Origin of the sequence: Arthrobacter sp. 2RAF6 (genome assembly GCF_052115205.1) — a bacterium.
Lineage (GTDB): Bacteria > Actinomycetota > Actinomycetes > Actinomycetales > Micrococcaceae > Arthrobacter.
This window is the reverse complement of sequence record NZ_JBFRGF010000007.1, coordinates 1-55,953: the sequence shown is the minus strand read 5'-3', so window position 1 is coordinate 55,953 and position 55,953 is coordinate 1. Positions and strand designations below refer to the sequence as shown.

Annotated in this window: 53 protein-coding genes and 2 pseudogenes (1 of these 55 only partly in view); 29 read left to right on the top strand and 26 right to left on the bottom strand. The window is 63.2% G+C overall.

All coding sequences use genetic code 11. From position 1 onward, the window contains the following. Both AB4Z38_RS07545 and AB4Z38_RS07540 read right to left on the bottom strand, forming a co-directional pair. Positions 1-415, bottom strand: the 5' end (the start) of a protein-coding gene (locus tag AB4Z38_RS07545) for an FAD:protein FMN transferase (RefSeq protein WP_441429154.1). It extends 521 nt beyond the left edge of the window; the window shows 415 of its 936 coding nt (coding positions 1-415); it begins with the start codon at positions 413-415; its stop codon lies beyond the left edge, outside the window. Beyond that, positions 415-699 (bottom strand): hypothetical protein, encoded by a 285-nt coding sequence (locus AB4Z38_RS07540; RefSeq protein ID WP_441429153.1) that lies wholly within the window; start codon positions 697-699, stop codon positions 415-417. The genes AB4Z38_RS07545 and AB4Z38_RS07540 overlap by 1 nt, the downstream gene beginning before the upstream one ends. 198 nt (positions 700-897) lie before the next feature. Here AB4Z38_RS07540 and AB4Z38_RS07535 point away from each other — a divergent pair, with 198 nt between their 5' ends. The 4 genes and pseudogenes from AB4Z38_RS07535 to AB4Z38_RS07520 form a co-directional block, all read left to right on the top strand. Next, positions 898-1,881 carry an ABC transporter ATP-binding protein gene (locus AB4Z38_RS07535; RefSeq protein WP_441429152.1) on the top strand — a complete coding sequence of 328 codons (984 nt, stop codon included), beginning with the start codon at positions 898-900 and terminating at the stop codon, positions 1,879-1,881. A 1-nt stretch (position 1,882) separates the two neighbouring features. After that, positions 1,883-3,505, top strand: coding sequence for an ABC transporter permease (locus AB4Z38_RS07530; protein ID WP_441429151.1), 1,623 nt, complete (start codon positions 1,883-1,885; stop codon positions 3,503-3,505). Then, entirely contained in the window at positions 3,502-3,972 is a 471-nt protein-coding gene (locus AB4Z38_RS07525) for a GbsR/MarR family transcriptional regulator (protein ID WP_441429150.1), read from the top strand. Before AB4Z38_RS07530 ends, AB4Z38_RS07525 begins: the two co-directional genes overlap by 4 nt. After that, a pseudogene (locus AB4Z38_RS07520) lies at positions 3,960-4,193 on the top strand (UDP-glucose 4-epimerase GalE); the annotation flags it as partial. The gene AB4Z38_RS07525 and the pseudogene AB4Z38_RS07520, both read left to right, overlap by 13 nt. A gap of 116 nt (positions 4,194-4,309) precedes the next feature. Here the strand turns inward: AB4Z38_RS07520 and AB4Z38_RS07515 are convergent. Further along, positions 4,310-4,792, bottom strand: a complete 483-nt coding sequence (locus AB4Z38_RS07515; protein WP_441429149.1) for a DUF805 domain-containing protein — start codon at positions 4,790-4,792, stop codon at positions 4,310-4,312. Positions 4,793-5,060: 268 nt separating this feature from the next. Here AB4Z38_RS07515 and AB4Z38_RS07510 point away from each other — a divergent pair, with 268 nt between their 5' ends. Then, positions 5,061-5,921, top strand: a complete 861-nt coding sequence (locus AB4Z38_RS07510; RefSeq protein ID WP_441429148.1) for a universal stress protein — start codon at positions 5,061-5,063, stop codon at positions 5,919-5,921. 226 nt (positions 5,922-6,147) lie between these two features. After that, positions 6,148-6,495, top strand: a complete 348-nt coding sequence (locus AB4Z38_RS07505) for an SDR family NAD(P)-dependent oxidoreductase (protein WP_441429147.1) — start codon at positions 6,148-6,150, stop codon at positions 6,493-6,495. Here the strand turns inward: AB4Z38_RS07505 and AB4Z38_RS07500 are convergent. Continuing rightward, entirely contained in the window at positions 6,492-7,559 is a 1,068-nt protein-coding gene (locus tag AB4Z38_RS07500; RefSeq protein WP_441429146.1) for a YeiH family protein, read from the bottom strand. The genes AB4Z38_RS07505 and AB4Z38_RS07500 overlap by 4 nt on opposite strands. 167 nt (positions 7,560-7,726) lie before the next feature. Here AB4Z38_RS07500 and AB4Z38_RS07495 point away from each other — a divergent pair, with 167 nt between their 5' ends. Then, positions 7,727-8,632, top strand: coding sequence for a LysR family transcriptional regulator (locus AB4Z38_RS07495; protein ID WP_441429145.1), 906 nt, complete (start codon positions 7,727-7,729; stop codon positions 8,630-8,632). 177 nt (positions 8,633-8,809) lie between these two features. Beyond that, positions 8,810-8,941 (top strand): hypothetical protein, encoded by a 132-nt coding sequence (locus AB4Z38_RS07490; RefSeq protein WP_441429144.1) that lies wholly within the window; start codon positions 8,810-8,812, stop codon positions 8,939-8,941. A 591-nt stretch (positions 8,942-9,532) separates the two neighbouring features. Here the strand turns inward: AB4Z38_RS07490 and AB4Z38_RS07485 are convergent. After that, a complete protein-coding gene (locus tag AB4Z38_RS07485) occupies positions 9,533-10,234 on the bottom strand; it encodes a hypothetical protein (protein WP_441429143.1) in 702 nt (233 codons plus the stop codon). Positions 10,235-10,318: 84 nt separating this feature from the next. On the opposite strand from AB4Z38_RS07485, the gene AB4Z38_RS07480 reads away from it, so the two are divergent. Continuing rightward, complete coding sequence (locus AB4Z38_RS07480) at positions 10,319-10,459, top strand: hypothetical protein (protein WP_441429142.1); 141 nt, start codon at positions 10,319-10,321, stop codon at positions 10,457-10,459. A 155-nt stretch (positions 10,460-10,614) separates the two neighbouring features. Beyond that, positions 10,615-11,478 (top strand): PaaX family transcriptional regulator, encoded by an 864-nt coding sequence (locus tag AB4Z38_RS07475; protein WP_441429141.1) that lies wholly within the window; start codon positions 10,615-10,617, stop codon positions 11,476-11,478. Positions 11,479-11,593: 115 nt separating this feature from the next. Here AB4Z38_RS07475 and AB4Z38_RS07470 read toward each other — a convergent pair whose 3' ends face one another. From AB4Z38_RS07470 to AB4Z38_RS07445, 6 genes are all read right to left on the bottom strand, one after another. After that, entirely contained in the window at positions 11,594-13,270 is a 1,677-nt protein-coding gene (locus AB4Z38_RS07470; protein WP_441429140.1) for a thiamine pyrophosphate-binding protein, read from the bottom strand. After that, positions 13,267-14,043: a cyclase family protein gene (locus AB4Z38_RS07465; RefSeq protein ID WP_441429139.1), complete on the bottom strand. Its 777-nt coding sequence runs from the start codon at positions 14,041-14,043 to the stop codon at positions 13,267-13,269. Before AB4Z38_RS07465 ends, AB4Z38_RS07470 begins: the two co-directional genes overlap by 4 nt. Before the next feature lie 8 nt (positions 14,044-14,051). Continuing rightward, entirely contained in the window at positions 14,052-15,641 is a 1,590-nt protein-coding gene (locus AB4Z38_RS07460; protein WP_441429138.1) for a phytoene desaturase family protein, read from the bottom strand. 15 nt (positions 15,642-15,656) lie between these two features. Next, positions 15,657-17,441, bottom strand: a complete 1,785-nt coding sequence (locus AB4Z38_RS07455; protein ID WP_441429137.1) for a flavin reductase — start codon at positions 17,439-17,441, stop codon at positions 15,657-15,659. Between the two features lie 50 nt (positions 17,442-17,491). Further along, complete coding sequence (locus tag AB4Z38_RS07450; RefSeq protein WP_441429136.1) at positions 17,492-18,733, bottom strand: styrene monooxygenase/indole monooxygenase family protein; 1,242 nt, start codon at positions 18,731-18,733, stop codon at positions 17,492-17,494. Positions 18,734-18,928: 195 nt separating this feature from the next. Further along, positions 18,929-19,723, bottom strand: a complete 795-nt coding sequence (locus tag AB4Z38_RS07445) for an SDR family oxidoreductase (protein ID WP_441429135.1) — start codon at positions 19,721-19,723, stop codon at positions 18,929-18,931. A gap of 295 nt (positions 19,724-20,018) precedes the next feature. Here AB4Z38_RS07445 and AB4Z38_RS07440 point away from each other — a divergent pair, with 295 nt between their 5' ends. Together AB4Z38_RS07440 and AB4Z38_RS07435 are read left to right on the top strand one after the other, a co-directional pair. Next, positions 20,019-21,002 (top strand): AraC family transcriptional regulator, encoded by a 984-nt coding sequence (locus AB4Z38_RS07440; RefSeq protein ID WP_441429134.1) that lies wholly within the window; start codon positions 20,019-20,021, stop codon positions 21,000-21,002. Positions 21,003-21,195: 193 nt separating this feature from the next. Next, the gene (locus AB4Z38_RS07435) at positions 21,196-21,393 is read left to right on the top strand and encodes a hypothetical protein (protein ID WP_441429133.1); all 198 of its coding nucleotides are present in this window, start codon (positions 21,196-21,198) and stop codon (positions 21,391-21,393) included. 54 nt (positions 21,394-21,447) lie between these two features. Here AB4Z38_RS07435 and AB4Z38_RS07430 read toward each other — a convergent pair. Then, positions 21,448-22,476: pseudogene (locus AB4Z38_RS07430) on the bottom strand (MFS transporter); the annotation flags it as partial. Positions 22,477-22,575: 99 nt separating this feature from the next. On the opposite strand from AB4Z38_RS07430, the gene AB4Z38_RS07425 reads away from it, so the two are divergent. Both AB4Z38_RS07425 and AB4Z38_RS07420 read left to right on the top strand, forming a co-directional pair. Further along, positions 22,576-22,938, top strand: coding sequence for a substrate-binding domain-containing protein (locus AB4Z38_RS07425; protein WP_441429251.1), 363 nt, complete (start codon positions 22,576-22,578; stop codon positions 22,936-22,938). After that, on the top strand, positions 22,938-23,264 hold the full coding sequence (locus tag AB4Z38_RS07420) for a substrate-binding domain-containing protein (protein ID WP_441429132.1): 327 nt from the start codon (positions 22,938-22,940) through the stop codon (positions 23,262-23,264). The genes AB4Z38_RS07425 and AB4Z38_RS07420 overlap by 1 nt, the downstream gene beginning before the upstream one ends. Here AB4Z38_RS07420 and AB4Z38_RS07415 read toward each other — a convergent pair. The 4 genes from AB4Z38_RS07415 to AB4Z38_RS07400 form a co-directional block, all read right to left on the bottom strand. Continuing rightward, positions 23,203-24,456: an amidohydrolase family protein gene (locus tag AB4Z38_RS07415; RefSeq protein ID WP_441429131.1), complete on the bottom strand. Its 1,254-nt coding sequence runs from the start codon at positions 24,454-24,456 to the stop codon at positions 23,203-23,205. The genes AB4Z38_RS07420 and AB4Z38_RS07415 overlap by 62 nt on opposite strands. A gap of 63 nt (positions 24,457-24,519) precedes the next feature. Then, the gene (locus AB4Z38_RS07410) at positions 24,520-24,975 is read right to left on the bottom strand and encodes a GAF domain-containing protein (RefSeq protein WP_441429130.1); all 456 of its coding nucleotides are present in this window, start codon (positions 24,973-24,975) and stop codon (positions 24,520-24,522) included. Positions 24,976-25,018: 43 nt separating this feature from the next. Next, on the bottom strand, positions 25,019-26,692 hold the full coding sequence (locus AB4Z38_RS07405) for a hydantoinase B/oxoprolinase family protein (RefSeq protein ID WP_441429129.1): 1,674 nt from the start codon (positions 26,690-26,692) through the stop codon (positions 25,019-25,021). Between the two features lie 9 nt (positions 26,693-26,701). Continuing rightward, on the bottom strand, positions 26,702-28,753 hold the full coding sequence (locus AB4Z38_RS07400; RefSeq protein WP_441429128.1) for a hydantoinase/oxoprolinase family protein: 2,052 nt from the start codon (positions 28,751-28,753) through the stop codon (positions 26,702-26,704). Between the two features lie 566 nt (positions 28,754-29,319). On the opposite strand from AB4Z38_RS07400, the gene AB4Z38_RS07395 reads away from it, so the two are divergent. From AB4Z38_RS07395 to AB4Z38_RS07385, 3 genes are all read left to right on the top strand, one after another. Continuing rightward, positions 29,320-30,672 (top strand): MFS transporter, encoded by a 1,353-nt coding sequence (locus AB4Z38_RS07395; RefSeq protein ID WP_441429127.1) that lies wholly within the window; start codon positions 29,320-29,322, stop codon positions 30,670-30,672. After that, positions 30,669-31,493: an aspartate/glutamate racemase family protein gene (locus AB4Z38_RS07390; protein ID WP_441429126.1), complete on the top strand. Its 825-nt coding sequence runs from the start codon at positions 30,669-30,671 to the stop codon at positions 31,491-31,493. Before AB4Z38_RS07395 ends, AB4Z38_RS07390 begins: the two co-directional genes overlap by 4 nt. A 285-nt stretch (positions 31,494-31,778) precedes the next feature. Then, positions 31,779-32,330, top strand: a complete 552-nt coding sequence (locus AB4Z38_RS07385; protein ID WP_441429125.1) for a zinc-binding dehydrogenase — start codon at positions 31,779-31,781, stop codon at positions 32,328-32,330. A 122-nt stretch (positions 32,331-32,452) separates the two neighbouring features. On the opposite strand, the gene AB4Z38_RS07380 is transcribed toward AB4Z38_RS07385, so the two are convergent. The 5 genes from AB4Z38_RS07380 to AB4Z38_RS07360 all read right to left on the bottom strand — a co-directional run bounded on the left by AB4Z38_RS07380 (position 32,453) and on the right by AB4Z38_RS07360 (position 37,515). Continuing rightward, the gene (locus AB4Z38_RS07380) at positions 32,453-33,985 is read right to left on the bottom strand and encodes a PucR family transcriptional regulator (RefSeq protein WP_441429124.1); all 1,533 of its coding nucleotides are present in this window, start codon (positions 33,983-33,985) and stop codon (positions 32,453-32,455) included. Next, complete coding sequence (locus tag AB4Z38_RS07375; RefSeq protein ID WP_441429123.1) at positions 33,978-34,376, bottom strand: S-methyl thiohydantoin desulfurase domain-containing protein; 399 nt, start codon at positions 34,374-34,376, stop codon at positions 33,978-33,980. Before AB4Z38_RS07375 ends, AB4Z38_RS07380 begins: the two co-directional genes overlap by 8 nt. Beyond that, a complete protein-coding gene (locus tag AB4Z38_RS07370; RefSeq protein ID WP_441429122.1) occupies positions 34,328-35,056 on the bottom strand; it encodes a DUF917 domain-containing protein in 729 nt (242 codons plus the stop codon). The genes AB4Z38_RS07375 and AB4Z38_RS07370 overlap by 49 nt, the downstream gene beginning before the upstream one ends. Continuing rightward, complete coding sequence (locus tag AB4Z38_RS07365) at positions 35,053-36,273, bottom strand: hydantoinase/oxoprolinase N-terminal domain-containing protein (RefSeq protein ID WP_441429121.1); 1,221 nt, start codon at positions 36,271-36,273, stop codon at positions 35,053-35,055. Before AB4Z38_RS07365 ends, AB4Z38_RS07370 begins: the two co-directional genes overlap by 4 nt. A gap of 924 nt (positions 36,274-37,197) precedes the next feature. Then, on the bottom strand, positions 37,198-37,515 hold the full coding sequence (locus AB4Z38_RS07360; RefSeq protein WP_441429120.1) for a MerR family transcriptional regulator: 318 nt from the start codon (positions 37,513-37,515) through the stop codon (positions 37,198-37,200). 135 nt (positions 37,516-37,650) lie between these two features. Here AB4Z38_RS07360 and AB4Z38_RS07355 point away from each other — a divergent pair, with 135 nt between their 5' ends. The 4 genes from AB4Z38_RS07355 to AB4Z38_RS07340 all read left to right on the top strand — a co-directional run bounded on the left by AB4Z38_RS07355 (position 37,651) and on the right by AB4Z38_RS07340 (position 39,374). Then, a complete protein-coding gene (locus AB4Z38_RS07355) occupies positions 37,651-38,076 on the top strand; it encodes an Hsp20/alpha crystallin family protein (protein WP_441429119.1) in 426 nt (141 codons plus the stop codon). A gap of 195 nt (positions 38,077-38,271) precedes the next feature. Next, positions 38,272-38,712: a J domain-containing protein gene (locus tag AB4Z38_RS07350; RefSeq protein WP_441429118.1), complete on the top strand. Its 441-nt coding sequence runs from the start codon at positions 38,272-38,274 to the stop codon at positions 38,710-38,712. A gap of 39 nt (positions 38,713-38,751) precedes the next feature. Next, on the top strand, positions 38,752-39,126 hold the full coding sequence (locus AB4Z38_RS07345) for a hypothetical protein (protein WP_441429117.1): 375 nt from the start codon (positions 38,752-38,754) through the stop codon (positions 39,124-39,126). 47 nt (positions 39,127-39,173) lie between these two features. Next, complete coding sequence (locus AB4Z38_RS07340) at positions 39,174-39,374, top strand: hypothetical protein (RefSeq protein WP_441429116.1); 201 nt, start codon at positions 39,174-39,176, stop codon at positions 39,372-39,374. 12 nt (positions 39,375-39,386) lie between these two features. Here AB4Z38_RS07340 and AB4Z38_RS07335 read toward each other — a convergent pair whose 3' ends face one another. Next, complete coding sequence (locus AB4Z38_RS07335; RefSeq protein WP_441429115.1) at positions 39,387-40,343, bottom strand: LysR substrate-binding domain-containing protein; 957 nt, start codon at positions 40,341-40,343, stop codon at positions 39,387-39,389. Positions 40,344-40,473: 130 nt separating this feature from the next. On the opposite strand from AB4Z38_RS07335, the gene AB4Z38_RS07330 reads away from it, so the two are divergent. From AB4Z38_RS07330 to AB4Z38_RS07320, 3 genes are all read left to right on the top strand, one after another. Further along, positions 40,474-41,613 (top strand): PrpF domain-containing protein, encoded by a 1,140-nt coding sequence (locus AB4Z38_RS07330; RefSeq protein WP_441429114.1) that lies wholly within the window; start codon positions 40,474-40,476, stop codon positions 41,611-41,613. Between the two features lie 57 nt (positions 41,614-41,670). Continuing rightward, the gene (gene dctA / locus AB4Z38_RS07325) at positions 41,671-42,981 is read left to right on the top strand and encodes a C4-dicarboxylate transporter DctA (RefSeq protein ID WP_441429113.1); all 1,311 of its coding nucleotides are present in this window, start codon (positions 41,671-41,673) and stop codon (positions 42,979-42,981) included. Between the two features lie 789 nt (positions 42,982-43,770). Beyond that, on the top strand, positions 43,771-46,311 hold the full coding sequence (locus AB4Z38_RS07320) for a GH32 C-terminal domain-containing protein (RefSeq protein ID WP_441429112.1): 2,541 nt from the start codon (positions 43,771-43,773) through the stop codon (positions 46,309-46,311). Between the two features lie 383 nt (positions 46,312-46,694). On the opposite strand, the gene AB4Z38_RS07315 is transcribed toward AB4Z38_RS07320, so the two are convergent. Both AB4Z38_RS07315 and AB4Z38_RS07310 read right to left on the bottom strand, forming a co-directional pair. After that, entirely contained in the window at positions 46,695-46,988 is a 294-nt protein-coding gene (locus AB4Z38_RS07315; RefSeq protein ID WP_441429111.1) for a putative quinol monooxygenase, read from the bottom strand. 47 nt (positions 46,989-47,035) lie between these two features. Beyond that, on the bottom strand, positions 47,036-48,034 hold the full coding sequence (locus tag AB4Z38_RS07310; RefSeq protein ID WP_441429110.1) for a LacI family DNA-binding transcriptional regulator: 999 nt from the start codon (positions 48,032-48,034) through the stop codon (positions 47,036-47,038). A gap of 166 nt (positions 48,035-48,200) precedes the next feature. Between AB4Z38_RS07310 and AB4Z38_RS07305 the strand changes: the two genes are divergently transcribed. From AB4Z38_RS07305 to AB4Z38_RS07290, 4 genes are all read left to right on the top strand, one after another. Continuing rightward, positions 48,201-49,316: a substrate-binding domain-containing protein gene (locus AB4Z38_RS07305; protein WP_441429109.1), complete on the top strand. Its 1,116-nt coding sequence runs from the start codon at positions 48,201-48,203 to the stop codon at positions 49,314-49,316. 97 nt (positions 49,317-49,413) lie between these two features. Continuing rightward, positions 49,414-50,460: an ABC transporter permease gene (locus AB4Z38_RS07300; RefSeq protein ID WP_441429108.1), complete on the top strand. Its 1,047-nt coding sequence runs from the start codon at positions 49,414-49,416 to the stop codon at positions 50,458-50,460. Then, the gene (locus tag AB4Z38_RS07295; RefSeq protein ID WP_441429107.1) at positions 50,457-51,251 is read left to right on the top strand and encodes an ATP-binding cassette domain-containing protein; all 795 of its coding nucleotides are present in this window, start codon (positions 50,457-50,459) and stop codon (positions 51,249-51,251) included. The genes AB4Z38_RS07300 and AB4Z38_RS07295 overlap by 4 nt, the downstream gene beginning before the upstream one ends. Before the next feature lie 115 nt (positions 51,252-51,366). After that, entirely contained in the window at positions 51,367-52,287 is a 921-nt protein-coding gene (locus tag AB4Z38_RS07290; protein ID WP_441429106.1) for a carbohydrate kinase family protein, read from the top strand. Positions 52,288-53,258: 971 nt separating this feature from the next. Here AB4Z38_RS07290 and AB4Z38_RS07285 read toward each other — a convergent pair. Further along, positions 53,259-53,690, bottom strand: coding sequence for a hypothetical protein (locus AB4Z38_RS07285; protein ID WP_441429105.1), 432 nt, complete (start codon positions 53,688-53,690; stop codon positions 53,259-53,261). 237 nt (positions 53,691-53,927) lie between these two features. Further along, positions 53,928-54,911 (bottom strand): aldo/keto reductase, encoded by a 984-nt coding sequence (locus tag AB4Z38_RS07280; protein ID WP_441429104.1) that lies wholly within the window; start codon positions 54,909-54,911, stop codon positions 53,928-53,930. A gap of 642 nt (positions 54,912-55,553) precedes the next feature. Between AB4Z38_RS07280 and AB4Z38_RS07275 the strand changes: the two genes are divergently transcribed. After that, the coding region (locus AB4Z38_RS07275) for a TetR family transcriptional regulator (protein ID WP_441429103.1) at positions 55,554-55,953 on the top strand (400 nt) is incomplete at its 3' end.

The window sequence follows — 55,953 nt, the reverse complement described above, 5'->3', positions numbered from 1 at the left end:
TGTTTCCGGCAAGTCCTATCCGGGTCCACGCCGGGGCCACTGTTGTCACACGAATTGATCCTTGTGCCTCCGGCCCCGGGCTGTGAGGCAGGTCGAGAAGAGCGAAATCGCGGTCATACCCGAGGCCAAGCAACACGCTCCCCAGTGTCGGGTCCACATCCCCGTCCGTCATGTCCGCAGCAGCCAATGCGCTGCGGACGATGGCCGCGAGTACGCCGCTGATTTCCCGGCCGTCGGCTAGCTGACTCCTGAGGATCATGACCTCCGAATCATCGCGGAAACGGCTGCACGCCATCTCAACATCGTGGCATACGGCTTTGCTTAGACCGACTGCCTGGCCGAGCATCGATGGTTCGGTGACGATGACCCGTGCCTCGGTGCTCCATAGCTCCCAGCGTCGCGCCGCCGTTACCATCAGGATCCTGACGTTTGGCCCTGCGGGGCCGTCGATCCGGGCCCGAGAGGCTGCACCGGCGAGGTGGATGAGTTGTGGTGGCGCGAGCCATAGTTCGGAGTAGTCGACTGCCCCGTGTTTCCGGAAGACGTGTTTCCGGAAGACGTGTCACCGGAAGAGGCATTGCCCGCCGCGGCCGGAGCCGAGACGGCCGCACCCACAACCACGACGCCCGCCGCGCTCGCGGCCCCCACCCAGGATGTCACTTGACGGGCGATCCTGTGGCCGCTTTCCCTGGAGTTCATGGCAGCCTCCTTTGCTGGTGCTTGACCGACGTCGCTAAGTCAATTCTAGGATTGCCAGCGTGAGCCTCGGCTAAGCGTTTCCTGTATAGAAGCTGTGTAGAAGTGCCACACGTGGAAACGACAACGCACGAACCGCACGGGAACACAAGGGTCTTTCGGTCATTCAAAAATTTGTGAAAACTACGTATGTTTGTCGTCATGGACATCGTCATCCAGACTGTCGACTTGCACAAGAACTTCGGGCGGGTCAAAGCGCTCGACGGCCTCGACCTTGAGGTCCACGAGGGTGAGATCCACGGCTTCCTCGGGCCCAACGGCGCGGGGAAGACCACCACGCTGCGTATCCTTCTCGGGCTAGCCCGCGCGTCGTCGGGCAGCGCGACGGTCCTGGGCATGCATCCGTGGGCGGACGCCGTCGAACTCCACCGCCGCGTCGCAAGCATCCCGGGCGATGTGAGCCTCTGGCCCAACCTCTCGGGCGGCGAGGCTATCGACCTCCTCTCCCGCCTCCGCGACGGCGCTGTAGACCAAGCCACCTACAACGAGCGCAAGCATCATCTCTGCGAACTCTTCGACTTCGACCCGAGCAAGAAGGGCCGCGCCTACTCAAAAGGAAACCGCCAGAAGGTCGCCCTCATCTCCGCCCTCGTCTTGGACGCCGAGCTGTATCTCCTCGACGAGCCCACCAGCGGCCTTGACCCGCTCATGGAGGCCGTCTTCACGCGCGAGATAAGGCGGATCGTGCACGAGAACGGGGCCACAGTACTGCTCTCGAGCCATATCCTCTCCGAAGTCGAACAGCTCGCCGACCGCGTGAGCATCATCCGCGCCGGCCGGATCGTTGACGGCGGCACGCTCGACGCACTGCGCCACCTCACCCGCACGGAAATCTCGTTCGCCCAGGACAGTGTGGACACCCACGCGCTGGACACGCTGTCGCAGGTCCACGACCTCACAGTGGCCGACGGGCGGGTCAAGTTCGGTGCCGATTCCGATCGCGTCCACGAGGTCCTGCCACTTCTGGGCACCCTCGGGGTCAAAGGACTGCTCGTCGCGCCCCCGTCGCTCGAGGAACTGTTCCTTCGCCACTACGGGGACACGGTCGCCCCGCCCGCCCCGCGGGCAGCGGACGACGGCGGCACCCACCATCGGCGCCACCGCGCCGCCACGGCCGGCGCCTGACATGGGCGCGCTCTGGATCCTGTACCGGCAGCGGTTGCGCCGGGACCGCTGGCAGGTGATTGTCTGGGTCCTCTCGATCGGATTGCTCGCGCTGTTCGCCGTCGCAGCCATAGCGAAGACCTTCGGCGACGACGCGACGCGCGCGCAGGTCCTGCAGCTCGCGACCGCTGCCCCCGCGATCCTCGTGCTGCGCGGCCTCCCCCGCGGTCCGGGACTCGATTCGTTCACGTTCTTCGAGATCTTCGCGTTCCTGGGTGTCCTTGCCGGACTCATGAATACGTTCTTGGCCGTCCGTCACACCCGGGCGGAAGAGGAGTCGGGCCGGGGCGAGATCATCGCGGCGACGGCCGCCGGCCGCTGGGCCCCGCTCGGGGCGACAGTCCTTCACGGCGCCGTGGCCAACGTGCTCGTAGCCATCGCGACGGCGCTCGGCTTCATGGCCGGCGGGCTTGACCCGGCCGGCTCGCTCGTGGCTGGCTTCGCGACGGGGGCGGTGGGCTTCGCTTTTCTCGGCGTGGGCCTGTTGGCCTCCGAGTTCTTCAGCACCTCGCGTGGGGCCAACGGCATCTCGTCGGCGCTCGTGATGGTCGCGTACCTGCTGCGCGGTTTCGGGGACGCGACCGGACAGGTCGGTCCTGATGGGACGACCATGACGGCCGCATGGCCGAGCTGGATCTCCCCCATCGGCTGGGGCCAGCAGACTTTCGCCTACACGGGCAACCGTTTGTGGCCTCTGCTCCTGCCACTCGCGCTCGGGGCAGTGTGCACCGCCATCGTCGTAGCTATCATGGCGCGCCGGGACGTCGGCGCGAGCGTGTTCGCCGGACGATCCGGACGCGCAGACGCCAGGCCCTGGCTGCGCGGGACCTTCTCGCTCGCGCTGCGCCTCCAGCAGGGCGCGATCATCGGCTGGTGCATCGGTGGCCTCGCGACAGGCCTCCTCACGGGCTCGCTCGGGTCGGCGATACAGTCCTCGATCACCTCCAACCCCCAAATCACGGCCGTGCTCCGCGGAATGATCGAGGCACAGGGCACATCAATGACCCAGCTCCTCGTCGCGGCCCTGTTCGAAGTAGCTGGAATCCTTGCCGCAGCGTGCGGTCTCCAGGCCGTCCTTCGCCTCCGTCAGGAAGAGGTGGCCGGAACCGCCGAGCCCGTCCTGGCCGAGTCGGTGAACCGGATGCGCTGGCTCGGGAGCTTCCTCGGCCTCGGCGCCGTCTCGGTCGTGCTCGTCATGGCGTTCACGGCTCTCGGAGCGTGGCTCTCCCTCGTCGCGTCCGGAGACACCTCAAGCGCCGTCGGCGACGTCTGGCAGACTTCCGTCGACCAGCTCCCCGCGGCACTCATTTACCTCGCTCTGCCCGCCGCAATGTTCGTCGTCTGGCCCCGTGCCACGATCCCTGCCGGGTGGGCGCTCCTGGGTGTGGGCGTCGTCCTCGGAATCTACGGCGGCATGCTCGGCCTTGACCAGAAGCTCCGGGACCTCTCGCCGTTCACCCACACCCCCGTCACCACGAGCACCGGGACCGACTGGAGCGGCGGCTTCTGGATGCTCGGCATCGCCGCGGTCCTCACGGCGCTCTCGCTTGCGGCAGTGCGCCGCCGTGAGGTGGGAACAGCGTGACAGATCCGGGGAGCAAGCTCATGCCCGACGCCGCCGAGACGTCCGCGGCCGTGCTCACGGCCGCCGGTTTCCCCAAGATGCCTGCCCGCGCGCTCATGGCCCTTGTGGTCTCCGACGACGGCTGGCTGACAGCGGCCGAGCTCTCCGAGAGGCTGGGCGCGAGCGCGGCCGCCGTCTCCGGCGCCGTACGCTACTTGCAGACCGTCGGCTTCGTCCACCGGGTCTCGCAACCCGGCAGCCGACGCGACCGCTACGCTCTCCCCGACAACGCCTGGTACGTCGCCTCGCTCCGGCAGAACCCCGTCTACGAGCGCCTCGCCGAGCTCGCCGATTCCACCGCATCAAGACTCCCGGAAGGATCAGCGGCCAAGGCAAGGGTCACCGAGATGGGCGCCTTCTACCGCTTCCTCCTGACCCGGCTCCCCGGCCTCCTGGATGAGTGGGAACACACGCGGGTCAGGGCCTAGGCATGTCCTTGCTGGGGATGCTCCATGCCTTCGAACAGGCCGTGGGCCACCCGCTGCCATACGAAATCACGGGCCGCCGCGCAGAAGACCTGCCCGCGTTCTGGGCCGACGCCTCCTCCGCCCTCGCGGATCTGAGCTGGTCCACCACGAAGACCGTGGACCAAATGTGCGAAGACCACTGGCGCTGGCAGAAGAACAACCCGCTCGGCTACAGCTCTTAAAGCAACGCGGGGTCACTTACGGCCCATAATGTCCCTTGGGACGGACCGTAAGTGACCCCGCGTTGGCAGTGCCCACACCGGCGAGGGACCCGGGCCGAGCTTGCGACGCCTGAGCCTCAAGCCTGAGGCGGATACGGCTGCGGCGGGTTCGGCGGATACGGCGGCGGATATGCCTGCACCAGTCGGTCGAAGCGCTGACCCCTGGGATTGGCCGGCAGGAGCACTAACACAAGCAGCGCAATCCATCCGAGCACCGGGACCAAGGCGAGCAACAAGAACAACGCACTGAGATTCGCGTCGTGCAGGCGCCGCGCGGCCAAGGCGAGCGAAGGCACGATCGTCGCCAGGAACCACAGGCCGCCAAGGGCCGTCGAGGTGCTGGTGTTGCCGTTCCCTGTCGCACCGGCCGCATTGATGACACCTGAGACGATGGCTGAGGCGAGGAACCACCACCAATACTCACTGCGGCTCGCCCGCCCGTGGAAGATTGCGTATTTCTTCCAGAATCGTTTGACGGCTTCGATCGGCGGGGCTCCATAGTATGGCAGCTCAAGCGGGACTCCACCCGGGGGAAAATTCTGAGGCTGATAGCTGGACATGATTCAAGCCCTTCCATGCAGACTTATTCGACACCTAGCATGCTAGGCGCAGTCCGGCCTATCAGAACAGGGCACAAAGCCCTGCCTCGGACCAGTGACACCGGCAGGATCCGCGAGTCAGTCCGTGTTCCGTCCCTGGTGACTTCAGGCACTTGAAGATCTTCGCCTGCGGGACTTCCGGCCCTGCCGGGCCGGGCCAAACGAGCAGACAATGGTGCGCAAAGCATCCCGAAAGAGGGAGCCACATTTCATGGAGGCGGACAGAGTCATGAAGAAACCAATCGTTGTCGGCGTCGTTGACACCAAGGCGAGCCGGGCCGCGTTGGCTTGGGCGATGGACCGGGCGGCACGACATAAACTCCCGGTGCTGCTCGTTCACGCGGTCGACAGTCGATGGCTCGACGAATCAGTCGGTTCCAGCGAGGTGGTCAAGGCCGCGGCAAACGAGCTGCTGAGCAAAACCGCCGCATATGCGGGCGAATTGGAGCCGTCGGTCCAGGTAAAGACCTTGCTGTTCTCCGGTAGCCCCGGGCAGGCGCTCAGGAAGCACTCGAAAGGGGCCTCGATGGTTGTCATCGGAACCGGCCACAACTGGCCTGGAGGACCTGTGGCTGACAGGGCGCTGCAGATCGCCGCCGTCGCCCTGTGCCCTGTAGCAGTAGTCGGGGAGCAGGACATGACGGGGCGCCGCGGCATCGTGGTCGGCGCTGACGGTTCTGAAGAATCTACGCAAGCGGTTTCCTTCGCGGCCGAAGAAGCGGACAAGGACAGCCAGGAGCTGACAGTGGTTCACGCCGTCCTAGCGCCGCCGCTCATCCAGCGCGTGATGCCGGCGAGCGACGTCGCCGAGACCATCTTGGAAGAAGAACGAATCGTCCTCGCCGAGACCGTCGCCGGCCTGGCCGAAAACTATCCCGACATGGTTGTCCATCAGGTTCTGGTGTCCAACAACGAACCGGCGGAAGCACTCACGGACGCCGCCGCCAATGCCACGTTGCTGGTGCTGGGAAGCCGCGGAAGGGGCAGCTTCAAACGCCTCCTCATGGGATCGACCGCCCACACTGTACTCAGGTCCTTGCCCTGCCCAACCGTCATTACCCGGGTGCGTCGGGTGAAGCTCACGAGCTAAGGAGCTAGCCCGGTCATCACAATTTTTCGCGACGGGTGGTCGCGTCCCGTCTCTGAGCACGGATTACTACACCCGCCTGGAGCGCGGCAGTATCCGCGGCGTCTCTGACGCTGTGCGGCATCGCCCCCCGGAACCACCATCGCAGGGGATCCCGCCGGTGGATCCTTCGCCCCCGGCGTGCGCTCCCACACGCAGCCGGGAACACCCAACCCAGAAAGGACAGACCATGACTGAACGGAAAACCAGCACAGAGCATAAGGAAAACATGACGGAGAAAGAAGTCTGGTTCATCACCGGCGCCGGACGGGGCATGGGAACCGACATCGCGAACGCCGCGCTGGCCGCCGGCCACGCGGTGGTCGCCACAGGCCGCAACCCCGAAAAGCTCGCCCAGGCCATCGGCGAGAACGAGGCTGTTGGCCGTGAAGCTCGACGTCACCGACCCCGCCGCGGCGCAAGCGGCGGTGCGGGCCGCCGTCGACCGCTTCGGCCGGATCGACGTGCGCTCAGCCTATGCCGCGACCATCAGCGCCGAATCATGAGTTCCATGGTGGTCATGACGGTGTGCTCCTAGACGAGGTGCACGCCGACCAATGCCAGTGCTGCGATGAGACCCCAGGAGAGCATCGCTGCGATGATGGCCCTGCCACTGGTCTGGAGCAGAGACCGGACCTGCACTGACGCCCCAAGCCCGTACAGGGCTGCGGCAAGCAGCAGGTCCTGGACCGTGCCGGCAACTTCGAGGACAACAGGCGGCAGGATCCCCAGCGTCCGCAGAACGATCATCGCCATGAACCCGGCCACGAAGAGCGGGATCAGCGGAGGAAGCTTGATATCCGTGTCTTCAGCGGCGTTTGCCGTCCGTCGGCGGCGGGAGCGTCCCACCAGCGCGGCTCCTGTGACCATCGGCGCCAGCATCAGCACACGAGTGAGTTTGATGATGAGCGCTCCGGCAAGGGAAGCCGCACCCGCCGTCTGAGCCGTTGCCACAACCTGCCCCACGTCGTGGACGCTGGCTCCCACCCAGTATCCGAACTGAAGAGTGTCCAGGCCAAGGGGCCCCTTGAGCGCAGGAAGGGCCGCGATCGCCAGCGTCCCGCACAGGGTCACAAGGGCGATTGGAACAACGGTGTCGCGGTGGTCCGTTTTGGTGACCCCGCTCATGGCCCCAATGGCGGAGGCGCCGCAGATGGAAAATCCTGTAGCGAGAAGCAAGGGCTGATCGCCCGGAAGTTTGAGTGCCTTGCCCAGGACCAGCGTTCCGATAAAGGTCAGCAGGACAATGCCAACCACGATCGCCAGCGTCTTCCAGCCCAGCGCGGCTACATCGATGAGGCTGAGTTTGAGACCCAGCAGAACGATTCCCAGCCGCATGAACCGCTTGGCGGAAAATACCAGCCCGGGCTGCAGGACTCCTTCTACGGCCGTACTGATCCCGGGGAGATTTGCAGAAAGAATGCCCAGCATCACTGATGCCGTGAGGAAAGGCACCACCGGGACCGTCGAATGGATCAGCCAGGCGATGGCGACGGCGACGGCGGCCGCGACCAGTCCGGGCAACCGCCTGTTCCTCAAGCCTCGGGGAAGCCGCGCATCCTGCTGTTCGTCTTTTGCGGGTGTGGCAACGTCTTGTCTCATACTTGTCTGCGATCCTCCCGGAGCCGGGCATGCATCAGGCTCGCTCTGGATCTCCTGGCTCCTCATCTCCCAATTCTCGGCCTAGATACGGTCCGGGGATAGCCGTCTTCTTGACATGGGGATATATCAAAATCGCAACACGTTCCGCATTGTTATATGCTGAGCGCATGGCAAAGTGGCCGGATCTGACCGTGCTGGAACTAGTGGTTGGAGTGGACGATTACGGAAGCCTCAGCGCTGCCAGCCGGCGGGTGGGCCTAGCTCAACCCAACGCGAGCCGATCGATCAGAGTGATGGAGCGCCAGCTGGGCATGACCCTGCTGCAGCGCAGTCCAGCGGGTTCCACACTCACCCCGCAAGGCACAGTCGTGGCCCATTGGGCGCGAAGAATCCTCGCCGAAGCACGGCAGATGCTGGAGGCTACCGATTCCCTGCGTGCTGAGAGACGGACCGCACTGACGGTAGCTGCCAGCATGACTGTCGCCGAGCACCTGGTGCCCAGTTGGCTTGGCACCTTTGGAAGACTGCACCCTGAAGTCCGAATACACTTGCTTGTCCATAATTCCGCGCAGGTTTTCGAGGATGTGACCAGCGGAGCTTGCGATATTGGCTTCGTGGAATCTCCCACCATCCCTCGGAGCTTGCATAGCCTCACCGTAGCCCGCGATGAACTCGTCGTTGTAGTTCATCCTAAACACCCGTGGACCCGGCGACGGGAACCGATCTCCATTGCCGAGCTTGCATCAACATCCTTGCTGGTCCGTGAACCGGGGTCAGGCACCCGGATCACGCTTGACCTTGCATTGCTCGAGTACCCGCGCGCAGCCCCCCTGCTCGAACTTGGCAGCGCGGCCGCTATCCGTACAAGCGTTTTGGCCGGCATGGGTCCTTCAGTAATGAGCACCCTTGCAGTGGCAGACCAAGTAAAGGCCGGAGAAATGAAGATCGTGCCGGTCCAGGATCTTGTCCTCCATCGGGCGTTGCGTGCGGTGTGGGACGGACCCCGTCAACTATCAGGTCCAGAAGCAGAGCTCGTACGGCTCGTTCGTAGCCAGAGAACATCCCAAAACTAGACTTCATGATCAACGTGGGGCAGAGGATTGTGTCCGCTGCCCCACGCGATTTCGTGTCCTGTATCGGCCGTCTGGCCGAGAGCGCCAGGCTCGCGGCAACCCTTCGCAGTGCGGCAAACGCCGTGGCAGCCCTCCCTCAGGGCGTCCCGGTCGAGGTCGTTGTCCACGGGCCCGGGAGTGGGAAGCTCCGCCCCGGAAGCCGGACGCAGGGTCCTGGGCATCTCCCACCCCTGCTCGCTGTTCGACCGCTGGCGCGAGATCGTCGCGGTCAGCGATGACGCCGTCGAAACCAGGCGGCCAAGCTTCTAAACAGTGCCCCAAGGGGCAGACATCCGGAAGCGTGCGCCTAAGCGATGAACGACGTCGCCGGATCTCAGCCGGAGGGCGCAATCCCACCAAGTAGACGGCGCGGGCCACCCTGGGAATGGCTGCGGCCCCACCACCACCCAGGGCCCGCGCCAGGCGGCGGGGCTGTTGGCTGATCAGACCCTACAGCAACTAAAGGATCATGCCGACGACGAGCGGGGTCATCATGACGACCGCCCAATTCGTCAGCCCCTGCACTGCGATCCACGGCGAATCATCAACGTTCGAAACCCTGATTGCTCCCGTAATGAACGGTCAGATCACGACGCGGTGTTCTGGAGAATATTCGAAAAAAGGACCGTGACGGCTCGACCCAAGAATCCGAGCGGGAACGCCGACTGTGACCAAAGAACGTAGCCGTCGATAAGGGCCGGGTGGCCATGGCATTCAGATGCAGTTCCCCCGAATGTACACCGGGGCGATTGTCCTTCCCCATCGGGCTTGCGAATGTTGATGGCAGGTAGCCGGAAGGCCTCTGTCAGAGAGATTGGATATGACGAATGCCTGAAGAAAGGTCAACGAATACTACGACGGTCAAGTGAAGTCTCTCGAGGTCGAGAACTCACAGGGCAAGTTCACCGTCGGTGGAGCGCCCCTGGCCACGAGCTCATTGGGCAGGCCAAAGGCATTGAAGACGTGGTCCCCATAGGGCAGGAAGTTTTCCCGACCGGCCTGGGGTATCCGCACCGCATCGGGAAAGACCCGGAGGGGAAACGCCGCGGCCAGGTCCGTGACGGCGTCGAACTCAGTGCCTCGTGCCAGCAGATCCTCGACAAGTTCTTCGGCGTCGGCGGCCCAGGACTCCCCCAGTCTACGGATTTCGCGCGGACCGAGGATCTTGGTAAGGGCGGCGCGGGGCGCGTCGTGACGCGGAGGGTCCGCCTCAAGGAGCAGGCTCGGCGGGCGCCACGGCTTCTCATAGCGGAAGTTGCTCAAGCCGACCGGCAACGCGGGTGTAGTTGATGACGGCCCCGGATATAGCAGCACGTGGCCGGGGCCGCCCACTGGCGGCACCCGGGCATGCCCGCCCCCTTGAGTCCTCCGCAGCCTGGATTCCTCCCAAACCGTCAGGGGGCCACGATGCCTTCCGGCGCCAGGGCAGCTGGCGTCCAGCGCAGGTGTGACATGGTCTGGAACGTCTTCGAGGTTGACCACGATGTTCTCCGGCGTGCGGGTCGTGAGCCAGACCAGTTCCTCAAGCATAAGAATATATAGAGAAGTATTTACGAGCGTCACCGTAGCGTCATACACTTGATTCATGCCGCATGTATCGCGGACACAAGAGTGTTCCGTTCTACGTGCACTTCCAAGGAGACGACGATGTCTGGTTCACGCTTTGAAGAAGACAAGGAAAATGCCCACGAACTGTCCATGAAGGCCTTGCTTGAGGAAGAGTTCAGGGCCGTGTTTGGTGGCACCACACCTGTTGCGACTGCCTGGGCCGGCCTGACGTTCATCTGACACTTGGTGTCCGCTCGAATACCGGCCGCATCCGGAACGAGTCGAGAACCAGTATTAGGGGAATTTCCGCCCACCATGCTTCAGCTTGAATGAGGTCTGCCGATGTAGCCTATGACTGTCACTGAACCCGAACCAATAAATAGAGGTAGTACTGAATGGCCAACGCCGATGCTGTCCCCGACGTTGCCCCGATGCCACGCCATCAACACCTGATCGTTACCGTGTATGGCCTCTACGCCCGCAACCAAGACGGGACGCTCGCTGTTGCCGACCTCATACAGCTTCTAGGTGACTTGGGAGTGGAGTCGGCAGGCGTACGGTCTTCCGTGTCGCGGCTGAAGAAACGCGGCGTGCTCGTCAGTTTGAAGCGTGGAGGCTCCGCTGCCTACAAGCTTTCACCTGAACTTGAGGACGTCTTCACGGCAGGCGACGAACGTATTTTCGCGCCGCTCCGCGCCAAGAAGGACGACGCTTGGCTCCTGGCGTCGTTCTCCGTCCCCGAGGCCCAAAGGCACCTACGGCACAAGCTGAGGACCATCCTGACCCGTATCGGGTGCGGCCAGGTGTCCCCTGGGCTGTGGATCGCACCCGGCAATTTGGCACACGAGGTGGAACAGCAACTTCGACGCGCCGGACTCATGGACTATGTCGATCTGTTCAAAGCAACTCACCTGACCGAGGGACAGATCGACGAGAAAGTGGGGCAATGGTGGGACCTGCCCTCACTTGAAGCGCTCTACACCGACTTTATGGAGCAACACGAGCCCGTCCTCCAGCGGTGGTTGCAGCACGAACAAGAGGATTCCGAGTCCCCCGAGCTGCTGAAGCAGGCCTTCGCCGACTATGTCCCCATGGTCACCCAATGGCGTCGGCTGCCCTACATGGACCCTGGACTTCCCCAAGAGTACCTGCCCGATAACTGGCACGGCCTCGCCGCCCAGGAACTCTTCACAAAACTGCACCAACTGCTTGGCCCCAAGGCCCAGCGCTACGCGCTGTCCGTCGTCGGCGCAAATTAGTCCGAACAGCAACAGCCTTCCGAAGGAGCCGGGCCCGTTTTGCCGGCCCCGGCCCTTCGCTGAATGAACACTCCCTCGTTTAGGGCCCGGTCTGCGAGTCAAGGCCGATGGTCCGTCAGTGGCCTCGGAACGCCTCCGCCAGCCACCAGGATCCACCATCCGAGGCAATCTTTGCATCGATCACGAGAGGGCGTTCTTGATTCCCGTTGCGGTACAAAGCAACCCAGTCACGCACCGGCTGGAGGTCATCCACAGTGCGGACCGTCACGCCGTCGGCGCCAAATCCCCTCGCGATGGCTGCGATGTCTGTGTCGGGGAACGACACCGTGCCAAGCTCTGCGTCCTGATGGTGTTCGGCGAAATGGTGGACCTCGGCGCCGTAGGCGGCGTCGTTGTAGATGATGCAGACGAGGGGCAGTTTGAGGCGCACGGCGGTTTCCAGTTCCGTAATGCCCATCAGAAACCCGCCATCCCCTGCGCCGAGGACAGGGAGGCGATCCGGGCGGGCGACGGCTGCACCTATGGCCGTGTAGAGGCCTAGGCCGATTGCTTGGAAGGCCTGGGTGAAGCAGAAACCAAACTCGTCCGGCACCTCCAGATATTGACTCGGGTATCCCATGAAGTTGCCCGAATCGACGGCGACGATCCTCTCAGCCGGGAGGATCGAATCGAGTTCCCGGCTGATCACCCGCGGATCGATGGACATCGCCGCGGACAGGTCCGGTGTTTCAACGTCCCGCCACCGTGAGCCTTGCTTGATGGTCAACGCGTTCCGCTCGGTTCGATACTTCTCCGCGGAGGCCGGCTGGATCCTGCGCAAGGCCGCCACAGCGTCCTCCGCCACGAGGGCAGAGTCGCCCAGCACGCCGAGGGTGATCGGCCGGTTGGCGCCCAAGGCGGCGTCCTCGACGTCGATCTGGATCACTTTGGTGCCAGCGGAAATCAGCCGTCCGTGCCGCATGGTCCACATGTTCAGGGCGCAGCCCCAGGCGACGATCAGGTCCGCGCCACTGATGAGCTCCGCAGTAACCGGGGATGAAAAGCCACCGGAAATGCCCAGGTTGTGTGAATCGCCGTTGAACAGGCCGCTTGCGACGGCGGAAGTTGCCACGAGCGCCCCCGCATGCCGGGCCAATGCCAGGATGGAGTCCCTGGCGCCCCTCCCGCCGCGCCCCGCGACGAAAACCGGACGACGGGCCGCGGCAATCAGGGCCACAAGTTTTTCCACGGCAGCCGCGTCAGGCCTGATCCGGGATGGTTCCTGAATCCCAACATCGCCCACCAGATCCGGCGCCGTTGCGTTTTGCACGTCAAGGGGCAGGTTGAGGACAACGGTGCGACGTTCATTGACAGCGGTCCGGAATGCCCTCACCGTGTCTGCGATTGCGGTGTCGGCTGAATGGATCCGTTCGGCCACAGCCCCGACGCTTCGGGCAAGCGCGTCCTGGTCAATCTTGAAGTTCGACCAGATCGCGGACGCCTGTGTGTCGGCAGTGAGCACAAGGAGGGGCGTGCGGCTCTTCGCCGCTTCACCGATTCCCGTGATCGCGTTGCTCAGACCACAACCCTGGTGGGTTGTCACCACGCCCACCTTCCCTGACATCCTGGAGTAGGCATCAGCCATGGTGGCCGCCCCGCCCTCGTGCCTGGCCGCCGTATAGGGAACCCCTCCCTTGATGAGGGCATTGGTGACCTCAAAGTTGCCGCTGCCAACTACGCCGAAGACATGCCCGACTCCCAAGCTGGCGAGGGTCCTCCCTACCAGCACGGACACTTGAACCGCCCCGTTCATGAAGCCTCCACCAATGCGTAGACACGGCTCGGGCTGCCGGTTCCGCCGACGATCGGAAGCGGCGCAACCACCAAGGTCGCGCCTACGACCGGGAGACGGTCAAGTTGCCGGAGCGATGTCACTCCGTATTTGTCCGCCCCGAGGAGGAAGGAATGGACCGGGAACATGGGGTCCATGCTTGCCGCCTGACCGGCGTCGATGCCAACGGTTTCCACGCCGAACCCGCTGATTCTGTCGTTGCCGGCAATCCACTTCGCGCCTGCAACAGAGACACCGGGAGTATGCGGGCCGCTTTCGTCAGCATTGACGAAGTCCGACGCATTTCCTCCGCGCGCGGACCAGCCGGTCCTGAAGATCACCCAACAGTTCTCGGGCAGTTGCCCATGCTCTTCTTGCCACTGTTCAAGGTGCTCCGGTTCGAGCAGGAAATCAGGGTCCTGCGCTACCTCGGCCCTCTTGTCGATGACGACGGCGGGGCCCACCAGTCGCCGAGGCTCGATCCGGTCCACCGACTTTCCCTCGCGGCCCGTAATCCAGTGGACAGGTGCATCCAAGTGGGTGCCGGCGTGTTCACCGACGGTGACATCGTTCCACGCCCAGGCGGGTCCGGCGTCGTCGAAATTGCTCACCGGCGAGAGCGTGAGACCTACAGTGTTGGCGAGCGGCTGCGGCAGGCTAAGTACGGGGGTATCACCGCTGAGGGGTGTCGTAAGGTCGATGACTTCGATCGAGCCATCGGACAGGGCAGCCATGAGCCCGCTGAGGACAGACATTTGTTCTCCTATGGTTTTGATGATTTGTTCAGTCTTTGGGCTACGAGATGACCCGAGCCGCCGGAAAGCCCGGGACCGGGGTGGGTGGAAGCGCCTATATGCCACAGTCCCTTGACCGGGGTCCTGTGTCCCGCTGCCTCAGGGAAGGGACGCCACAGCAGATTCTGGAAGAGCTCAGCAGATCCCCCATAGGGGTCCCCTTTGACGGCGTTGGGATTCTCCGAGGCCAGGTCAGTTGGTGCCAGGATGTCCCATGCCAGGACTGAGTCGCGCGTACCAGGCGCGAACTGTTCAAGCCTGGACAGGACACGCTCCATGTACTGTTCCTTCAGCTCTGCGGACCAGCCGTCGTCCACGGCAAGCGCCCCTGCGGCATCCCCTTTGGGCGCGAAGGGTACCTCCTGCAGCTGCAACCAGAGCGTCGCCTTGCCAAGGGGCGCCCTTGATGGGTCGAGTACGCACTGCTGCCCGACCACCACTGTCGGCTCCGCCGGCAGCAAACCCCCTTCGGCTTGGGCGCACGCTATGCCGGTACTGTCGGAGCCGTTGCTCACGTGCACTAGGGGAACCGTGTTCAGTCTGGCGTCCAGCCATTCCACGGGTTTGTCCAGAGCGAGGTGGATCTGCATTGCGCCGCGGCCGTTCTGGTACCGTACGGCGGCTTTGGCTGCGCCCTCCGGTGCTTGGCTGAGTAGCCGGGAGTACAGGGCTTGCGGAGAGACATTGGCAAGGACCGTACTCGTGTCGATGGGGCCGTTGGACGTCTTCAGGCCCACAACCTTGCCGGCTTCCACGAGGACTTTGTCGACATCTGTATCCAACAGAATTCGTACGCCTTTTTCACGTAGCAGCGACTCAAAGGCGGCAACAAAGTTCGAGGCACCACCCTTGACCACCGGCAGGCCGTGAGCGTGCATGCTCATCGCCATGACGGGCAACATGACGCCGCCGGTGGCCTGGTCTGGGCCAAGACCGGCATGGAGCAGCCATGGGGACCAGAGCTGGTCTGCCTCCCACCCGTCAAACCGGCTCCTGAGGTAGTTGCGGCCGCTCATCACGGAGTCCCGCACGAAAGCCTCTGTGCCCTTGATCTTCCCTCGCTTCAAGGCACCGAAGGCGATTTTCAGGACCTGCTTGAAGGATCGAAGTTCGGCGCCGAACGCGCCGAAAACGGTGCCGGCGTTACGGCCGAGATCTTCCAGCATCGCAAGGTAAGCGCCGTCATCCTCCGGGGTATCGAACCCCGCCGCAGTGACACTCGGGTCGCGGTGGGCTATGACAACCCTCTGTGCACCGGTCCGGGGGTCGGCAGCCACGCTGGCTGTTACGGCGCCGTCGGCGTTGCAATATTCCAGCCCCCTTGAATGCAGTTCCTGTCCCAAGGACTGATAAGCGCCTCCCGAGACGAACAAGGGATGCCAGGAGGAGAAGGTGTCGTGGACAAAACCTGGCAGTGTCCGTTGCGAGGAGTGGATGAAGCCGCCAAGCCTGTCCTGCCGTTCGATCAGGCACACCTGCTTCCCCGCGAGGGCGAGTTCCGCTGCGGCCACCAGGGAATTGATCCCTGAACCGATGATCGCTATTTCGCTGGAGGTCATGGGGTGTCTCCGCTCTCAGAAGTCCGGATGGCTGGCGGTGGCGTGGTACTTCCCGCCGTGGAACACTAAGGGCGCCCCGCCCGGGTTTTCGTATTTCTCCACCTCACCCACGTAGATCACATGGTCGCCTGCGTCGTGCCGGGATATAGTCCTGCACTGGAACGTGGCCACGGCCCCATCCAGCAGGGGAACTCCTGCAATTCCTTCTGATGTCTCGGCTCCCTCGAATTTGTCGATAGAAGGAGTGGCGAATTGCCGGGACAGCACGTGTTGGTCGCTCGCAAGGATGTTGATCGCGAAATGGGTGGATTCCTCAAAGTCGGTGAGGCTTGGAGCCCGCTTGCTGGGGCACCACAGCACCAGAGGGGGTTCCATCGAGACGGAGGTGAAGGAGTTTGCTGTCATGCCCACTTTCCGTCCGTCCGCGGCAAGGGTGGTGACCACAGTGACACCGGTGGCAAACTGTCCAAGCGCGCCCCTGAATTCCCTCAGGTCAAAGGCGGCCAAGTCTTCCGATTTCTTGGACTGCACGAAGTCCGCCGCTGCTCCGGGGTCAAACCACCATGGATAGAAGGTTCGTGGATCATCAAATCCGGCCGCGATGCTTGAAGCCAGGGCAGGATGCGCCGAGGCATCGCCCAACGCCGCCTTCTGGTGTTCCCTGCGCGGCTTGAGCATGTCGTTCGTCCACGTGACCGCCCATTGACCCCAGCCACGCCAGAATTCGTCGAAGGTCCGTTCCATCCATTTCCGGTCGAATGGCTCCTGCCCCCTGCGAACGATGGAGTCCAGGTAGTACCGGGAAGCCAGGGTGGCGTTGTTTGAGCCTTGGCCCGTGAGTGGGTCGTTGAGCAGCACCGCATCTCCAAGGCCGAAAACCAGTCCGCCGTTAGCCAACTCCCCCACTGCGGAACGCACGGTAGGGGTGATGCGTCCCAGGAGAGTCGCACCTTCATCCGTGAGGACTGCATCCGCAAAGTTTTTTGCTTCGTGCGGGAAGTGTTCCTCCAGGATTTCCAGCGAACGCTGAAGCTGCTCGTCTGGCGTGCGGACGTCGGTCCAGCGGTCGATCGGACCGCCCACGACTCCCTCGAAGACCATCATTTGGCAGGGTCCGGAGACGGTCAGTCCGGGAAAAGTGAAGAATTCCCCGACCCCCGGCACCATCGACATGCGAATGCTGTCACCACGCTGCCCGGGCAGCTCTTCGGCGCCGGGCTCTTCTTCCGCCCCAGGCTGCTCCCCCGCCGGATTGCCAACAGTGACGTAGTTGAGTGCGAGGACCCGCTGAGGACGATCGAAGGGTGACTTGGACTTGTCCTTGGGAAAGACCTGGCCGATCTCGCCCTTTCCGGTGCTGACGATGACCAGCTCGTACTCGCGTGCGAGTTCCTCAAGCATGCGCGGCGTGACCTTCTCGATTCGGAAGTCCCCGCCGGCGGTTACGAACGCCTCGATCCAGGCGGCACTCTTGATCCGCTGGTCGATTGAGCGTGCCGGAGCATCCAGGGGGGCCTCCCAGTCAATCGGATCCGCCGATCCTCCGACGTCGACCCGTACTCGAATAGCATTGATCGCAGGCACAGCCCCGCTGTCATAGAGGCCGCTTAGCGCCGGGCCCAGCTGGGCCTCCGCGGCCAGTGCCGTAGCAAACATGCACTGACTGGACATGACCTTACCTGTCCGGATTTGGGAGGCTGAGCGATCCGAGAAGAGCGTCATCGCGTACCCCTCCCGTTGCAGGCCCAGGGCCAGCTGGGCGCCGGATTCACCGGCACCGATAATTGCAATCTTTCGCATTTCCAGCCTTTCTTCAATCGACGTTGTTCTTCAAATAGCCAGAGGGGCGGCTAGGAGACCCTGGCGGCGTCGACGCTCGCCAAATAGGCGGCCGCCTTGTCCGGATACATGAACCACTCCTGGAAATCCGGCGGATTGTTGAAGCCGTTCACGAACCGGTTGGCGATTTCCGCCGACTGGTTCGCTGCCCCAAGAAGCTCCAGAACATGCGGCGGGGGCGGAGCCAGGAGGGCATTTGTCCATTGGGCTACGTGCTTCGCGTAGTTCCAGTAGTTTTCGAAGGTGGCCTGCATAAAGGCAGCGTCGAAGACGCCGTCACCGTGTTCCTGGATGCTCTTCAGGTAGGAAGCCGCGCATTTGCTGGCGTTGTTGGATCCCTGGCCGGTAATTGGATCGTTGAGGACCACGACGTCGGCCAGGCCCAGCACGTGCCTGCCGCTGGGCAACGTAGCGATGGGGTGGCGGACCGTCGGCGGGAACCGTCCCTGCAGGAAACCGTTCGAATCGGTGAGTTCGACGCCGGAAGCACGGTCTGCTTCCCACGGGAGGAAGGCTTTGAGGATGTTCTTAGAGGTTTCCAAGTGCTCCTGCGGCGTGAGGCCCTTCCAGCAGTCCATCGGGCCGCCTGGAATGCCTTCGAAGACCATGATCTCGCAGGGCCCCGTGGTTGTCAGCGCGGGGAAGGCGAAGTATTCCCCGACCCCGGGGATGAGGTTGAAGGAAACGGCAGAATATTCCGCCCGGGGCGTCATGCCGCTCACGTACGTCAGGGCAAGTGCTCGCTGCGGTGCGTCGTAGGTGCTTCGCCCGGCGTCCCGGGTGAAGAGCTGCGCAATTTCGCCCTTGCCCGCAGCGACAATGACGAGATCGGATTCCCGGGCGTACCTTTCGAGTTCCTCTACTCCCGCATCCTCAAAAATCAGTTCGCCGCCTCGTTGAACAAAGGCTTCCATGAATCGCGGGAACTTCACTCGCTGGTCAATCGATTTGGCAGGGTTGTCCAGCCGGGAGGCCCAGCCAATGGCCTTTTCTCCCGGAGTTTCAGGATGAGGAACCGTGAACGAGATCCCGTCAACAGTCGGAGCGTCCGGCCAGAAATCCAGTTCGAGGCTGCGTTCATGTTCCAGGGCATCGTGGAAGATGCACTGGCTTGAGGAGACCTTGCCCTCCCGGATTTCCTCGGGAGTTCGGTTGGAAACCATGGTTACGGCGAACCCGCCATCCAGCAGCCCGATTCCCAGTTGCAGCCCCGACTGCCCTGCTCCAACGATGGTGATATGGCGTTGTGTCATGTTGTTGCCCCTTTGTCCTTAGATTTTCTCGGCATGCCTGAATGATTTCGGTCCCGCCGCCGCGAACACGGTATGGGAATCTAGTCCCATTGGGAGCGGGAAACTAGTTGATGGCCGGCCTTGGCGCCGGTTTGGGCAGGTTTGTTCCCATCCCTGGCGCGGTTCGTGAACCACCTTGACGTTCTTCACTTGCACTCACCTCTCTTCAGCCGCGAGCAGGGGTATGGTTTCCTCGGCGCGTTCCGGGCCCAACGCGGAGTACCCGCCGTCGACCGCCCAGTCGGCACCGGTGACGAAACTTGCCCGATCACCTGCGAGGAAGGCGACCACGTCGCCGATCTCCTCGGGACGGCCAACCCTCTTCAGCACATGGAAGGGCGCGGCCACAGAATCCGTCTTGCCGATGTTTCCGTTGCTGAGGGTATCCATGATGTTGCTCCAGACCCACCCCGGACTTACCGAGTTGACCCTGATGCCGTCCTTGGCGAAATCGACCGCCATGCTTCTGGTGAGTTGAACAAGGGCCGCCTTGCTGGCGGGGTAAAGCCATCTCCCGGTCTGGGCAATCGAACTGGAGATGGAAGTGAAGTTGACGATGGCTCCGTGCCCGGAGGCCTTCAGATGGGGCCGCGCGGCCCTTGCGGCCATCACAGCGCTGACCAGGTTGACGTTGAGTGCCTCAATCCAGTCGCTCCGGCTGGATTCCGCACCGTCGTCCTTATAAGTGCAGGCCAGGTTGACAAGGATGTCCACACTACCGTGCCGTGCGACAGTTTCATCCATAAGGCGGGACAGCGCCGCATCGTCGGTGATGTCAGTCAGCGAAAAGTGGATGCCAGCGCCGAGAGCATCGAGTTGAGCGCCTCCTGCGTCGTCAATATCTGCGACGACGACGGCGGCGCCCGCGTCGCGTAGGGCCGCAGCTACGCCTTGGCCGATCTTTGTCACGCCTCCGGTAACGATCGCGGTCCTGCCTGAGAGTCCGGACATCGCCAAACCTTTCATCGGTAATCAATGGTTGATTGCTTGGGTGGGACGGTCGCTTACTTCGCGGACGGCCTCGGGATTGGCCGTGGGTGAGTCCGTTCCCACTCCACGCGCCGCTCGTGCACGAGCTTGACGTTCTTCACTTCCGCTCACCTCGCTTAGGTGGATTCTTTGTTGCATTTGTATGACCTGCGTCATACTTGTCCTAGAAGTGACTCTATTCACACCCTGAAAACCGGTATATCCACTTGGCGCAGGGCTCATCCAAAAAGCGAAACCCGGGGAAGTCAGGTGCCCATTGGTCAGGATTCTTCCGCGCGACGTCTTGAGGGGCCTCCCCACCGTTGCCGCGACCGACGTCGATGACGCGCACGAAAAGATAGCCAAATTATTCTGCGGCCACGATCTCGTCCCCCGCACGCGTGGAACCTCCGTGGACATGAAGCTGCGATCCCTGCACAGAGGAGACGTCGGCATCGAGTACCTGGACTACGGGGCAGACGTCAGGATCGACCCCCAAGGCCTCGAAAGCTTCCATCTGATCCAGATTCCACTTGAGGGGCACGCCCGCATGGACGTGGGCTCAAGCACCGTGGATTCCAGCCCCAGAGTTGCGACCGTTCCACCCGTCGATCGCCCCTTTTCAATGGCCTGGGATCAAGGAACCCCCCATTTGATCGTCTACGTGCGCCGCCTGGCCCTCGCTACCATAGCCGAACAGGTCTATGGTGAGGCTGCCAGCAAGGCCCTGGACCTGGGCTATTCAATGAACCTCGCCACGGCTGCTGGGCGGGCCTTCCTAAGATCCGTCGTTGAACTTCACGATGACATGATCAGCGAGACCCCAGTCGCCGCTCCGGTTTTTGTCCGGAATCTTCTGGTGGACACCATGCTGTCCCGCCTGCTCCTGGCAATGGACCACACGCCCCCGGAAAGCGGTGACCGCAACCCGGATTCTGAGAGCAGATTAATTCGGCGCTTCAGGGAGCTCTTGGAACGTCATGCATCGGAGGACCTCGCCGTCCCTGACATGGCGGAGAACCTCGGGGTTTCGGTCCGCACCCTTCAACTCGCCCTACGCTCCGAGACAGGGGCAACGCCGTCGGAACTGCTGCGCAGGGTACGGCTGGACCGTGCCCGGGAAATGCTTCTCGAGGCGGAGCCGGGCGAGCAAACCATCATTTCGATAGCGGAGCGCTGCGGATTCTCCCATCAGGGACGCTTCTCGGCATTGTATCTGGACACCTTTGGGGAATTGCCCTCTGAGAGCATTCGGAGGTAGAAGCCGCAGGGGAACGCCCTGCTGACGATCGCTAGGATCTCGAGTCAACAGGGTACGGAGGCCACTTCAACGAAGAGATGTTCACGTTAGACGGCGCTGTCACGGTTAGCACCTCCGCGATTCCCTTCCGATAAGAGTTGCGCGGCCGGCCGCAGCGAACCGGCACGTGTGACGCACGTCAGTTCGAAGCCGCGTGGATCGCGCCACGCGCCATTACGCCTCCGAAGGCGTCACTAGCTTCACCGAAGCCGGGATCGGCGGCGGCTGGATCGGCCACAGCCCGGTGGAACTGGCCGCCTACCAGCGCGCAGCAGCTAACGGCAGGCTGCACGCCCGGGCCACGACAGCACCCTTAGGAAATGTCAGGCCCACAAACTTTTTCGGCGGGTGACGGACGCATCCGCGGCGGGGTCCCCCACGTCAACCCTGGCGGTCGGTGGTGTCCTCAGGCAGTGGCGTGGCTGCTGGCTGGCAGTCGCAGGAAGATCGCGACCACGACGGCGGAGACCATGCAGATGAGAGCGTTGATACAGATTGCTGCCTGGAGCCCGGGAAGGAGCGTGGAGGCAGCGAAGGCAGTCACGATTGCCGACATGACCGGGGTACCGAGAGTGATGCCGACCTGCTGGCTCATCGTGATCAGGCCGGTGGCGAGGCCCTGATGTTCGGCCGGCACTCCGGTGGTGGAAGCGACGGTGTAGCCGACGATCGCGACAAGGTTGGCCACGCCGCCGATGAAGGTGACGGCCAGCAGCGGAATGACCCAGGTCTGGTTGTCGGAGACGAAGGCGAGCGGGAGGGTCGCGGCGCCCTGGATGATGAAGCCGATAACGATTGCATTCTTGGCGTTGGTCTTTCCGATGACTTTCGGAGCGATGAGTCCGCCGAGGACGGTCCCGATGCCGAGCCAGGCGAAGATCAGGCCTGCGGTGACGGCGTTGAATCCGAGGGTTTCCTGCAGGTAGAGAGTGAGCGGGAACACCAACGAGGTCTCGGTCGCGAAAGCCAGGAGCCCGGCGAAGTTGCCCCAGGCGATGTTCCGGCGCTTCAGCAGCGCCGGGGCGAGGAGGGGTTCGGGGACACGGGATTCGATCCGCAGGAAGACCGCGAACAGGACCGCCGCTGCAAGGATCGGACCCCAGGCGAGCGGGTCGGCCCATCCGGTCTCACCGGCGGTGGTGATGCCGTAGACGAGGGAGACCAGGGCAAGCGTGACGGTGATCGCGCCGGGAGCGTCAAGGCGGGGTCGGCGTTCGGTGGGCTTGTCGGTCAGCGCGAACGGAGCCGTGGCCAGGACGAACAGGGCGACGACGACGTTGATGAAGAAGGCCCAACGCCAGCTCACCAAGCCGGCGAGCACACCGCCGAGGGCGGCACCGGTGGTGAACCCTGCGGCCATGAGGGCTCCGCTGAGGCCGAGGATGCGGGCGCGGGCCGACCCTTCGGCGAACATGGTGGTGAGCAGTGACAGGGCCGCCGGGGTGACAGGTCACCCCACGAACTTCAGTCAAGGACCCTCGATCGTGGAGCGTCGCTCAGTCCCGGCCAGCACCGGGCCGGCTACAGCACCCCCATCGGGCTGATCGTCCAGGACGGTGACAACCCCTTCTACACCGCCGTCGCGCGGGGCGCCGAAGACCACGCTTTGGAAAACGGCAGCGCAGTCATCGTCGGCAACAGCGACCACAGTCCTGAAAGGCAGGCCCCCTATATTGACCTGTTTGAAGAGCATCGCGTCCAGGGCCTCCTCATCGCGCCCGTCGGGGACATCACGGACCGGATTGAGCTGCTGAAGAAGCGCGGGATTACTGCCGTCGTTGTGGGTCGGCCGGAATACGGCGCCCAATACAGTTCGGTGTCCATGGACAACGTGGCCGGCGGCTACCTTGCCAGGGAGCTAGCCTGGAAATATTTGCCACCGCTGAGCAGGACGTGATGGCAGGACGCCGCGTCGGCTCAGAGCTTGTACGTCGCCGTCCGCCAGAAGTGCCGGACGGTTTGTTCTGCACCAACGACCTCCGGGCCATCGGTGCCATGCAGTCGATCCTCCAGGACAGTAAGCTGCGACTCCCGGAGGACATCGCGATCATCGGCTACGACGACATTGACTTCGCGCAATCGGCAGTTGTCCCGCTGTCATCGATTCGGCAGCCAGCCCGCCCGATCGATCGGCAAGACACAAGTCCGTCTTCCGGCTTCCTCAGGCAACGGGAACGTTTAACGGGGAGCCCGCCGCGCCCCGAAGGGTACCGGTGGAGATGATCTGCCCGTCCTTGATGACGGTACGCGTCTTGCTTTCATCCCAGAGGATCGAGGGTTCATGGAAGGGATTCCCGTCGAGCACAACCAAGTCCGCACAGGATCCTCCGGCGATGCGTCCAAGGTCACCGCGCCGAAGCAGGGCGGCGTTGGTTGATGTTGCCGAGCGGAGGGCGCCGTACACGCCAAGCACTTCAGACTGCAGGCGGAGTCCGGCCAGTTGCTCATCCTCGAGTTCACCCATGAGGTCTGTTCCGAACCCAATCCGGACCCCGGCATCTCGGGCCAGTGCCACGGCGTTCCTCCCCGCCTCCAGCACTTCCCGGTTCTTGGCCGCTCCCACTTCGGTGAGGCCGACTTCCTTGCCGCGCCGTTCCATGGCTTCGTAGGTCACCAAGGTGGGGACTAGATAGACATCATTGTCGGCCATTAGCTGGGCGGTTTCCGCGTCCAGCAGGTTGCCGTGTTCGATGCAGCGAACCCCGTTAAGTACTGAATGGCGAATGGCCTCGGGCGAATATGCGTGAGCCGTGGCGTAGCTGCCCCGGCGGGAAGCCTCTTCCGTTACGACGCGGATTTCCGCCGCGCTGTACTGCGGAACCCGAATCGGATCGACCGGTGAAACGACCCCTCCGGAGGCCATTAGCTTGATAGCGGAGGCGCCTGTGCGAAACCGGTGACGCACGGCCCGCAGCAGGTCTTCGGCGCCGTCCACCACTTCGCACATGTGCCCGCCATGGAAGCATCCTCCATGGTTCGCGGCCCGGATATCGCCGTGGCCGCCTGTCTGGCTTAGCGCCGGGCCGGTGAAGAAGTAGCGCGGACCAGGGTACAGACCCTCCTCGATGGCGCTGGCAAGGCCAACGTCACCACCGGCTACGTCACGAACCGCAGTGAACCCGCGGAGCAGTGTAGCCGCGAGGCGCCTTGCCCCGGCAAGGGCGGAATAGCTCAGTGGCCCCGTCTCGTTCCTGGCGGACGTCAGGCTGAGCGCGTAAGCATGAAAATGCGCATCGATAAGTCCTGGAATGACGGTTCGGCCGCCGGCGTCAAGGACGGCACCGGTCTCTTCCACCTCCCGGCCTACGGCGGTGATCCGGCCGTCCCGGATGCTGATAGAGCCCTCAATCAGCTCAGGTGATTCACCGTCGAAGATTAGGGCGTTCCGTATTGTCAGGCTTTTCGGAGTGGTCACGTGCGGTTCCTTCCTGTTGTCCCCCGCGGGCGGGCCCCCAATTGGTGCCCGCCCGTGAAGGAACTAGTTGACGGCGGTAAGGGCTTCTTCGAGCAGATGGACAGACCGCCGTGCGACGTCGACGGCTGCGTCCACCGAACTCTGGTCGTAGCTGCCCTCAGGGCCGAGGAAGTTCATGGATCCGATAGTCTGGCCGTTGCTCACGACCGGAACGTTGACGATGGCCCCGCAGTCCAGTGACTCGATGGTTGCCGAATCAAAGAAGAATGCGCGGACCGCTTCCTTATCCGCCCCCAGGAACGGCCGCTGTCCGTTCAGCACCTGCTCCAGCCACCCGGGGTTCGTGTCCCCGGCGAGGGTCTTCTTCCCGCCCACCGGATAGACATCGGGATGGGTGGTGTAGACGCGGGCCATACTGGCGCCATCGTCGGCGATGACAGAGGCGGTAAAGAGTGTGACGCCGACTGTTTCCATGGCGTTGGCATATACGTCGTCAAAGGATTCGAACTGGGAACTCATGGAGTCCTCTCTTTCTGGATGGGAACCTATCCGCTGGTGGGGCTTAGTAGCCATAGTGCGTCTTGGCGAAGTCCTCGGTGATGAAACCATTGACGATGTCGTAGGTGATGTCCTCGCGGGAGCGCTTGGAGACGTCTCCGAAGCCGCCGCCCCCGCCCACGGCGAGGCGGACGACGTCGCCGGCCGTGACCTTGCGGGCATTCGCCTTCAGCGTGCGGACCTCATCAGCGCGGCCGGGGTTAATCACAACTTCCGGGCCCTGGGCGTCTGATCCGCCGAAGAGCCCCCAGGCGGGAGTCTTCGACCGTTCGAACCAGAGCCCGACCACGCAGTCGGCCAGGAATTCGTATTCGCGCACCACGCCGTTGCCGCCGCGGTACTGGCCGGGGCCTCCGGAGTTGGGGCGGATGGAGTACTCGTTGATCCGGAACGGGTAGCGGGTTTCCAGCATCTCGATGGGCAGGTCCTTGAGGGAGCCGTTGACGTTATTGATCATGGCTGATTCACCATCCGTGCCCTCCCAGGCACCCCAGCCGCCGAGGGTTGCTTCCATGGTGACGAAGTTCCGGCCGAAGCGGGTGTCGAAACCGGCGGCGGTGATGATCATTGAGTCACCGTGGCTGGCGCTGGCAACGCGTTCCGGCATGGCAGGGGCCATCGCCTTAGAGACGAGGTCGATCAGCAGCCCAAGGTGGGAGAAGTACCACTGGCACGGGGCCGGCGTTACGGCCCCGAGCACTGATCCGGACCGCACCTGGGTGGTCATTGGCCGGAAGGAACCGCCGTTGGAGTTGGACTCCGGGCTGACAAGGAGTTTGTAGCCCACGCGCAGTGCCGAGACGGCCTGGGCAGCACCACAGTTGACCGGACCCATAGTCTGGTCCGCCGATCCGGTGACGTCGAAGTCAACGGTGTCGCCGGCTACAGTGATCCGCAGCCTGATCGGAATGGGAGTGTCCAAATTGATGCCGTCGTTGTCCAGGAAGCCCTCGGCTTCGTAGACCCCGTCCGGGATGTTGCGGACGGTCACACGCTCAATTTCCTCCGTTTGACGGAAGATCTCATCCCGGGCGGCATCCAGCTGCTCCGTCCCGTACCTGCCCACGAGCTCTTTCATCCGGGTGGTCCCCATCCGGAGGGCTGCGATCATCGCATGCATGTCACCAATGGTCTGGTAGGGGAAGCGCACGTTGGTCCGGATCAGGTCCACGACCGATGTCTCGACTCCGGCTTCGACCAGCTTGACCGGCCCCATTCTGAAGCCTTCCTGGAAGATATCTGTCGAGTCCATCGAGCCGCCCACATCTTTGGACCCCATGTCCATCCAGTGCGCACGGGTGGCGGCGAATCCGACCACCGTGCCTTCGTCGAAGATTGGGGCAAAAAGGGTCACATCGTTCAGGTGGGTGCCGCCCAGGTATGAGTCGTTGAGGATCCAGATGTCGCCTTCCTGCCAGACCGCGCGGCCGTACATCTCCTCCACGGCGATGGAACAGGTTTCGAGGTTGCCGAGGAACAGCGGCAGGCCGGCGGACTGCCCGAGCACGCGGTGTTCGGTGTCCAGCAGGGCCACGACGCAGTCCCCGCCCTCGTAGAGGATGGGTGAGTAAGCGGAACGGATCAGCGTGGCGTTCATGTCATCCGCGGCGCTGGTGAGCGCGTTGCGGATGATTTCCACGGTGACGGGATCCAGGGTTTTGACTGCTGCAATTGTCATTTTGGTACCTCAGTTTCCTTCGACGTCTTCAGAGCGGATGACCAGTGAGCCGAACTCGTCGACCTTGACATTGAACCCTGGGGGAACCACGGTGGTGGCGGTCTGCTCCACGATGATGGCTGGTCCTTCGAATGTATGGCCGGCGCCGAGGTCATCCCGGCGGACCACGATGGTGTCCTGCTCGACGTGGTCAAAGACCACCCGGCGGATTTCGTGCTTGAACTCCGGGCCCCGTGCGGTGACGTAACTGGGAGCTTCCAGCCGTCCCAGGTCGCCGACGGCCTGCGTGCGCAGCGTGACGATTTCGATTGGGGCGCCGAGGTTGGAGTGGCCGTACCGCTCGTGGTACATCGCGGAGAAGCGGACAGCGAGGTTGGCGACGAAGTCCGGAGACTCGGGTTCGTCAGCGGAGGTCAGGGGAACGTTCAGGGAGAACTCCTGCGATTGATACCGGACGTCCACGGACGCCGTCGTGGCGCGGCTTTCCTCCGGGACCCCTTCCGAGACCAGTGACGACAGGCCTTCAACTTCCATGGAGCGCAGGATGCCGGCCATCTCTGCCACATCGATGTCTTCATCGAGGAAGAAGTAGGGTTCGGAAAAGTCCTTGCGGATGTTGGTTTGCAGCATGCCCCAGGCCGAGAAAGCGCCGGGGAAGCGGGGAACGACCGTTTCCGGGATGCCAAGTTCCTTAGCGAGGAAGACGGCGTGCATGGGTCCGGCTCCGCCGAAAGCCACGAGGGCAAAGTCGCGGGGTTCGATGCCGCGGGAGATGGTGATGGTCCGGATGGCCTGGGCCATCTGCGAGTTGGCGACGTCGCAGATGCCTTCGGCCATGGCGATGGGGTCCAGGCCGAGCTGGTCGCCGACTGTTCTAAGGGCTGTTATCGCGGCTTCACGGTTCAAGGCGACCTGTCCGCCGGCGAACCAGCCGGGGTCGACTCGACCGAGCACCAGGTTGGCGTCGGTAACGGTGGGTTCCGTCCCGCCGCGGCCGTAGCAGGCCGGCCCGGGGTTGGCTCCTGCGGAACGCGGTCCCACCCGCAGGCCACCGGCTTCGAGCCAGGCGACGGAGCCGCCGCCAGCGCCGACGGTGTGGATGTTCACGACGCTCATGAGCATCGGCAGACCTTCAAGGTGGGCCTCCGTGGAGACGTCCGGCTTACCGTCGACCACCAAGGAAACGTCAAAGGATGTGCCGCCCATGTCCACACCGATGAGGTTGCGGTTTCCCGAGACACCGGCCAGTTCGACATCGCCCATGGCACCGCCGACGGGGCCGGAAAGCAGTGTCTGCAGCGGGCGCTTACGGGCGGACTCGGCGGTAAGAACGCCGCCGGAGGACTGCATGATGTGCAGCGGGGCTTCCACTCCCCGGTCGGCGAGTTTCTCTTCCAAGTCCAGGAGGTAGTTGCGCACGACCGGACCCGTGTAGGCCTCGACGACGGCGGAGGACGTGCGTTCGTATTCGCGCCATTCCTTGGCTGCTTCGTGCGAGAGGGAGACTGTGAACTCTTCCCCGAGTTCCTCGATCAGGATTTCGCGGGCCCTCAGCTCGTGCGAGGGGTTCTTGTAGCTGAACAGGAACGCAACGGCGACGGCGCCGTAGCCCTCCTCCACTGCCCGGCGCGCTGCTTGGCGGACTGCCAGTTCGTCCAAGGGCCGGAGTTCCTGGCCTTGACTGTCCAGCCTGCCACCGACACCGATGACGTCCTTGCGCTCGACCAGCGGGGCAGGCTTGCGGTACTGAGCATTGTAGAGCTCAAGACGGGGGCCGCGGGCGATGTGATAGGTATCTTCGATACCGGCCGTTGCCAGCAGTAGCACAGGAACTCCACGGCGTTCGAGGAACGCATTCAGGCCCTGGGTGGTGCCGTGGACCAGGAAATCGATGTCCGATAGATCATCGACTATCGATTCGAGGCCTGCGATGACACCGGCACTCAGGTTCCCTGGCGTGGTTGACGCTTTCGTTGCCGCGTAGGTTCCGGCGTCCTGATCGTACGCCACAATGTCCGTAAAGGTTCCGCCGATATCCATCGACACCCTGTAATTCGGCATGTGTATCTCCTCATGATTCTGGATGGCACTTTGTGTGTGGGATCACGCTACCTACGGGGCCGACCAAGACGATGGGCATACTGCACCATTCTGCTAAAGCTGGACGGGCAGAGTGCATAAAGACGGTTGGCAGTTACGCCCCGCACCATTCCAGTCGCGGCAGGCAGGAACGGCAGAAATAGACCGGGTCTGTTCGCCACTTTTGCCGGGTCCTGTTGAATGCCCGGCGTCAGTCGCGAAAGCCTTCGAACCAGCGGACAGAGATCCGTTCAATATCTTTCACAACAAGAAAGTGATTCTGGCCTGCGCGGACGGGTGCGCGTTTTGGACAGTAGTGCGTAGCGCCCAAACGGGCACATCAGAAAAGTGCAAGCTGAACACTCTCTGGGGGTTCTCGATTTGTAGTGTGAGTGCAATCACTCGGCGGGAGGCTAGGAAGAGCTACTCCGAGTGGAGGCTTGGGTGAGCTGCTCCGAGGTGAATTCCCTAATATATCCGGACTGTTCTCCGTGCCCAGAAACACCGCGTGTACTTCTTATCCTGTCCAAAATATCGGAGGTCAAGACATGTCCAGCATCGACCCACTCATTTCAGGGCAAGCGCCGGGGACGGCGAGCCCGCCTCGCTCCATGGCCGTCGGGCACGCGTTCCGCGACATGCCTTTCGGGTCCATCCACTTTAAGATCTGCGCGATCCTCTTCTTCGCTTTCGCAATCGAAGCCTGGGAAATGCTCATGCTCACCTACGTTGCTGGTGATCTGGCTACCAGCCTGCAGGTCGGCACGACGCAGGTAGGAATCGCCATCTCGGCGCTCTTCCTGGGCATGATCCCCGGGTCGCTGGTCTGGGGGCCCATCTCTGACCGGATCGGTAGGAAAGCCACGTGTGCATGGAGTTTCGCCGGTTATGGCGTCTTCACGCTCCTGAGTTGCTTCGCACCGAACTTTGAGACCCTCTCGGTGGCCCGCTTCCTCTCCGGGCTGTTGTTCTCCGGCGTCTTCACTGTGACTTTTCCCTATTTTGAAGAACTGCTCCCGGTTAAGGCCCGCGGAAAGGCCACAGTTTATCTGGCCGCAGGGTGGCCGATTGGTATCCTGGCCGCCCTCGGTACTGCTGCTCTGATCGGAGGGCACGGCTGGCGCTGGGTCATTGCTGTTAGCGCACTTGCCAGCCTGTGGGGCATCGTTCTCTACAAGGTCGTTCCGGAATCCCCGTACTGGCTCGCGAGGCGGGGGCGGAACGAAGAGGCGCACGATGTCCTCGACTATCTGGGAGCACGCGGCATCTCCCGTGGCACCATTTTCACCGTTTCGGAGGGCAAGAAGCAGTCCATCTGGGGCCTCTTCAAGGGGAGGATGGGCCGGATCACGGTCATTCAAGTCCTCATCAACTTCACCTTCTCTTGGGGCTACTGGGGACTTCAATCGTGGATGCCAACATTGCTTGAAGGTCGGGGGCTGAGCGCCTCATCGAGTTTTGCCTTCATTGCCCTGAGCGCGGTCCTCATGATCCCCGGATACATGACGGCCTCCTACCTGACCGGACGCTTTGGCCGCAAATGGATATTCACGATCTACGTCCTCGCCGCGGCTGGCGGCGGCTTCTTCTTCGCGACAGCCTCAACCGAGACCGAGATGTATCTCGGCATGTTCTCACTGGCCTTCTTCGCTCTGGGAGCCTGGGGTGTCTGGGACACGTGGATGGGCGAGCTCTATCCCTCGGCCCTTCGTGGCTCAGGTTACGGGTTCGGGATTTTCGGTCAGCGCGTCGCGAATACGGTCGCACCGAGTCTTGTCGGGTTCCTCCTAGCCTCCGCCGCCGGAGCCACCTCGACAATTCTGTTCATCAACATGTTCTTGTTTGTCACGGTCATCCTCGGCCTGTTCTTGCCTGAAACCGAAGGAAGTGAATTGGAATGATCACCCCCACCGACAACCTCTACGATCTCTCGGAGAACGCCAGAATCCTGTGGATCAACCCGCTCTACACCGATGCGTACAACCGGGCGATGGCGGATTCCTTCCGCCAGATAGTCCGTCCGGGCACCGAAGTTGATGTCGTTTCCCTTGACGGAGAAGGCCCCTCCCACGTTGAATACAACGCTTTCGAGGCACTTATGCTTCCACAGCTGTTGCGAACGGTGCGGTGGGCGGAAGAAGAAGGCTATGACGCCGCCGTCGTCGGCTGTTTTTACGACCCCGCGCTGCGTGCGGCACGCGAGATCACCGATCGCATGGTGGTTGTGGGGCCGGCCCACTCGGCGCTGAGCATCGCCGGAAGTCTGGGCGAGCGATTCTCCATCCTCGTAGGACGGAAAAAGTGGATTCCCGAGATGGCCGAGAACGTCCATCGTTGCGGAGCATCAGAACGCCTTGCCTCATGGCGCGTGCTCGAGATGGGGGTCGATGACTTCCAGGAGGACCCGGCACTCACGGAAAAGCGGATCATGACCGAAGCCCGCAAGGCCGTGGAGCAGGACGGCGCAGACGTCGTCATCCTCGGCTGCACGGCGGAATTCGGATTCTTCCGAACGGTTCAAGAGGAAATCGGCGTACCCGTGATTGACGCGACTGTGGCCCCGCTCAAACACGCCGAGCAGCTCGTCGACTCGGTTCGTCGGTTCGGTTGGACGCACAGCAAGCGCCTGGGCTACGACGGGCCCACGGCCCAAGAACGCCAGCGGTTCTTCCCGGCTCTCGAGCCAAAACACATGGTGTCAATGACCACAGTGTCCTCGTAAATCACGATGTCCTCGCTTGCCTTGACATCCCATGATCGAGGCAGGCGGGGGAACCCTTGCCAGTCACCAGCAATGCGGGGACGGGTAACCGCATCCTTCCCATAACCCCGGCGGCATCAGCGCCGGCTAACCCAATCAAAATCAAACGTGCATACAGCACCACGCATAAACGGAGGTACGGCGATGTCCAAACGGACCCTATGTATCAACCCAACGTCGCCGCATTCGCTCTCAACCGGGCAGATCTAACCGGAACTTTCGGATGCCCAGGCCTGCTCTGTTTGGATGCAATATCTCACTTCCTACTTCGCCTTCGCGGAGGCAGCCAATCTCGGACGCGAAGACACAGTCCTCGTCACTGCTGCCGCCAGTTCGGCCGGGCTTGGCGCCATCGAGATCGCACGAGCGCTTGGGGCGAAGGTGGTCGCGACGACACGGTCGGAGAAGAAGCGATCGCTCCTCCTCGAGGCCGGCGCAAACGAAGTAGCCCTCGTGGGAGTCGACGACCTCGGCGAGGTCATCGACCGCGCCACCGATGGCAAAGGCGTGCGGGTCGCTTTCGATCCAGTCGGAGGAGAGTCCCGCGGCACCTACGTCGATCACCTCGCACCCAACGCCGTCATTTTCGGATACGGAACGCTGAGCGATTTGCAGCCCGTCATCCCTATGGCCGCAATGTGCAGAACTCAATCGGTATTCCACCCGTACTCAATGTTCAACCACGTCGGACGCGCCGATGAGCGGCGGCGGGGTGTCGACTTCATCCTTGAGCGGATTAGCTCCGGGGCCCTGCGGCCGAGGGTCGACAGGGTCTTTAGCTTTCGACCAAGTCCTTGATGCCTACCGCTACATGGAGTCGAACGAACAGTCAGGGAAGATTGTCGTCGAAATAAGCTAGCCCCGACCGGCTTGGATCCGTGTTCGTGGAACAGTCCGGCGGGCACGGACCGGGGTCGGGCTCAGGCATGGACTGCGCCGTCACGGACTGCTGACGGATGTCGACGCGCGCCGTACTCGTGCCGCAGCACTTTGGCGATGAGGTGGACGGACAGCAGCTCAGAGGGGATATCAAGCGGGACACCGAGTTCCCGTGCCCGGTTAAGCCGGGCCTGCAGGGTGTTCCGGTGCAGGTTGAGGGATTTCGCAGCGAGGCTGACCGAGCCGCGGTGATCGAGGAAGGCGGCCACTGCGGTAATGATCACGTCGCGGTCAGGGGAGGTCATCAGTCGCGGCAGTGATAGTTCTGCGACGAGCGCGACGGCGTCCATGTCGACGAAGGTCGTGGCCGCGGCCACCCCGAGGCCGGCGAAGCCTAAAACCGTGCCGGGTCCCGTTGACCGGGCGGATTCAGCGGCCAGCCGCGCCTCACGCACGATCAACGCCAGCGCCGGAACATCCTCCTGCCATCGGGACAGTCCCGCCACCAGGCCAAGCTCGGCAAGAGCTGGCCCCAGACGTGTCCTGGTTCGGGTTTCGAGCTGGGTCGAGGCGTCCTGATCTCCGGCCGGTACGAGCGTCAGCCAACCGCCTTGAACCTCAGCCAAGGGGCTGCGTACTGTGGCCTTGCGCCAGAGCAGGCGCAACACGGCCGTCAGCTCGGGCCGATGGTCTTGCACCTGCCCGCTGCGGAACCACACGGCCACATACGGCTCCCCCTCGCGCCAGCCCAACTGGTTCAGCAGATGTCGGTGTTTTTCCTCGAACTCCGCGCCTGACGCGGCGGGGTCCTGATCCAACCCGGCGATCGCTGCTGTGGGAACGGCCCGGGCAGTGCTGAGTAGGTCCTCCAACAGCCAGGCAGCCTTCACCGCGGGGGTGGCTACCTCAAGGATTGAGCGGACCAGCCGCAGGTTGTGGACTCCGGAAGTGGGCACGCGGGCCGTGAGGGTGAAGCGGACGGCGCTATTGGCCTCGCCGACTTCCACGGTGATGACTTCGTCAGTTTCCCGTGGAGGCATTCCGGCGGAGGCCAGAACCACGCCGTCGTACTCCAGCGAAACTCCGGACCCGTCCAATTCCCTGGAAATTGTCTTGAGGACATCACCGAGTGTAGTGTCCCTTGCGACTGTCCGGGCAACCCTGGCCAGTTCCGCATCGACCACTGACAGGGCCGCTCCGATCTCGGCCGCCAGTGCCAAGGCAAGCGCTGCAGGTTCCCCGTCCGTGGCCAGCAGCGTGATGCCCAACCGCTCCGCCAGTCCGACCGCCGCGCTTGCATAGGCGCTGCCGGCCACGACGACGGCGCTGGCCCGCCGCTCCCAGGCGTGTCGCAGCGCCGCGGACACAAGCCAACCCCCTGATCCCATCTCTGAGGAGAGGACCACCACAGTATTGGGCCGCACCTGCCGGATTGCCTCAAGCTGGGAGACGAGAACAACACTTTCTATCAGCCCGCTGGATGGAGTGAGATATAGCGGCGTGGTGCCACGGAGGGAGCCGTGCGCCAATAGCCCGGCGACATCGAGGCGGGTTTCATTTTTCGATCTACGCATGTCGCCGCCTTGGGTGCGCGATCGGAATGCCGAAGGCCTTTGGCTCGGTGAGATCTAGCCCTGCCTCCGTGTACCACTGCGCCGCTGCCGTGATCTTCACTATGTCGATGACGTCGCCCACCTGGACGTCGTCGATGTTGACCACCGTGCCCTGCTCGGAATTGAGTAGCGTCACCATGTCCGGGACGGCTGCTGTTACCGCACCATCCACGAGGACCAGCAGGATCTCATTCTGGATTTCAAGACGGACGATGCGTCCGGTGGTTTCGTCTTCGAGCGTTAGGCTGGATGGCTGCGCCGGCAGGCCGAGGTCGGTGGGCCGGGAGAGGCTTTCGATGTGGCTCACGCGGGCCCGGGCGATGCGCGTGGCGTCCAGGAGATCGGCGAGCAACAACAGCTCTCAACTGGAGTGCTCGCGTCGAGGATTTGCCCGATCCGGATCATCCGGCTGATGGAGCCATGGACGCCATGCTCCTTCAGCTGTTGTGCGGAACACGGATACATGGCGGTGGCTGCCCACCCGCCGAGTTCGGTCACCAGTGCACGCACCAGCGTTTCGGCCCGCTGTGGGCTTTCGACCTCAACCACCGCCCGTTCCCCGGTTACGCCCATGAGCGCGATAGGGCCGATCGCCACGTTTCCAATGTTCAGAGTTGTCTGGCTGATCAAGGGGAAAACGCGGCCCATGGGGTCGGAATCGATCACGGGCAGCGAGGACTGCAGCCCGACCATCAGAGGAACGATTCCGTTGATGTTGGCGGCGGCGAGCGAGTAGATCGCCCTCACCCTCCGGCCGAGACTGGCTTCGATGGCACTGATGCAGCCGAGGAACTCATCGCCCACGGGAGGCATGTCGGCGATGAAAAGGCCTTGCGTTACCATTCCGACCGCCACCACCAGATCGTCGGGAGCAAGCTCGTCGACGGTGATGAGTTCCAATGACCGGTCCTCCATCGCCCGCTGAATCATCTCTGCGTAGATGTAGATGGCCGTCGGGTCGATGGTGCAGGTCAGGAAGTGGGCCCCTGTGCGGAGGTTCCGGATGTCCTCGGTAGTGAGTACGGTGCTCATGGGTTGGTTCCCCGGGCGGCTGCGGGCAGCACGTGTTCCTCGTCGGCGGACGTTTCTCCTGCCGCTTGGACCCGGATTCGAACGATTCCGGGGTTGCCGTAGGGCATGGCGTAGACGTTCGATTCAAGGATGCGGGTTTGCCCGGGGCTGGCGCCTAACTGGACCGCCGAGGAGTGGGCATCCTCTTCGGCGAGATTCTGCACGCGTTTCAGGTCAACCCGGCCGCTGACGGTCTCCAGCCTGTCGATCCACGACGTCAGCGGGGCCACGGCAGATCCCACCAGTGCTGCGTCCTGCGCACCCGGCAGAGTTGGCACCAGCCCGAAGGGCACCGCACTCTCCTGCCACTCGCGGAGGTCGGCAATCACGGAGGGAATGTCTGTGCGAACCGGATGGTGGACGGTGTATGGCTCGAGAATCGCGGCGTTGCTGGCGAGGCTCGCCTCAAATCCTTGGCGAATGAGACTTCTGGCGACAGGCAGGCCTCCGTGGGTGTGGCCAACGGTGGCCCCATCCTCCATGCAGAGAATGACTTCCCCCTCGGGGATTCCCGCCAACGTGGCCGCGCCAAGGATTCCCATCGCGGGCTCGGCCCGCAACCCGTGGACAGGCGCCAAGGTCAGCCGTGACAGAGGTGCGCGTCCGCCGTCGTTCTTTGCAAACGACACGCGGGCGGCCGGGAAGTGGCGCCGGCCTGCCTCCTCAAGCATCGCTGCCAGCTCTTCCCCCGTCTCCATCAGGGCGCTGTTAAGGATGGCCGTGTAGTCGCGGTCCCGGAAAACACTGGAATAGAAATCACTGGAAATACTGATCCGCATATCTCTATCGTTGCTGAGGATGGCATCGGCTATTCGCGTTTCATGGTCCTTTGAGGCCGTCGAACCGACGGAAGTGATCGCAACGTTCCGTACGTCACCGGCAAGGATGCTGGGGAGATCGGCAAGGAACGCCTCCAGGTCCAACCGGGCCAGAGGCCGTCCCCGCAGGTCGTGACCCCCGCGGACATGGACGGTCCGGGTCACTGCCGGCTCAACAAGGGGCGGCAGCACGGTCATGTGGAAGGCGTCCGCGGGGGGACGGGGCGAAATGCGGATGGCGACAACGTCGGCCAGTTTCCGTTCCACCAGGACCCGTCCGACGTCGGCAGTGATCCGAGTGATGCCTGACCCGAACTCCCGACGAAGCCCTGACAGGGACGATTCCAAAGCTTCCGACAAGCTGCCCCCGTGCACCTCCCGAGCGGCGGAAACTACAGTCCGCCGGTCTAGTACAACGGTCCGGCAGCTGGATCCCTGCAGCCGCAGTCCTACTCTCATTGTTCAGCTTCCTGCCTGGCGTCTGCCAAACGGTGAGTACCTTCGGGGTGGTGAATATCTTCCAAGTATGTATGGTCCACCACTGGCCGTCATCTCATGGGGTGCGGTTCAGAAAACGGAAAAAATGACACGCTAGGGCCTAGCCAGTGGTCGTAAGGGCCTGAGATTGCCTGTTCCCATCTGGTGGTGCTGCGCCAGGTGTAGCGGGCGGTGAGATTGATGTGTTCCCGTTGCTGTTCAGACCCGCGGTCCGGAATCTCACCCGAGCCGTTTGAAGAACACGGCCCTGGCGAGTGCGTGCCTCGCCCAGGCAATGAATGCGTTCACACCGTTTTAGTGACCTTCTTCAGCCCGGCAGGTTTGTCTGGGTCGATCCCCCTGCCCAGGGCCAGGTTCAGGGCCAGTTGCTGTAGAGGGATGATCTCAATCAAGGGGATGAGCGCCGGGTCGATGACTTGCGGGCCGGTTCCCCCGGGAAGTCCAAGTTCGATGATCGTGCCGCCGAGCTCCAGTGAGGCTTCAACAAATGCCTGTGCGGATTACGCGGCAAGAGTAAGCACCCAGGTCATGAGGCGAGCCCGGTGATCATGACCACGACTTCGTTGTGGGCTGGTCCTCGACCAGCGCAAGGTCCTGGTATACAACTTCGACGCCTTTGGCCCGGAGAGCATCCGGAATGTCCAGATATCAAGCCTGCGCCAGGACGCCCCGCAACCAGGATGGGACTGTCTACTTCGTTTGGCCTACATAGCAACTTCGTTTGGCGGTTCCACGCGGTATCCCGAACCCTTCGAGGAGGGCGGGCACGGGCCGATCGGCTCCGCCTCATCCGGACCGGAACCGGACGGCATCCCGCCTAGCGTTCCCGGACCTAAGCTCCGCCTCAAGGCGCCGGTTGTCGGCTTCCAGGACCAGGACCATCCGGATGCCCGCTAGGTTCAAACCCGATTCCAGAAGCTCGCCGATCCGCCGCAACGTCGCCAGATCGTCCTCGCTGTACTGGCGGGTCCCACCCAGGGTCCTGCCCGGTTCCAGCAGGCCCTTGCGTTCATAGAGACGGAGGTTCTGTTGACCCATGCCCACCAGCTCGGCGGCCACTGAAATCGCGTACACACCCCTGCCCCGGTCCTTCGCCTGGCCCATCGGGTACCTCCAAAGTCTGCCCAAAATTAGCCTTGCCCTGACCCACTCATAGTGCTATAAGAAATATATACCAGCCACCATAGATCGGCTGGGTTTACAACGAAGTACACAGCAATCTGCAAGGAGTGACATACCATGCTGATGCGAACCGACCCGTTCCGCGAATTCGACCGACTGGCCCAGCAGGTACTCGGAACGACGGCAAGGCCCGCGGCGATGCCGATGGACGCCTGGCGGCAGGGCGACGATTTCGTGGTCGCCTTCGATCTACCCGGAGTCACCGTCGACTCGGTGGACATCGACGTCGAACAAAACGTCCTGACCGTCAAGGCCGAGCGCCCGGACCCCGTCGGCGAGGACACGGAACTGATTGCCTCCGAACGCCCCCGCGGCATCTTTAGCCGCCAGCTCATCCTCGGCGACGCACTGGACACGAACGGCGTCAAAGCAAACTACGACGGCGGAGTCCTGACCCTGCGGATCCCAGTGGCGGAGAAAGCAAAGCCACGCCGCATCGAAATCGAAACCACCGGAAAACAGCGCCAGGAGATCAACGCCTGAGCACCGACGCAGCCTCCCGGACCGGGAGCACCGCAGCGGCCAACACCTAAGAGGGCGATGGAGTTCACAGACCACGCCACAGCGCCGGTAGCGCAAAATAGAGGCCCCCAAGGATGACTCCCGCAACGATGGTCCCCGGCTGAACGGACCGGGGGCCATCCCTGTCTCTCACGTGGACACACACCAGACCCACCGATGAAAACCAACGACCCGGACCCCTACGACATCCTGCACATCACCCCTGCCGCCACGGCGCGGGAAGTGGGCCGCGCCTACCGCGCGCTCATGCGCAGCCGACACCCCGACACCCGGCCGGCCCGCGAACACGGCAGCGGCCCCGTCCCGACGGCGCCTTACTCACAGAAGGATCTCCAAGACGTCATGAACGCCTATGCCATTCTCGGGAATGCGGAAAAGCGGGCAGCCTACGACAGGAACCACCCGCGGCCCGCGCCAACCCCGTCGACGCCCCGGAAACCCTTGGCACGGCCGCAAGGCCCGCTGCTTCCGCCTGCCTCGCTGCTGATCGGACCGGTCATCTGGGAGCCCTCCACCGGACGGTCCCGTGCACTGCTGGCGTGGCCGGGCGGATCTCCCCCGCCCGCCTACACGTTGATCCTGCGGATCCCCCGCTGACCACCGTCTGCCCCAAAACACAATGACCAAGGAGACCCAATGAGTGCCTGGCGTCCGTACGACAGCCAGTTGTTGCCCGCGTTCTACGAACGTTTTGAGGAGCGGTGGGGCAAAGGAACAGCGCCGTTCCTGGACCCCGAGACCCACGAACAACCCATGCCCCGGGCGCAATGGATCAACGTCGACACCGGCGCCGCAGTGGCTGTCGTCCCGATCTGGACCGAGGACCCTCAACATCGCTCGTTCGGGGTCTTCTACCTGCCCCCGGCCAGGGACATCTGGGTCCTGCGCCCCGGTTACACGAACTACCTCGAAACCGACCCCAAGAACCCCGAGCAAGCCACCCTGCGCAACGACGCCTTCAGGAAAGCCGTCGCACATGCCAAAGAGTTCATCTACGGAACCCAACCCTGAAACCGTGCCCGACCACCCGGGCCCTGAGAGAATTCCCGGGAGCACAAATGACCCCTCAACAGATCAGCCAGTTCCTCCAGGACTGCAGCATCCACCCTGACGCAAGCAATTCGGAACTCGATGCCGACACGTTCTACCGGCGCTACGTCGGCTGGTGCGCCCTGAACCGGAAAATCCCTGTCCCCCATCACGCCTTCCGGACCGCCTTGCGCTTGGCAGGCATCCGCCCTGAAAAGAAGACCCCATGACGAGTGTCAGGTTCAGAAGTCGACTGCACGGGATTCACGAACTGGGGTTGCCTGCTGCGAGTGCGGGGGCTTGCGAAGCTTCGCCGTTGACAGGAACACGGACGCGGCCTGATGTCCAGCGGGGCTGAGCCTCCGGTTCGCGAGGTGGGCGAGGAGGATCCTGCGCGGCGGGGAGCCGGTGAGGGGAACGGCGATGATGTCGGGGCGGAGGGCGCTCAGGGCGAGCTGCGGGGCGAGGGCGATGCCGATGCCCGCGGCGACCATGCCTTGGGTTTCCTGGTAATCGTTGGCTGCGAAGGCGATGCGCGGTTCGAAGCCGGCGTCGTGGCAGACCCGCCGGAGGACATCGGCCACGGGGTGTTCGTCCCGGACGATCCACTCCTGGTCGCTTAGCGCGTCGATCCGCACCGAGCGGCGCGCGGCGACGGAGTGGCCGCTCGGTACGAGCAGCATGGTGGGGTCATTCATGAGCTGGACAAGGTTCAGGTCCTGGTCCTCGATGCGCTCCCACGGGTAGTCCCACAGCAGGGTGAGCTCGATGTCCCTGCGCCGCAGCCGTTCGAGAAGGCCGTCGCGACGCGCGCTGACCACCGTGACGGCGACCTCCGGATGGCGCGCGCGGAAGGCGAGCACGACGTCGGGCATGAGGGAAGCCCCGACGGTGGGGAACGTCCCCATGCGCAGCTGGCCTCGCCTCAGGCCCGCGAACTCGCCCATCTCGGCCCGGGCTGCCTCGATCGTCCTGTCGATGTCGTCCGCATATCGCAGCAATGCCTGACCGGCATCGGTGAGTACGACGCCCCGTGGATGGCGGTCGATCAGCGCGACGCCCACTTCGTGTTCAAGCTTCGCGATCTGCTGGGAGACTGCCGACGTTGTGAAGGACAGGGCCGTCGCGGCGGAGGTCAGGGAGCCGGAACGGCTCACCTCGCGGAGCAGGTGAAGCCTGTGCAGATCTAGGTCGGCCATGGATTTGAGTTTAGCAAAAGTGGACGGTAGTCGATAATCCTGTGATTGTGCTCAACTCACGAGGCGCGGATCGTAGAAGGAGCAGGCGCCGCGAGGTGCAACACAAACAACACGTGAAGGAAGAAGAACCATGCAACTCCGCGGTCACTGGTACCGGGGCGGCACGAGCAAGTGCTGGCTCTTTGACGCCGAAGACGTGGCCCCTCACGCCGGGAGCCGCGAGGAGATCCGCAACCTCCTGGCAGATGCCTTCGGCGCAACGGATGCCCGCCAGCTCGACGGCGTCGGCGGCGGCACGTCAACGACGTCGAAAGCAGCCGTCATCCGGGCCACTCCCGAGGGGCCGGCGGACCTCGACTACCTCTTCGCCCAGGTCGGGATCGGGGACCCTACGGTGGAACTCGGTTCCAATTGCGGCAACTGTGCCACCGCGATCGCCCTGTACGCCGTCCAATCGGGGATGGTTGCTCCCCAGGACGGATCAACGCGGGTCAGCATGCGCAACCTCAACACCGGAGCCGTGCTGAGCGGTTCGATCGCCACCCCGGGCGGCCGCATCCCGGCGTCGGGCCTGGCCAAGGTTCCCGGAAGCAGCGCACTGGGCGTTCCCGTGAGCCTCTCGTTTCACGCGCCGTGGGGGCGGACCACGGGAGCCGTTCTGCCGACGGGGAGCGTAGCCGAGCAAATCTCCGCTGACGGGCATACTCTTACGGCGACCCTGGTTGACGCCGGGGCGCCTGCGGTCCTCATCCCTGCGGACGAGGCAGGCATCGACCTGTCGGTGATGACCGGCAACCTGTCCGAGCACCTGCCCAGGCTCGTGGCAGCCCGGGCGTCGGCCGGCCTGATGATGGGGCTGCGGAAGCCCGAAGATCCTCCGCAGAATGCCGTGCCGAAGGTCGGGGTCGTCGCAGCGCCGGGCGACTACATCGCGGCCGACGGAACGAGGATCGCGGCCGATACCCATGATCTGCGGGTGCGGATGCTCTCGATGCTCGCACCCCACCCGGCCATCGGCCTGACCTCTGCCGTTGCAGTCTCCCTCGCGGCCGCCCTGCCTGGATCGGTGGTAGCCAAAGCGCTGCGCCCGGCAGACAGCGCCCACCGGGGGCGCCGGCTTCTGCGCATCGGAACACCTGCCGGTGTCATCACCACCGAGGTCGTCACGGACGAGAACGGTCACGTCAGCGAGGTCGCCCTCCACCGGGCGGCCCGCCATCTCGCCGTCGCCGACATCGACGTCGCGCAGCCTGTCGCCCTGACGGCCTAGCCCCTTCAATCCGCCCCTGCCATCATTAGGTGGGGCACTCACCCAGGAAGTTGTTCAATGAAGATCAAATCCATCCTCGGACATTTGTATGTCCAGGTACTCATCGGCGTCGGGCTTGGCATCCTCGTGGGCGCGCTGTGGCCCGACCTCGGGTCCTCCCTCAAGCCGCTCGGCGACGGCTTCGTGAAGCTCGTGAAGTTCATGATCGCACCGATCGTCTTCTGCACCATTGTCAGCGGCATCACCTCCCTGACCGACACCAAGAAGGTCGGCCCGACCCTGCTGCGTTCGCTGGGCTTGTTCTACGTGCTCACCGGAGTGGCACTGGCCATCGGCCTGGGCGCGGTCATGCTCTTCCAGCCGGGCGCGGGCATGCACATCAACCCTGCCCACCTCGATACCTCGGTCGCCTCGAAGTACACCAGCCAGCTACCCAGCAGCAACCCCGTGGACTTCCTGCTGAGCATCATCCCCACCAGCTTCATCGGGGCCTTCGCCGACGGCGAGGTCCTGCCCGTGCTCGTCATCGCACTGCTCTGCGGCTTCGCTTTCAGCAAGCTCGGCGCACCCGGCCAGCTCGCACTCAACGTCGTCAACAGCTTCAACAAGCTGCTGTTCGTCGTGTTCGGCTTCCTCATGAAGGTCGCCCCCATCGGGGCGTTCGGCGCCATGGCGTTCACGGTCGGCAAGTACGGAGCCCATTCGATCGGCAACCTCGGGATGCTGATCCTCGCCTTCTACACCGCGTGCATCGTTTTCGTGGTCGTCGTCCTCGGCATCCTGGCGAAGCTCACCGGGTTCAGTCTCTGGCGGATCCTGCGCTACTTCCGCGACGAGTTCCTGATCGTCCTCGCCACATCCTCAAGCGAACCTGTCCTTCCGCGCCTGCTCTCCAAGCTTGAGCGCATCGGCTGCGACCGCGGGGTCGTCGGCCTCGTGGTCCCGACCGGCTACTCCTTCAACCTCACCGGCACCGCGGTGTATCTGACGCTCTCCTCGATGTTCATCGCCCAGGCCTGCGACATCCACCTCAGCTGGGACCAGATCCTCCTCATGCTCGGAATGATGCTCCTCACCTCCAAAGGCGCAGCGGGCGTCACGGGCAGCGGCTTCGTCGCCCTCGTCGCGACCCTGACAGTCATGCCCACGCTGCCCGTTGCCGGCGTGGCCCTCATTGTCGGCATCGACCGCTTCATGAGCGAAGCCCGCGCCCTCACCAGCACCGTGGCCAACATCGTCTCGTGCGTCGCCGTCGCCAAGTGGCAACACGCGCTCGACATCGAGAAGCTCCAGTCCGAGCTTAAGTACGGCTTCGTGCCCACTGAGGCGGAACAACTCCAGCTGGCCGGGCCAGCACTGGTCCACTAGGAAACTGATCATCAGTCGGGCTCCAGCCCGGAGGCTGGAGCCCGACCCATGATGAATGCCACATCTCTAAGCAGCCACGGAACCCCTCGAAATCACGAACTAACGAATCGCCGGGTCCTTCATGCCAGGTCCTTCATAAGGCCGCACGCGACACCAGACCTGCACACCATCGCAACAGGTAACCCGAAAGTCGGGCGCAGGAACGGGTCCGTGCCAAAGTGGCGGGAAGCAGAAACTCTGCTTCCCGCCACGTACCCCACCCGGCAGGGATGTCCCTGCCGTCATAGGTGCTCACCTGAAGCAGCGCCGCTCCGTCATCCCCGCCTCTGGAGGAAGATCCCAATCTCCAAGATCGACACCGTTGTCTCCTCCTGCTCGGCTCCTCACCGTCCGGCGATTTAGTTATGTTCGCCCCGCTCCCTCGGAGGCCCGTTATGGCCACGCGCCTCCGGCAAATCCGAGAATCCGAGCATCCGAGCGGGAGTTGATGCGTCTGCATCGGATATGCCGCCCCGTGATCTTCTTTGAAACCGTTGACTTGTCCGGTGGACAGATCGTAAATTCCTCTCTTGACAACGTTGTCCACGTTCCGGCGATTCTGGTGCAAAACGCATGCAGGATTTGATTCAACCAAGTCCCTGCAGAACCAGCCCGGGCGACAACCGGCACTACCTGCCTGTCACTGTCGACACGAAAGGTGAATACGTGCGCCGCACACGTTCCGGTCCCGGGCTGACACCCGGACCAAAATCAAAAAAGCGTCTCAACGCCCTGATCCTCGCAGCCGTAATGACTGCTGGCAGCGCCCTTCCTCTGTCCGCCCCGGCTCTGGCCGCGGACACCTCCGGGGCCGCCTCGACGCCTTCCGGCGCGGCCGGGACTTCCGCGCCCTACTCCGAGACATACCGGCCCCAGTTCCACTTCAGCCCAGCGGCGAACTGGATGAACGATCCGAACGGTCTGCTCTACTACCAGGGCGAATACCACATGTTCTTCCAGTACAACCCTTCCGGGGATACCTGGGGCAACATGTCTTGGGGCCACGCCGTCAGTACCGACCTGGTGCACTGGACCCAGCTACCGCTGGCCATTCCGCAGGACACCAAAGACATGATCTTTTCCGGCAGCGCGGTCATCGACAAGAACAACACCACTGGTTTCGGACAACCGGGCGACCCGGCCATGGTGGCCATCTACACGGCGGCCGACAAGGCTACCGGCAAGCAGTCCCAGGCTCTCGCCTACAGCACGGACAAAGGCCGGACCTTCACCAAGTACGCCGGGAACCCTGTCCTGGATATCGGCTCGAAAAATTTCAGGGACCCGAAAGTGTTCTGGTACGAGGCCGGGCATGAGTGGCTGATGTCAGCCGTGCTGTCTGACCAGCACAAGGTGACTTTCTACAGTTCTCCTGACCTGAAAACGTGGAAGCATCTGAGTGATTTCGGACCTGCCGGTGCCACCGGCGGCGTCTGGGAGTGCCCGGATCTGTTCCCCTTGCCGGACCCGGCCAATCCAGGGAAACAGAAGTGGGTACTGACGGTCAACCTCAACCCCGGCGGGATCGCCGGGGGTTCGGGCGTGCAGTATTTCGCGGGAAGTTTCGACGGTACGACGTTCACCTCCGATGACAAACCCTACGTCGCGCCGGCGGGAACCCCGCTGGACAGCTTCGAGTCCGGCAGCTTCGGGAGCTGGACAGCCACCGGCACCGCGTTCGGCACCGCGCCCGCCGCCGGCACGTTGCCCAACCAGCAGACCGTCTCCGGATTCCCGGGCACCTACCTGGTCAACAGCTTCAACGGCGGCGACGGGTCGACCGGGACGCTGAGCTCGCAGACATTCACGCTCAGCAAGCCCCACCTGAACTTCCTCGTCGGCGGCGGCAACCACCCGTACGTACCCAACACGGTACCGTTCGGCACCCTGCCGACCGGTCAGGTCTTCAACGACTTCTCGGGGACCACCTACGGTGCCGGGTGGACCGCCACCGGATCCTTCGTCAACTCCGGCCCGTCGACAGAGAGCTTGCCCAACCAGATCGGCTCGAAGGTGCTGGACACCTATGCGCCCGCTGGAGATCCCGGCACGGGCACCATCACCTCGCCGACGTTCACGGTCAACAGCCCGTACATCGATCTCCAGGTCGCCGGCGGGAACCACCCCTCGGGCCAGTCGAACCCGACCGCGGTCAACCTGATCATCGGCGGACAGGTCGTCGCGACCACCACCGGCCCCAACAGCCCTGACCTGACGTGGACGAACTGGGACGTGAGCAAGTACCAAGGCCAGCAGGCACAGATCCAGGTCTTGGACCAGAACGACGGGTCCACCGGCGGATGGGGCCACCTCATGGTGGGCGACATCGTCTTCGCGGACGCCGCCGCCAAGCCCTGGGACACGCAGACCTCCGTCAACCTCGTGGTGGACGGAAAAGTCGTGCGAAGCTCCACTGGACAGGACAGCGAAAGCCTGGACTGGAACAGCTGGGACCTCAGCGACCTTCAAGGAAAAACCGGGCACATCGAAATCAGCGACAACAACACAGGGGGCTGGGGGCATATCCTCGCCGACCAGTTCACTCTCTCCGACACCGCTGCACAACCGGCAATCCAGCGCGCACACTGGGTCGATTACGGCAAGGACAACTACGCCGGAGTCACTTTCAACGACGCCCCGGGCGGCAAACGGATCATGATCGGCTGGATGAACAACTGGGACTACGGAGGATCCATCCCCACCTCACCCTGGCGCAGTGCGATGACAGTCCCCCGGGAGCTGTCACTTCAAACCGTTGACGGGGTAACCCGTCTGGCGCAGACACCGGTCAATCAGCTCAACGAACTCACCACAGGACCGTCCGTCCACGAGGAGAAAATGTCCGTGCCCGCAGGAAGCACCGTCCTGCCGGCCACAGGTAAAGCGGTCGACATCACTGCGTCCTTCGCTGCCGGTACCGCCAGCTCCTATGGACTGAAGGTCCGCACCGGGTCCGGGCAGGAAACTCTCATCGGTTATGACAACAAGTCCGGACAGGTCTACATCGACCGGACCAAGTCCGGCGCCGTAGGGTTCAGCTCCAGCTTCCCCGGAGTCCAGACCGCGCAGCTAACCACAACTGGAGGAGCTGTCAAACTTCACATCCTGGTCGACTGGTCCTCGGTCGAAGTCTTCGCCGACGACGGAAAGGTCGTCCTGACAGACCAGATCTTCCCCGACCCATCCAGCCAAGGCATCGAAGCTTTCTCCAACGGGGGAAACGCTATCCTCGCCTCCCTTGACGTCAAGCAGATGAAGTCGGCCTTGCCATCCGCTAGCTCCCAGCAATAACGGCGAATCCCGGCAACACACCTGCCAGACCGCTGCGCCCGCAACGTACCCGCTGCGGGCGCAGCACCCATCCCGGGCTCGCTCATCGCCGACAGCCTGGAGGCCTGCAACCGGCAAAGCGCTGATTTCGATTTCCCGGCGCGCATCACCCACTTGTTTGAGGATTCTCTCCTGGGCAGCCAGTTCGTGTCCTCGTTGGATCCGCCGTCCGGCGCGGCGAAGAACGCATATCCGGCTACATGGACTTCCTGACTCCAGTTGGTCTCGATGTTAAACGCTCAACGGCCGTTGCCACCCCGAGGAAATCCGGGTGGTGCAACGACCGCTAGGAGCCAGGCACTGTTCGTTTCGGCCCGTGCGTGGCCTCCGGCATTGGCCGGGACCTAGTCCAGTGGATGGAGCCAGGTCAGGACTGAGCCGTCCCCTTCGATGTGCCCGGCAAGTTCCGCGTTGAAAATCCGGCCGTATTCCGCCCCGATGTGTTCCTCGAATGCCGCTTCATCGCGGTAGACCTCGAACACGAAGTATTCCCGCGGGTTGGTTTCGCGGGTGTAGGGCAGGAACATGACGTTCCCGGGTTCCCGGCGGACGTGGCCGGCGAGTTCTGCCATCATTTCGGCCACCCTCGCTTCGCTGCCTTCCCTGACGGTGAATTCCGCGTACAGTGTCTTGGTCATGTCCGGTCCTTTGCTTGGTGGGTTCGGCTGTCTTGCAGGTTTGCTTGTTAGTTCAGTGGCGGGATCTCGCCGGATCCCCTGGGGATCAGTTCTGACGGGACGATGTAGGTTTTCGGGGCGCCGTCGTCTCCGTCGATTCTGGCGAGGATCCGCTCGGCGGCGAGTTTGCCGATGCGCTCGGGGTGCTGGGCGATCACGGTGATCCCCGGTTCCATCATGTCGGCCAGGGTGAAGTCGTCAAATCCGATCAAGGCAACCCTGTGATGCAACCCGAGGGATCTCAGCGCGCGCATGGCACCGAAGGTGATCAGGTTCTGGCTGGAGAAGATCGCGGTGGGAGGGTTCTCCGAGGTGAGCAACTCGATCGCAGCCCGGAGGGCGGTCTCCTCGTCGTGGAGCCCGTTGCGCACCGGGATGGTTGACGTCGCAATGCCGGCCCTGCCGATTTCCTCCAGGAATCCGGTGCGGCGTTTCGTTGCCGTCTGGATGTCGGTGCGGTCTCCGAGGTAGGCCAGTTTCGTGTGGCCGTGCCGGATGAGGTGTGCGGCCGCCTTTGTGGCACCCACTTCATTGTCCGTGACCACTGCGTCGGCTTCGATGCCTACCGGCTCGCGGTCGATGAACACCATGGGCAGGGACCGTGAGTGCTCCGGGATGACGTACGCCTGGCTTCTGGCGATCGGGGTCAGGACAAGTCCGTCAACCCGGCGGCCCAGGAAAGCGGAAATCAGTTTCTTTTCCCTTTCCGGATCGTCATCCAGGCTCGAGGCGAAAACCGCAATCCCGCGCTCGGTCAGCGCGTCTTCCAGAGCCCTGTGGATCTCCCCGCTGAAGGGGTTGGACACACTCGGAAGCAACAACCCGATGGACTGGGTCTTGCGTCCGGAGCGTTTCAGGCTGCCCGCGGTCATATCAAGGTGATACTGCAGCTGCTCCGTGGCCCGGAGCACCCTCTGGCGTGTTTCCTCTGAAACACCGGGTTCGTTGTTCACGACTCTCGAGACCGTCTTGATCCCTACCCCTGCGAGATCCGCCACGTTTTTCATCGTCGGAGGCCTCCGACCGGAAACGGATTGGTAACGATTAGACACCGTTGTCAACGAACTGCTCCTCATCATCGAATAACACTTGACTCCACAGTGTGAGCTTGGTTACATGATACATGACATCGTTGTCTGGCGCCGGAAAGGCGCCACAAACACAGGAGTTTCAATGTTGAGTTCCAAAGCCCCGAGGCCGGCCACTACCCGCCTTCTTGCCGCCGGCGCAGTCCTGACCCTCGGCGCACTTAGCTTGACCGCCTGCGGAGGCAGTTCCTCCAGCTCGTCGTCCAGCGGAGGTGCCGCTGGAAAGATCGGCGTTTCGCTGATCGTGAAGACCACGTCCAACCCGTATTTCGTGGCGATGGAGGACGGCGCGAAGAAGGCAGCGGAGGGTGGCAATATTGACCTGAAGCTCGCCGCGGGCAAGTCCGATGGCGACGAAGACACCCAGATCCAGGCCATCGAGAATGCCATCTCCAGCGGTGACAAGGGCATCCTGATCACCCCGAACGGTCCCGCCGTCGTCGACGCGATCAAGAAGGCCCGTGACGCGGGCTTGTACGTGATCGCCCTGGACACCCCGCCGGACCCGGCCAGTGCCGTGGACATCACCTTCGCGACCGACAACTTCGCCGCGGGCAAGCAGATCGGCCAGTGGACTGCGGCGCAGCTGGATGGAAAGAAGGCCACCATTGCCCTGGTGGACCTGTTCAGCGACAAGGTCGTCTCGGTCGACTACAACCGCGACCAAGGGTTCCTGACCGGCCTGGGCATCGACACCGCGGACAAGACGAAGAACGGTGACGAGGCCAAGACCGGCAAGTACACCGGCGGCAAGGGCGGGGACTACGAGATCGTCGGCAACCAGGCGTCCCAGGGCGCCGAAGACGGCGGCCGTACGGCGATGGAAACCCTGCTTTCGAAGAACCCGAACATCAACGTCGTCTACACGATCAACGAGCCGGCCGCAGCCGGAGCCTACGAGGCCCTGAAGGCCGCGGGCAAAGACAAGGGCGTGCTGGTCATCTCCATCGACGGCGGCTGCACCGGTGTGAACAACGTCAAGTCCGGCATCATCGGCGCCACCGCGCAGCAGTACCCGGTGAAGATGGCACAGCTGGGCGTCCAGGCCATCCAGGACCTCGCCACCTCGGGCAAGAAGCCCACGGTCTCAGCGGGCCTGGACTTCTTCAACACCGGTTCCGCACTCGTCACGGACAAGGCAGTTTCCGGGCTGCAGAGCATTGACACGACGGCTGCTTCCCAGATCTGCTGGGGCAAGTAAAGCCTCCCCTCTGCGGGGAGCCGCGCCAAAGGCGTCTCCCCGCAGAATACCCAGCACGACAACAGTTATAGAACATTGAAGTTCAGGAGCTATTCAAGTGACCCAGCAACAGACCGCCGGCCCGCCGAGCGCAGGGCATGCTGATTTGGCCGAGGAATTCCTCGACCGCCAGACCCCTCTCAGCAGAATCCGCAACATTCTCCACCGCTACCCCGCCCTGAGCCCCGCCATTGTCCTGCTGATCGCGGTGGTGGTCTTCGGGATCCTCAATGAGCGCTTCCTGCGGGTGGAGAACCTGTCTCTCATCACGCAGCAGGTCGCCGTCGTGGGCACCCTGGCGATCGCACAGACCCTGATCATCCTGACCGCCGGCATCGACCTCTCAGTCGGGGCGGTCATGATCCTGTCCTCGATGGTGATCGCACAGCTCGCAGTCAGCAACGGCATCCCCGGGCCGCTCGCCCTTATTGCCGGTCTCGCCGTCGGCCTGGCTGCCGGGGCACTCAACGGCTTCCTGGTGACCAGATTCCGGCTCCCGCCGTTCATCGTCACCCTCGGAACCCTGAACATTTTCGTCGCCCTGACGCTCCTTTACTCCGGCGGCAGCACGGTCCGCGGATCCGCGATGCCGCCGGTGCTCACCTGGCTGGGAAGCACCTTCCCGATCGGACCCGTCCGCATCTCCACCGGCGTCGTGATGATGATCCTGCTCTACGTCGTCGTCGCCTTCATCCTGGGCAAGACAGCCTGGGGACGGCACGTCTACGCCGTCGGCGATGACAAGGAAGCAGCACGCCTTGCCGGCATCCCCGTCAACCGCGTCCTCATGAGCGTCTACCTTGCCGCGGGCGCAGTTCTTGCCGTGGGCGCCTGGATCCAGATCGGCCGCACCAACGCCGCCAGCCCGAACGCCGGGGTCGATCTGAACTTGGACTCCATCACCGCCGTCGTCATCGGCGGAACCAGCCTCTTCGGCGGACGCGGCTCCATCTGGGGTTCACTGCTTGGCGCATTGATCGTCGGCATCTTCCGCAACGGCCTCTCACTCGCAGGCCTGGACGTCCTGTACCAGACTCTCGCCGTCGGCATCCTGATCATCGTTGCCGTGTCTATCGACCAGTGGATCCGAAAGGTCAAGTCATGACCATGACAGAATTTGCAGCCTCCCACACTCCCACCCGCGAACCCATCCTCAAGGCCAGGAACCTCGTCAAGACCTTCGGCCGCGTCGTCGGACTCGACGGCGTGAGCCTGGACCTGTACCCGGGCGAAGTCCTGGCCGTCATCGGCGACAACGGCGCCGGCAAGTCCACGCTCATCAAATGCCTCACCGGCGCCGAAATCCCCGACACCGGGGAACTCTACGTATCGGGACAACAGGTGCACTTCAAACGACCCCAGGACGCCCGGGTCCACGGCATCGAAACGGTCTACCAGAACCTGGCCGTCTCACCAGCCCTCGATGTCGCCTCGAACCTGTTCCTCGGCCGCGAAGAACGACTCCCCGGCCCTCTGGGGAGCCTGTTCCGAATGCTCGACACCAAAGGCATGCGCAGGAAGGCCAAGGAAGAACTGACCCGCCTGGGCATCTCCACCCTGCAGGACGTCACAGTGCCGGTCGAGAACCTTTCCGGCGGCCAGCGCCAGGCCGTCGCCGTGGCCCGCGCAGCGGCCTTCGGGTCCAAGGTCGTCGTTCTGGACGAGCCGACGGCGGCCCTGGGCGTGCGCGAATCAAACCAAGTCCTCCAACTGGTCCGCGACCTGCGCGACCGCGGCCTGCCGGTCATTCTGATCAGCCACAACATGCCGCACGTGTTCGATGTGGCCGACCGGATCCACATCCAGCGCCTGGGCAAGTGCGCTGCCACCATCACCCCGCAATCACATAGCATGACCGACGCCGTCGCGATCATGACGGGCGCCGCAAAGGCCTGACGGGCCGGCACCTCCCGCTCCACCAGAGCCCCTTCTCCGTCCGCGGACCTGCCAACAAGGTCCGCGGACGGATCCATACCGGGCTCCCATCAATCAACCCGAAGAAAGAACCCTGATGCACAAGCCCGAACCGGACGGCTCCAACCACGAGCTGATGGACGTTGTCGTCATCGGCGAAGCCCTGATCGACATCGTCAACGGCCCCGAAGGATCCATCAGCTATCCGGGCGGGTCCCCGGCAAACGTCGCCTACGGTCTCGGCCGGCTTGGCGTCCGGACCGGGCTGCTCACGGCAATCGGGGACGACGAACACGGCACCGCCATCACTAACCACCTCCACAGCGCGGGCGTCGAGCTTCTTCCCGGATCCACTTCCCTTGAACGGACCGCCACCGCCACCGCGACATTGGCTGCCGACGGCTCAGCCAGCTACGAGTTCGACATCGCCTGGCAGCTGGCGCCTGTGGCGCCGGGCATGATCCCGAAAATTCTGCACACGGGCTCGATCGCCACGTTCCTGGCCCCGGGAGCCGGCACCGTCCGCACTCTTCTCGAGCAGTGCCACCAGTCCTGCCTGGTCACCTACGACCCCAACATCCGCCCTGCTCTCCTTGGCAGCCACACCGAGGCAAAGAGGATCTTCGAGGACCTGCTCCCGCTCACGGACGTCGTCAAACTCAGCGACGAAGACGCACACTGGCTCTACCCCGGATGGTCCCCGGACGACGTGGCCTCCCACTTGCTGCAACATGGCGCGCGCCTGGCCGTCATCACCAAGGGCGCCGACGGTGCCCTGCTCGCCACACCCGGCGCCCGGTTCAGCATCCCTTCCGTGAAAACCGAAGTTGCCGACACCATCGGGGCAGGCGACTCCTACATGGCCGCACTCATCTTCGGACTCCTGACCCGCGGCGAAGAAGCATTCTCGCCAGCCGCACTCGAAAACATCGGACAAACCGCGTCAATGGCCGCCGCAATCACGGTCAGTCGCCCGGGCGCCAACCCACCGACCTCCAAAGAGCTTCTTACAGGCTAGCCGAGCCTCAACGACCCTATGCCACCATCTAGCCCGGGTCGCCGTCCCCGCAAAACGAGCTGGCCACTCTGGGCCAACTAGGAAGAGATGGAAAGCCGGCGGCGCCGGATCCGTATCGAATCGACGGCCGAGCACTCAAACTCCTCCCGACTGATGGCGGCAGCAGACAGTGCAGCCGCCGAGGCGAGGTTAGGTTAGGGGCGTCGATGAGCTTCTTGCCATCTGAGGGCGTCCAGGTTGGATCGTCGTTGAGAACATATGACAGGTAGTCGATGGTTTGAATCAGGGGAAGATGCCTGGGGCGAGGGCCAGTTCCAACTTGGAACTCGATGCTCTCTGCGATATCTCGGATGTACGACGTGGCGTCAGCGCACGACCTAAACCTGCGAAGACGCGGGCCGGAGATGTTTACCTCGGTGGAACCGCCGGCCGTCAGGAGGTTGAGCGCGGCATATTCTCGCTCGAGGACTTCCTTGATCATTGATTGAGGAACTGAGAACGGGCTGTCGGCGGTTGCGGAAAATTCGCTCCCAAGAGAGTTGCGCACAATCCAAAACTTCGCCCGGCGCTCCTACGACGCTTATTTCCTCGCGAACTTTTGGACCGCTCCCGGTGCCCCATGTTGCACTCCGGGCCCTCATACCCAGCGGTGGCTTCGCTATCAGAACGACGACAGAACCTGACGAGCGCGCCCCGGCAAATTACCGGCATCCCAACGCAGTTGCCTGACCGCCTGTCTTCAGTTGAAAATGCGCAAACCCTGGCCGGGCAGCGAACCGCTCCACCAGATCGCGCAGAAGTCATGCAGTTCACCCCTCCGCCCCACCATGAAGAAGCAGGACCGCAGACCACTCCCGCAACCAGGAAAGCGAGGCAGCGGACCCCGTTTTTGCGCCACGGCCGTCGATTCAGCCGCTACGCGCCATGCCGAAAATTTAGCACGAGCGAGCTCTAAGCAAGCGGCATTGCTCTTAGGGGGCCAGTTCGCCAGCCCGAGTCCAGCCGAGGGCCTCGTACCGGTCCGCCGCCCCGGCGTCCACGGGCGCATAGACAACATCCGCGCCCTCGACGAAGGCTTCCTCCGCCAGACGGGCCAGAACCACGGCCTCGTGATCGAGCGCCACAGCGTCGCCGTCCACTGCGCGCACCGGGCCCACCACAGCGAATCCATCGCCGAACGCCACCCGGCCCCGCGCCAGGGGGCGGTCGAAGCGGGTCAGCTCCACGACGTCGTAATCCTCCAAGGGCGCCTCGAACACGCCGAACTCGGACTCCAGCGGCGGCGCACTGTTGACCTCGCCCGGCGGGGCGGTCATCAGGACGCCGACGGGAAGTGTTTCCTCGCCTTCGTTGAGCCGTACCCACAGGGGCCGCCAGTCATGTCTGGTATCCGGTGCGCTCATTCACCAACCCTATCGTCGTCCCTGACAACCGGTAACTTGCGGAAGAGCGGTTGAACGAATAGCCGGCCGAATGCGGGGGTAGCGATCGGTTGAAAACCGGCGTCACGCGACCGTTGACTGGGGTTCCTCAGCGAGCATCTTATGGGAGTGTGGGAACAACGCCGATCCTCACCTCATTGCTGTCTTCGGTGAATGTCATCAAAAGGTGTGGACCGAAAGGGCATGGCTTTCCGGGGTTTACCAGCGTGAATGGATCATCTCGCGGAAGTACGTGTCGTAGATTTCCCTGACGCTGTTCTCGAAGTCCGGGCCTAGGTGGTCCAGTATTTGGGTGGAGGCGGCGTTGGAGCGGGCTTGTTCGGGGTTTCGAGCCCCTGGTATGACGGTGCTGACCCCGTCTTGTGCCGCGATCCAGGCGATGGCCGCTTGGGCTGTCGTTGCTCCGGACGGGACAAGCTTTTTGAATTCTTCCACCGCTTTGAGGCCCTGTTCAAAGTCAACTCCGGAGAAGGTCTCTCCGACGTCGAATGCTGCACCGTTCCGGTTGTATTTCCGGTGGTCATTTTCGGCAAAGACTGTGTCCTTGGAGTACTTGCCCGAGAGCAGGCCGGAGGCCAGAGGGACCCTGGCGATAATGCCGACTCCGGCATCCTTCGCCGCTGGCAGGACCTCGTCCAGGGGTTTGAGTCTGAAGGCGTTCAGAATGATCTGGACGGTGACCGTGCCGTGCTTGATGGCCTCGAGTGCTTCATCGGTCCGCTCAACGCTGACGCCGTAGTCCTTGATTGCGCCTTCACTGACGAGCGTCTCCAGCGCATCGTAGACTTCCGGGCGGCTGTAAACCGGAGTTGGTGGACAATGCAGCTGGACGAGGTCCAGGCACTCCGTCTGGAGGTTCCGCCGGGAACGGTCAACCCACTGCCGGAAGTTGGCCAGTGTGTAGTTCTCCGGTGTCTGTTCCAGGCGCCGCCCGATTTTGGTGGCGACCATGATGTCCAGTCCACGGTTGGCAGCGAGGTACGCCCCGATGGTTTGCTCGCTTCGCCCGTCGCCGTAGACATCCGCCGTATCAAAAAACGTCACCCCGGAATCCACTGCGGCTTCCAGGATGTCGTTGGCTTCCTTCGGATCTACGTTGCCCCAGTCGGCACCGAGCTGCCATGTGCCCAGCCCCACAACGGAGACAGACTGCCCTGTCTTGCCCAATACTCGCTGCTTCATCCTTCGACTATAACCACGGCACAACGGCCCCGTCTGCATGGTAGGGGGCCAGCTGATCCTAGGACCCGAAGGGCCAGCCACGCTGGGTCGAAAGATGCTGTCGGACGCGTAGTCTCGAAACGGCTACCGAAGTGATGTGCAACGAGCGTGTTGCGCACCTAGGGTGCACTGCTTGAGAGAGCAGGTCGTCGTGTCGGTGCGGCTGGTTTCCCGTGCAAGGCTCATCAGCCGTGCCGACACTTAGAGTTCGGCGAGATTTCCGCCGTCGAAGAACCGTCCGGCCCCTCGTGCCAGTCCAGGTCAGCAAACTTGCACCTACCCTTCGCTGTTCTCATCGAGCCACCTCGGCAAAACATCCTGGGAACGGGACCGACTGCAGCACGAACTGGGTGACGCGGGACCAATTTTCCCGGGCAGCGGATCGGCCACTACCCGAAGCGCAGGCCGGCCCCCCAAAGCCGCCCCGACCGACTCACGCGGAACGTTTGCTCTCATCCCAACGTCTTGCCGCATGATTGATCTGTTCCTCAAAATGGAATGAACTCACCTTTTCAAAAGCAAATCAGATGCGCTGGGGAGACATTTCGGGAAACTCTCGTACATATCTTGTGGTCTCTTCAGAATTAACGTAACGTAGCTCACATGGAGCAGGCCACCAAAACCCGAGGGCGTTACGCCAAGACCGCCGAGCGGCGCGCGGCTGTTGCCCGGTCCGCGCTTGAGATCATCCGCGGGAAGGGGCACAAGGCCCTGACCACCGCGGAGGTCGCATCGGCGGCGGGCATGAGCGAGACCGCGCTGATGTACCACTTCCCTTCCCGCGACCACGTCCTCGTCGCCGCCATGGAGCTCGCCGACGAGGAAATCGGCTCACGCATGACAGCAGAGTCCAGGGCTAGCGAGCTGGTCTCCGGCGACTGGGACCCTGCCGGGGCGGCGCGTCTGGTCCTCACGGAGGAGACCACCGTCCGCCTCCTCCTCGCCCTCGAAGCCGAGGCCCCGAACCCCGAGCACCCGGCACACCAGTACATGAAGAAGCACA

Bases quoted from the DNA above. Each gene is read 5' to 3' on its own strand.
- AB4Z38_RS07340 (WP_441429116.1), top strand. From the start codon at position 39,174: ATGACCCCTCAACAGATCAGCCAGTTCCTCCAGGACTGCAGCATCCAC.
- AB4Z38_RS07355 (WP_441429119.1), top strand. From the start codon at position 37,651: ATGCTGATGCGAACCGACCCGTTCCGCGAATTCGACCGACTGGCCCAG.
- AB4Z38_RS07370 (WP_441429122.1), bottom strand. From the start codon at position 35,056: ATGAGCACCGTACTCACTACCGAGGACATCCGGAACCTCCGCACAGGG.
- AB4Z38_RS07450 (WP_441429136.1), bottom strand. From the start codon at position 18,733: ATGACACAACGCCATATCACCATCGTTGGAGCAGGGCAGTCGGGGCTG.
- AB4Z38_RS07295 (WP_441429107.1), top strand. From the start codon at position 50,457: ATGACCATGACAGAATTTGCAGCCTCCCACACTCCCACCCGCGAACCC.
- AB4Z38_RS07510 (WP_441429148.1), top strand. From the start codon at position 5,061: ATGAAGAAACCAATCGTTGTCGGCGTCGTTGACACCAAGGCGAGCCGG.
- AB4Z38_RS07460 (WP_441429138.1), bottom strand. From the start codon at position 15,641: ATGACCTCCAGCGAAATAGCGATCATCGGTTCAGGGATCAATTCCCTG.
- AB4Z38_RS07535 (WP_441429152.1), top strand. From the start codon at position 898: ATGGACATCGTCATCCAGACTGTCGACTTGCACAAGAACTTCGGGCGG.
- AB4Z38_RS07380 (WP_441429124.1), bottom strand. From the start codon at position 33,985: ATGCGTAGATCGAAAAATGAAACCCGCCTCGATGTCGCCGGGCTATTG.
- AB4Z38_RS07420 (WP_441429132.1), top strand. From the start codon at position 22,938: ATGGCAGGACGCCGCGTCGGCTCAGAGCTTGTACGTCGCCGTCCGCCA.
- AB4Z38_RS07405 (WP_441429129.1), bottom strand. From the start codon at position 26,692: ATGACAATTGCAGCAGTCAAAACCCTGGATCCCGTCACCGTGGAAATC.
- AB4Z38_RS07505 (WP_441429147.1), top strand. From the start codon at position 6,148: ATGACTGAACGGAAAACCAGCACAGAGCATAAGGAAAACATGACGGAG.
- AB4Z38_RS07310 (WP_441429110.1), bottom strand. From the start codon at position 48,034: ATGAAAAACGTGGCGGATCTCGCAGGGGTAGGGATCAAGACGGTCTCG.
- AB4Z38_RS07285 (WP_441429105.1), bottom strand. From the start codon at position 53,690: ATGAGCGCACCGGATACCAGACATGACTGGCGGCCCCTGTGGGTACGG.
- AB4Z38_RS07480 (WP_441429142.1), top strand. From the start codon at position 10,319: ATGTCTGGTTCACGCTTTGAAGAAGACAAGGAAAATGCCCACGAACTG.
- AB4Z38_RS07360 (WP_441429120.1), bottom strand. From the start codon at position 37,515: ATGGGCCAGGCGAAGGACCGGGGCAGGGGTGTGTACGCGATTTCAGTG.
- AB4Z38_RS07345 (WP_441429117.1), top strand. From the start codon at position 38,752: ATGAGTGCCTGGCGTCCGTACGACAGCCAGTTGTTGCCCGCGTTCTAC.
- AB4Z38_RS07475 (WP_441429141.1), top strand. From the start codon at position 10,615: ATGGCCAACGCCGATGCTGTCCCCGACGTTGCCCCGATGCCACGCCAT.
- AB4Z38_RS07470 (WP_441429140.1), bottom strand. From the start codon at position 13,270: ATGAACGGGGCGGTTCAAGTGTCCGTGCTGGTAGGGAGGACCCTCGCC.
- AB4Z38_RS07305 (WP_441429109.1), top strand. From the start codon at position 48,201: ATGTTGAGTTCCAAAGCCCCGAGGCCGGCCACTACCCGCCTTCTTGCC.
- AB4Z38_RS07385 (WP_441429125.1), top strand. From the start codon at position 31,779: ATGCAATATCTCACTTCCTACTTCGCCTTCGCGGAGGCAGCCAATCTC.
- AB4Z38_RS07335 (WP_441429115.1), bottom strand. From the start codon at position 40,343: ATGGCCGACCTAGATCTGCACAGGCTTCACCTGCTCCGCGAGGTGAGC.
- AB4Z38_RS07350 (WP_441429118.1), top strand. From the start codon at position 38,272: ATGAAAACCAACGACCCGGACCCCTACGACATCCTGCACATCACCCCT.
- AB4Z38_RS07445 (WP_441429135.1), bottom strand. From the start codon at position 19,723: ATGTCCGGACTCTCAGGCAGGACCGCGATCGTTACCGGAGGCGTGACA.
- AB4Z38_RS07500 (WP_441429146.1), bottom strand. From the start codon at position 7,559: ATGAGACAAGACGTTGCCACACCCGCAAAAGACGAACAGCAGGATGCG.
- AB4Z38_RS07390 (WP_441429126.1), top strand. From the start codon at position 30,669: ATGATCACCCCCACCGACAACCTCTACGATCTCTCGGAGAACGCCAGA.
- AB4Z38_RS07330 (WP_441429114.1), top strand. From the start codon at position 40,474: ATGCAACTCCGCGGTCACTGGTACCGGGGCGGCACGAGCAAGTGCTGG.
- AB4Z38_RS07465 (WP_441429139.1), bottom strand. From the start codon at position 14,043: ATGTCTGTCCTCAGCGGGCTCATGGCTGCCCTGTCCGATGGCTCGATC.
- AB4Z38_RS07515 (WP_441429149.1), bottom strand. From the start codon at position 4,792: ATGTCCAGCTATCAGCCTCAGAATTTTCCCCCGGGTGGAGTCCCGCTT.
- AB4Z38_RS07410 (WP_441429130.1), bottom strand. From the start codon at position 24,975: ATGAGTTCCCAGTTCGAATCCTTTGACGACGTATATGCCAACGCCATG.
- AB4Z38_RS07315 (WP_441429111.1), bottom strand. From the start codon at position 46,988: ATGACCAAGACACTGTACGCGGAATTCACCGTCAGGGAAGGCAGCGAA.
- AB4Z38_RS07455 (WP_441429137.1), bottom strand. From the start codon at position 17,441: ATGCGAAAGATTGCAATTATCGGTGCCGGTGAATCCGGCGCCCAGCTG.
- AB4Z38_RS07540 (WP_441429153.1), bottom strand. From the start codon at position 699: ATGAACTCCAGGGAAAGCGGCCACAGGATCGCCCGTCAAGTGACATCC.
- dctA (WP_441429113.1), top strand. From the start codon at position 41,671: ATGAAGATCAAATCCATCCTCGGACATTTGTATGTCCAGGTACTCATC.
- AB4Z38_RS07290 (WP_441429106.1), top strand. From the start codon at position 51,367: ATGCACAAGCCCGAACCGGACGGCTCCAACCACGAGCTGATGGACGTT.
- AB4Z38_RS07400 (WP_441429128.1), bottom strand. From the start codon at position 28,753: ATGCCGAATTACAGGGTGTCGATGGATATCGGCGGAACCTTTACGGAC.
- AB4Z38_RS07320 (WP_441429112.1), top strand. From the start codon at position 43,771: ATGACTGCTGGCAGCGCCCTTCCTCTGTCCGCCCCGGCTCTGGCCGCG.
- AB4Z38_RS07530 (WP_441429151.1), top strand. From the start codon at position 1,883: ATGGGCGCGCTCTGGATCCTGTACCGGCAGCGGTTGCGCCGGGACCGC.
- AB4Z38_RS07395 (WP_441429127.1), top strand. From the start codon at position 29,320: ATGTCCAGCATCGACCCACTCATTTCAGGGCAAGCGCCGGGGACGGCG.
- AB4Z38_RS07495 (WP_441429145.1), top strand. From the start codon at position 7,727: ATGGCAAAGTGGCCGGATCTGACCGTGCTGGAACTAGTGGTTGGAGTG.
- AB4Z38_RS07280 (WP_441429104.1), bottom strand. From the start codon at position 54,911: ATGAAGCAGCGAGTATTGGGCAAGACAGGGCAGTCTGTCTCCGTTGTG.